Source organism: Halomonas sp. 72, from assembly GCF_052379785.1.
Lineage (GTDB): Bacteria > Pseudomonadota > Gammaproteobacteria > Pseudomonadales > Halomonadaceae > Vreelandella > Vreelandella citrativorans.
In genome coordinates this window covers 1-57,671 of sequence record NZ_JBQSYY010000021.1, presented here as the reverse complement: position 1 = coordinate 57,671, position 57,671 = coordinate 1, and the positions used below count along the sequence as shown (strand labels likewise).

Sequence of the window (57,671 nt, the reverse complement as noted above, 5' to 3'; positions counted from 1 at the left end):
CTGTAGGTGCAAGCCGCACTCGCGTTTTTCTTCCACCTTGGTGGGGTCGAAGTAATCGAAGTTGTTAGGCAGGTCGTGCGCCTGTAAATATTGATACATCTCTTTAGCACTCCAATGCAACACCGGCGCCACTTTAACCAGCCCATCACTGTTACGGCTGACGGGCTGCATTTTGGCCCGTTCGGGCGTGTCTTCTGCACGAAGCGCTGTAAACCATACGTCAGGGCGCATCTCACTTAATGCACGTTCAAACGGCTCAATTTTGACCTCTTGGGTGAAGGCCGCATGGCGCGGGTCATCAATGCCCGGCATGGGGCCTTCGAGCGCTTCACGGTGCGCGCGCGTCCGCTTGGGTATATAGCTGACCATGTTCAGATTCAAGCGCGTTATTAGCTCGTCGGCGAATTGATAAGTGGCTTCGGTGTTATAGCCACTGTCCATCCAGACAATCGGCATGTCAGGACGTACCTGTGTCACCATGTGCAGAATAACGGCTTCAAAAGGGCGAAAGTTCGTCGTACAGATCGCCCTTTCACCTTGTGTTAATGCCCACTCAATAAGTGCTTGTGGGTTCTTGCTAAAATCGTTCTCGGAAAAATCACGATTGATCGCATCTAGCGATGAGGACATGCTGCCTCCTTGTCATATTAATGAACCATACCGCTAGGCTATCAAACTGTCCGCCGTTCCCCCCAATACCGTTTGGTTTGGCTTTTATATTCCTTTTTGATTTAAATACGGCGGCTGTTATTCCAGTGCCTTAATAAGATGGCGAATTTTATCCAGTGTCTCCACGTACTCTTCCTCAAGTGCTGAGTCGGCAACCAGCCCACCGCCGCCCCACACGTGAAGCCTCCCGGCATCCGCCGCTAACGTACGAATAGTAATAGAAGTGTCCATGCTGCCACGTATATCAACGTATCCCATGCTTCCGCAGTACACGCTGCGCTGACACGGCTCAAGCTCGGCGATAATCTGCATGGCGCGAACCTTGGGCGCACCGGTAATCGACCCGCCGGGAAAGGCCGCCGCCAATAAGGCAAGAGGGGAGGCGTCGGACGCGAGCTGTCCGCGCACTACGCTCACCAGATGATGCACATTAGGGTAGCTTTCCAGCTTGCAGAGTTGGGGCACATTGATACTGCCCGGCTTACATACACGGCCCAGGTCATTGCGCAGTAAATCAACGATCATGACGTTTTCAGCACGATCTTTAAGGCTGCTGGTTAGATCATTGGCCAGAGCAAGATCCTCATCAGCCGTAGCGCCCCGTGGTCGGGTGCCTTTTATAGGACGAGCCTCAACCGCGCCATTATTGCTTTTGATAAACCGCTCGGGTGAAAGAGAGAGGACGGCCTGTTGGCCCCAAGCCATGAAGCCTGAAAACGGTGTGGGCGTGGCGTTGCGTAAGCGTAAATAGGCCTGCCATTCATCGCCCTGGTAGGCAGCAGAAAAGCGCTGGGCGAGGTTAATCTGATAACAGTCGCCCGCCAGAATATAGCGCTGAACGGCTTTGAAGCGTTCAGCGTAATCGCTCTGGCTAAGCTCTGCTTGAAAGGGTTCGGTTAAGGCAAAAGGAGGGCGTTTGGGCGGCGCCTGGTCTAGCCACTCTAGAACCTGCTCTCGACGCTGCGCGGTGGCTACCAGCCACGCCCGCTTTGCTACGTGGTCAAGGGTGATGCACCAGTCATAAAGGCCCAGGCGCGCCTGAGGTAGGTGAGCCACCTGAGGTTGTTGGTGGGTCGCCAGTGAGCGCCCAAGGTCATAGCCCCAGTAGCCTATCAGCCCGCCCATAAAGGGCAGCTCACTATGTAAGGCGTGTTGATCAACCTCTGTAGCCTGTAGCGGTAGCTGATTTAACAGCCACTGCTGCTGAGCAAAGCAATCGCCTGGCGGTAGAGCCGCTATATTGAGCTGTTCACTCGCAAGCTCTGACTTGCCTGTGGCGTCCACTTCCAGCGTCGCTAAGGGGTCGCTGCTCAGAATATCGTAGCGCCCTTGAGCGACGGGGCGGCCACTATCCAAAAGTACTGCACCTGGGCGTTGGCGAAGCGAATCAAACAGCGCTAACGGGTCAGAAGAATAGGGCAGCGTAAATATCGACAATGCCGTGGTCATGGAGCAAACGCCTCGCCGGTAAAAGGCTGCTCATTTTAGAGGGCGTTGAAGGCCGACACCAGCAATGTAATCGATGTGCTTCAAACGGTTTTAGCGAGATTGTTGACACTGGCGAGAGGGGTAGACTTTTTGCTTACAACCAAAGATGCATAAAATCGCCAGTATTCTATGGTTGACGCTAGAAAGGCGCACAGCTAAAGTTTGAACACTTTCCTAATTGTCGACAATTCGCCATGAGTTCATCCATTAGCGCCCCTTATTCTGTTGATTCGTCGCTTGAAATAGCGCCGCCTGAAGTGCGCACGCTAGCCGAGCGGGTATTTCATCAACTGCAAAGCGATATTGTGCGTGGCGTCTTGGCGCCAGGCAGCAAAATCACTGAGCCCGGGCTTTCAAAAACGTACGGCATTTCTCGTGGTCCGCTTCGCGAAGCCATGCGGCGTTTAGAGTCTCATCGCTTGATTGAGCGCGTACCTCACGTCGGCGCACGCGTCGTTAAGCTCTCTATGAAAGAGCTGATAGAGCTGTTTGATGTACGCGAAGCGTTGGAAAGCATGGCCGCAAGGCTAGCAGCGGAGCATATGTCGGCAGAGGAAATACAAGGCCTTCGTGATGTGCTGGCACTGCACGAAGGGCAGGCCGATTTACAGCGCGGTGAAGCTTACTATCAGCGTGAGGGCGATCTCGACTTTCATTACCGCATTGTGCAAGGCAGCCACAACAAGATGCTAATGAGCCTGCTGTGCAATGACTTGTACTACCTGGTGCGCCTTTATCGTACGCAGTTTAGTGCCAGCGGTACGCGCCCGCAGCGTGCCTTTGTTGAGCACCACCGGATCGTGGACGCCATTGAATCAGGTGACGCCGAACTTGCTGAGCTATTAATGCGCCGCCACGTCAGTGCCTCGCGTGCCAATGTTGCCGACCGTTATGCCGCGATTCTTAAACAGCAATCATCTGAGCCTGCCGAGGAACGGCAGGCCACTACCCTTCAGGAGACACGCTAATGTCAACGCTCACCCCAGGCGCCCGTTTTAAAGCCGCCCTTGACGCCCAGCGCCCACTGGCCATTTTAGGCACTATTAACGCGTATACGGCGATGATGGCTGAACGTGTCGGCCATCAGGCGATCTACCTTTCCGGCGGTGGGGTGGCAAATGCCTCGTTTGGCCTGCCTGATTTAGGGATGACCAGCATGAACGATGTCGCCGAGGATGCGCGCCGTATCTGTGGTGCAACGGACCTGCCGTTGCTGGTGGATATTGATACCGGATGGGGCGGCGCGTTCAATATTTCCCGTACAGTGAAAGAGATGCAGCGTGCTGGCGTCGCCGCTGTTCATCTGGAGGACCAGGTGGCGCAAAAACGTTGTGGTCATCGACCCAACAAGGCAATTGTTTCCCAGGCTGAGATGGTTGATCGCATTAAAGCGGCCGCCGATGCCCGAATAGATCCCGATTTTTATCTGATTGCACGCACCGATGCTTTTCAAAAAGAGGGCCTGGACGCGGCTATTGAGCGCGCCAATGCCTGCGTTGAAGCCGGTGCGGATGCCATCTTTGCTGAAGCCGTATACACCCTTTCTGATTACCAGGCATTCTGCGAGCGAGTGGATGCCCCGATTCTGGCCAATATCACTGAGTTTGGTGCGACGCCGCTCTTTACTCAAGCCGAGCTTGGCGAGGTTGGTTGTCGCATGGTGCTTTACCCGCTCTCTGCGTTTCGAGCGATGAACGCTGCTGCCCTGAATGTCTATCAAAGCATTCTGGATAATGGCCATCAAAAAGAAGTCGTTAACACCATGCAGACGCGCGATGAACTCTACGATTTCCTCAACTATCACGATTTCGAGCAGAAACTGGATGTATTATTCGCCGAAAAGGGCGAAGAGCCGCAATGAGGTGCGCACGACAACACGGTTATCTGCAATTAATGATAGGTACAACGATAAGCACACCAGGAGACTCGTCATGGCTGATAAACCGCTAGCGGGAGCAGGGCTGCGTGGACAAAGTGCGGGAACTACCGCCTTGTGTACTGTTGGAAAGACTGGCTCGGGCCTAACGTACCGTGGCTTTGATATCAAAGAGCTGGCTGAAAAGGCTAAATTTGAAGAAGTAGCGTACCTGCTCTTGAAAGGTAAATTGCCCAATCAGGCAGAGCTTGACGACTACATCCGCAAATTAAAGGGCTTGCGTGGGTTGCCCGATGCGCTGAAAACGGTGCTTGAGCAAATTCCGAAAGATGCTCACCCGATGGATGTTATGCGTACTGGAACCTCCATGCTGGGCAATCTGGAAACCGAAGAGAGTTTTGACGAGCAGCAGGACGTCGCTGATCGGCTGCTGGCCGTGTTGCCTTCGATCATTTGCTACTGGTATCGCTACTCTCATGACGGAGTGCGGATTGATACCCAAACCGACGCTGCATCGGTTGGCGGGCACTTCTTGCATCTACTGCGTGGCGAGCCGGCCTCTGAGCTCCATGCGCGAGTGATGAACGTATCGCTTATTTTATATGCCGAGCATGAGTTTAATGCGTCGACCTTTACCGCCCGGGTGTGTGCCTCAACGCTTTCTGATATGCACTCTTGCGTCACCGGCGCCATCGGTTCGCTGCGTGGCCCGCTGCATGGCGGTGCCAATGAAGCGGCCATGGCGATGATCGAAAACTGGAAATCGCCGGAAGAAGCGGAAAGTCAGATCATGGGCATGCTTGAGCGCAAAGATAAAATTATGGGCTTTGGCCACGCGATTTATCGCGAGTCTGATCCACGCAACGAGATCATCAAGCAGTGGGCAAAAAAGCTTGCCGATGACGTAGGCGATACGGTGCTTTATCCCGTATCTGAAAGGGTCGAAGAAGTGATGTGGCGTGAGAAAAAGCTGTTCTGCAACGCAGACTTCTTCCATGCCAGCGCCTATCACTTTATGGATATCCCCACCAAGCTGTTCACACCAATTTTTGTCATGTCCCGGCTAACGGGGTGGGCCGCACATGTCTTTGAACAGCGCGCCAACAATCGAATTATCCGCCCCAGCGCTGACTACATCGGTCCTGAAAAAAGCGAATGGGTTCCCATTGAGGCGCGTGATTAATCAGCGTGCGGCCCGGCAGCTTGCTTGCCGGGCGTTTTTTTAGCTCCCTTTTCATGAGTTTGCTTGCTATGAATAGCCAATATCGTCAACCACTGCCAGGCACCAGCCTTGATTACTTTAATGCGCGCCAAGCCGTTGAGGATATTCAGCCAGGAGCCTACGCCACGCTCCCTTACACATCACGCGTGCTGGCAGAGCAATTGGTACGCCGCTGTGATCCTGAGCTTCTCACCGATGCCCTTAAGCAGCTCATTGAACGCCGACGCGACCTGGACTTCCCTTGGTATCCTGCGCGGGTGGTATGCCACGATATTCTAGGCCAGACGGCGCTGGTTGATTTGGCCGGGCTGCGCGATGCCATCGCTGAGAAGGGCGGTGACCCGGCCAAGGTCAATCCCGTTGTCCCCACCCAACTGATTGTTGACCACTCGTTGGCGGTAGAGCATCCGGGTTTTGAAGAGGGGGCTTTTGAAAAAAATCGCGCCATTGAAGACCGGCGCAACGATGACCGCTTCCACTTTATCAACTGGACCAAAACGGCTTTTGAAAACGTTGATGTTATCCCGCCTGGCAACGGCATCATGCACCAGATCAATCTGGAGAAAATGTCGCCGGTAGTGCAGAACCGGGACGGCATTGCTTATCCTGATACCTGCGTGGGCACCGATAGCCATACCCCCATGGTGGACGCGCTCGGGGTTATTTCAGTCGGCGTGGGTGGCCTGGAAGCTGAGAGCGTCATGCTTGGTCGCGCTTCCATGATGCGCTTGCCCGATATCGTCGGGGTAGAGCTGACCGGTAAGCTGCAGCCAGGAATCACGGGCACCGATATGGTGCTGGCGATCACCGAGTTTCTGCGTAAAGAGCGCGTGGTCGGTGCCTATCTGGAATTTTATGGCGAGGGCGCCGATGCGCTGACGGTCGGCGATCGCGCCACGATTTCAAACATGACGCCCGAGTACGGTGCGACGGCGGCGATGTTCTATATCGATAGCCAAACCATCGATTATTTGAAGCTCACCGGTCGTGAAGATGAACAGGTGGCGCTGGTAGAAACCTATGCCAAGCACACCGGCCTTTGGGCGGACAGCCTGACACAGGTTGAGTACGAGCGGGTGCTGAGCTTTGATCTTTCATCGGTTTCGCGGACGTTGGCAGGGCCTTCCAACCCGCATGCGCACCTGCCCACTTCCGAGCTTGTTCAGCGCGGTATTGCGGTAGGGCTTGATGCAGCACGCGAAGAAGAGAAAGCGGGCAAAATGCCTGATGGCGCCGTTATTATCGCCGCTATCACCAGCTGCACCAATACGTCCAACCCGCGTAATATGGTGGCGGCTGGGTTAATTGCGCGCAACGCCAACCGGCTCGGCTTGTTGCGTAAACCCTGGGTAAAGTCATCTCTGGCGCCTGGTTCAAAAACGGTCAAGATGTACCTGGAAGAAGCCGACTTGATGAATGAGCTGGAGGATCTGGGTTTTGGCGTGGTGGCTTATGCGTGCACCACCTGTAACGGCATGTCGGGTGCGCTTGACCCTGTTATTCAGCAGGAAATTATCGACCGGGACCTTTACGCCACGGCAGTGCTTTCCGGTAACCGCAACTTTGATGGGCGGATTCACCCCTACGCCCAGCAGGCCTTTTTGGCCTCGCCGCCATTAGTGGTTGCTTACGCCATTGCAGGCACTATTCGCTTTGATATTGAAAAAGACGTGCTGGGGATCGACCAGGCGGGGACTCCCGTTACCTTGAAGGATATCTGGCCAGCGGATGAAGAGATCGACGCTATTGTGAAATCCTCTGTGAAGCCCGAGCAGTTCCGCCAGACCTATATCCCCATGTTTGATATTGATAAAAGCGCACGTGCCCAGGTTAACCCGCTATACGACTGGCGCCCCCAGAGTACCTACATTCGTCGCCCACCTTACTGGGAGGGCAATATGGCGAAAGAGCGTACCTTGAAAGGCATGCGCCCGCTGGCCATCTTGCCGGACAATATCACCACCGATCACCTATCGCCTTCCAACGCCATTCAGCTTAACAGCGCGGCGGGTGAGTACCTGGCGAAAATGGGCCTGCCGGAGGAGGACTTCAACTCCTATGCGACTCATCGCGGTGATCACCTCACCGCCCAGCGCGCTACCTTTGCCAATCCCAAGCTGTTTAACGAAATGGTCCGCGATGAAGAAGGCAATGTCGTTCAGGGATCGCTGGCGCGGGTCGAACCTGAAGGGGAAGTGACCCGCATGTGGGAAGCTATCGAAACCTACATGGCGCGTAAGCAGCCGCTGATCATTATTGCTGGCGCCGATTATGGCCAAGGCTCATCAAGAGACTGGGCTGCCAAAGGCGTGGCGCTTGCTGGTGTGGAAGCCATTGCTGCTGAAGGGTTTGAGCGTATTCATCGCACAAACCTGATTGGTATGGGCGTAATGCCGCTAGAGTTTGAGCCGGGAACCACGCGCACGACATTAGGCCTGGATGGCACCGAAACCTTTGATGTTGAAGGGGCTGTATCGCCAGGCGCGATGCTTACGCTGGTGATCCATCGTCAAAACGGGGGCAGCGAGCGCGTAGCGGTCAAATGCCGCCTGGATACCGCCGAGGAAGTATCAATTTACGCCGCCGGTGGTGTGCTGCAGCGCTTTGCCCAGGACTTCCTCGAGTCAACGGCTGCTTAAGTGCCGGGTTATTTTTCGGAGTGAACAAGATGACTGATGTCGCCAACGCCCGCCATGTGCCGCAAATAAAAATCCCCGCCACCTATATGCGTGGCGGCACCAGCAAAGGCGTGTTTTTTAAATTAAGCGATTTACCCCAGGCTGCTCAGGTGCCGGGAGAGGCGCGTGACAAGCTGCTGCTGCGTGTGATTGGAAGCCCCGACCCGTACGAAAAACAGATTGACGGTATGGGCGGCGCGACCTCAAGCACCAGTAAAACGGTCATTCTTTCCAAAAGCCATTCGCCTGATCACGATGTGGACTATGTGTTTGGCCAGGTATCCATCGATAAGCCCTACGTGGATTGGAGCGGCAACTGCGGCAATCTTTCGGCGGCGGTAGGCCCGTTTGCCATAGCGAATGGGCTGGTTGATCCGGCACGTCTGCCTGAAAACGGTGTGGTCGAGGTGAGAATCTGGCAGGTCAATATCCAGAAAACCATCGTATCGCAGGTGCCCATCGTGAATGGGGAGGTTCAGGAGACCGGCGATTTCGAGTTGGATGGCGTGACCTTTCCCGCCGCCGAGATTCCCGTGGCTTTTATGGACCCGGCTGACGGCGAGGGGGCGATTTTTCCCACCGGCAACCTGGTGGATGACCTGAATGTGCCGGGTGTGGGTATTCTGAAAGCTACCCTTATCAATGCAGGTATCCCCACGGTGTTTATTAATGCCGCTGATATTGGTTACCGCGGTACCGAGCTGCAAAACGCCATCAATGGCGACGGTAAAGCATTAAGCATGTTTGAGACTATCCGCGCCCATGGCGCTGTACGTATGGGGTTGATAGGGGATGTCAGTGAGGCAGCGAGCCGCCAACATACGCCCAAGGTAGCGTTTGTTGGGCCGCCAGCTGATTATGTTTCCTCGAGCGGTCAGACCGTTAACGCTGGTGATATCGATCTGGTGGTGCGGGCGCTTTCCATGGGTAAATTGCATCACGCCATGATGGGCACTGCCGCCGTGGCAATTGCTGCTGCCGCTGCGATAGACGGTACGCTGGTTAATTTGGCGGCCGGGGGCGGAAAGCGTCAGTCCGTTACGTTTGGCCACCCGTCGGGCAGTTTGCGCGTTGGCGCAGAGGCCAATCTGGTTGACGGGCACTGGCAGATTGATCAGGCCATTATGAGCCGCAGCGCGCGCGTGCTAATGGAAGGTGCGGTACGCGTACCGGGCGACAGCTTTTAACTCACTGCATTGATCGGGAGGCGACCCCATGAATGTCACAGCGGAGATAAACGAGCGGCCAGAATACGATGATGAGCTACAGCTAATCGCTGATTATGTGCTGAGCTTTGATACTCCCTCGTCGGCGGCACTGTCTACGGCTCGTTACTGCTTAATGGATACGTTGGGCTGTGGGCTTCTGGCGCTGCGTTTTCCAGAGTGCACCAAGCATCTTGGCCCGCTGGTAGAAGGCACCCAGGTGCCATTTGGGGCGCGTGTGCCGGGCACTTCGCTACGCCTTGACCCGGTAAAAGCGGCCTGGGATATCGGCGCAACTGTCCGCTGGCTGGATTATAACGATACCTGGCTTGCCGCCGAGTGGGGGCATCCTTCTGACAACCTGGGTGGTATTTTGGCGGTTGCTGATCATCTGTCGCAAAAGCGGGTTGCCCAAGGGGATGCGCCTCTGACGATGCGTGATGTGTTGAACGCCATGGTCATGGCGCATGAAATTCAGGGAGTGCTGGCCCTGGAAAACAGCTTCAACCGGGTGGGGCTGGATCATGTGCTGTTGGTGAAAGTGGCTTCGACGGCGGTGGTTGCCAAGCTAATGGGTGCTACGCGCGAGCAGTTGCTGGCTGCGCTTTCCCATGCGTGGGTAGACGGCCAGAGCTTGCGCACCTACCGACATGCGCCCAATGCCGGGTCGCGCAAAAGCTGGGCGGCTGGCGATGCCACTTCCCGAGGCGTTCGTCTGGCGGATATGGCATTACGCGGTGAGATGGGCATTCCCAGCGCGCTTAGCGCACCGCAATGGGGGTTTTACGATGTGTCCTTTAGCCATAGTAATAAAGACCTGAGCCTTAAACCTGAAGCAGAGCGGCGCCTGCGTTTTCAGCGTGAGTTTGGGTGCTATGTTATGGAAAACATTTTATTCAAAATTGCTTTCCCGGCGGAGTTCCATGCCCAAACCGCCTGCGAAGCGGCCGTACTTCTGCACGCTCAGGTAAAAGAGCGCTTGGCTGATATTGAGCGCATTGTGATTACCACACATGATTCAGCGATTCGGATAATTTCCAAAACCGGAGCGTTGGCTAACCCCGCTGACCGCGATCACTGCCTGCAATACATGACGGCCGTGCCGCTTATCTTTGGCTCGCTTACCGCCGAGCACTATGAAGACAGCTTTCATGCGGCTCATCCGCTAATTGATGTACTGCGCGACAAAATGGTGGTCGAGGAGAATAGTGATTATTCAGCGGATTACCACGACCCGCAGAAGCGCTCTATAGCGAATGCGGTACAGGTCTTTTTCCGTGATGGTAGTGCAACAGACAAAGTTGCAGTGGAGTATCCGATAGGCCATCAGCGACGTCGAGAAGAGGGAATGCCGCTATTGGTCGATAAGTTTGAGCGCCATCTCGCCACCCGTTTCCCTGCATTTCGCTGCGAAAAGATTAGCCAGCTCTGCGGCAATCAAGCGACGCTTGAAGCAATGCCGGTGGATCAATTCATGTCACTTTGGATGATTTAAAAGTTTGCCTAGTCACGAGGTCACGGGCAGTAATGCGAAAGAGAGAGGAGTCGTTAGGTGAGCTTTTCAATGTTGGGTATGTGATAAACACTTGCCCGGCAAACAGCTGCTGTGCTGCCGCCGGGCAGTAGTAATCCTGCTATGTTGCAGGGCTTACTGCAGGGCTTAGTCTTCGAGTACGATTTGGTCGCGCATGCGATCTACGGTTGCTGCGCCGATGCCGCTGACGCGCGTTAAATCATCAATACTTGCAAATTCTCCCTTGGTATCACGCTCTTCGATAATGGCGGTAGCGCGGCTTGGTCCAATGCCGGGAAGCTCGCTCAACAGCTCGGCGTTGGCGGTATTAACATTGATAGGCGCGACGGCTTGAGCCAGTGCGCTACTGGATAATCCCAGACTTAAACTAAGTAACAGGGCGGCAAACAAGCTTTTTAATGTCATGTTCATTACGCGTATTGTTCCTTCTTGTCGATAAAGAAAAGTAGCATAACCAGGCACTGTGCTAACGGGTGCCTTAACTAACTTAACGCGTTCGCTATCCTATTGTTGTCAGTGATGTAGGACACTGTTTGTAGGATTTTCGCTTGTACTGGTTAGCAAATAGCTTACAAGCGGGTCGTGTTGGACTGATATAATGCTTAAAAATGCGTATGGAGTAGTGTTGTGTCTGAATCCCCGTTGATTATCGCGCTTGATTACCCGTCACTTGACGCCGCCTTGTGCATGGCGGACCAGCTAGACCCCACCCGGTGTCGTTTAAAAGTAGGTAAAGAGCTTTATACCCGCAGCGGCCCGGCTATCCTTGAAGCGCTGCATGGGCGCGGGTTCGACGTGTTCCTTGACCTCAAGTTTCATGATATTCCCAATACGGTGGCGGGGGCTGTTCAGGCCGCAGCAGAGCAAGGCGTCTGGATGGTGAATGTGCACGCCAGCGGTGGCCGCAAGATGATGGAGGCAGCCGCCGAGCGTTTGGTTAGTCAAGGTTTAGACACGCACCTTATCGCTGTTACCGTATTAACCAGCCTCCAGGAAAGCGACCTGTGCGAAGTGGGTTTAAACGTTTCACCCGCCGAACAGGTGGAGCGCTTGGCGCTGTTGACCCAACAAAGCGGCCTGCACGGCGTTGTATGCTCAGCCCAAGAGGCGGCACATTTAAAGGTTGTGTGTGGTGAGTCGTTTTTAAAAGTAACGCCCGGTATTCGGCCGAGTTTTGCCGCCGTTAACGATCAGCAGCGTATTATGACGCCGAGCGAAGCGATGCAGGCAGGGAGTACACATTTGGTGATAGGGCGGCCTGTTACTCAGGCGTCTGACCCCATGGCGGCGCTGGCGGCTATCGAAGCAGAGCTTCAGTAGCACGATATGTGTGCGGGTTTGTTTACTCGCCCTCTACACCGGTAATCGGCTTGGTAGTGCCCCAGCGGCGGCAGCTGGGGCACTGCCAGGCAAGGGCATCACTCGTAAAACCACAGCGTCTGCATTGATGGCGTGGACGATCTTTTAAAAGCGCATCCGTGTGGTATTTCAGCAGTGATAAGCGAGTGTCCGGCGCCGTTCTTCCACTTAGCTTCTGGCTTTCGACATACAGATCCAGCAGATAGTCCAACCCGCCAAGGCTCGGCGCATCACGTAGCCAGTTTCCGGTTAACTCAATGGCGGTATCCACGCCATCCCGCTGGTGAATAAGCTCGCCGAGCATCACGATAACGCTGGTGTAAGGTGCCTGGCCCAGTAGACGGTATAAGTGTTTCTCCAGACCTGCTATATCGTCGTTACGCGCATAGGCCCGCTGAAGGGTTGGCAGCATGGTTGGGATATGCGCGGCATCCTGCTCAGGAATATGGTCAAGGCGTTCTATCGCGCGGCCATAGTGGCCGTTATCCATCTCAAGATCCGCCAACAGTAGTGTGGCGCGAATGCAACGTTCATCCAGCAGTAAGGCTTTTTTTAGATGCTTTTTCGCGAGCGCACGGCTGGACTGTTGGATCTCTTCTATGGCCAGCTCGCATAGCCAGTGTGACGCTGGGCGTCGCATACCTGGGTGCTGCTTTAGCAGGGGTTGGATTACCTCTAAAGCGGTTTGCCACTCCTTTTCGCGCTCCAGAAGATCCACCAGTAGCTGCTTGGCCGCATAGCGGCGATCATCGTCGGTGGATTGCTCAAGCAGCGAGTGCAGCAGTCTCTGGGCACGGTCATGAACACCTAGCGCTATAAAATCGCGCGCAAGCTCAAGCTGGATGCGTTCGTTGGTGCCATGCGATAGGGCCGGGCGTGCAAGCAGGTTTTGGTGAATACTGACGGCTTTGTCTGCCTCGCCACGCGTGCGAAAGAGCTTACCCAGCGCGATATGGGTATCTACCGTATCGCTATTAACATCAAGTGCACTGATAAACGTGTTAATGGCTTCATCGGGTTGCTCATTCAGCAGGTAATTTAACCCAACGAAATATTCGCGCGACAGTTGAGAAGGCGGCGCTGTTGGCGCTCGCCGGTGGCGCTGGGCAGCGTATCGAATGCCTAGCCCGAAGCCTATGGCAATCGCTACCAATAGTAGCCCTAGCAGCATGACATCATGCATTTACGCTAGTTCCTTAAACTCCTGGGTGCGTAAACGATCAAGCTCTTTGCGCTGCTGTTTGTTATGGCGCTCGCTGCGTGCAAGACGTGCTTTCAACCGTACGTATACCCCCATCATTGCGAGCATGCCGAGTATGACGCCAAACGTTAATGTCGCCAGCAGCCATACCGAGAGTGTGATGGGGGGGAGTTCAACCCAGATCAGATTCAAGGCAATGGTTTGCTGATTGTTGACGGCAAACAAGATGCCTACCAGTAGAACAACCAGCAAAATAATGGCGAGAATCAGCCCTTTAATCCAACGCATGAGAGTTTCCTAGTCAGTGACGTTCGCAGTATGACCCTATTGTGTATGAGTCTTGGCGCGACGTCATCCCACAGTCACAGATTATCAAAGTATGGCGGCTTCGGGCTCTGTGTTAGTAACCCAGCGCACGGCTGGCATCTACCTGTTCGCGCAGCTCTTTGCCGGGCTTAAAGTGCGGTACATATTTACCGTCCAGCTCGACCGGGTCGCCCGTTTTGGGGTTGCGGCCAGTACGCGGCTCACGGAAGTGCAGTGAGAAACTGCCAAAGCCACGTATTTCTACACGACCGCCGCTGGAAAGAGCGTCCGTCATATCATCCAGTATAATACGTACCGCCGTCTCGACTTCTTTGGCGGATAGCTCCGGTTGACGCATCGCGATTTGTTCGATTAGTTCAGATTTTGTCATCGGTTGGCTCCCTGTAAACGGTGAAGGCTGCCGTTAATAATAGCGGCTGACCTTGATAACCTCGAATTCAGCATACTGTGCAAATTGATATTAAACAATTCAGATAAAACAAGGTACTAGACTGAATAACAGCATAGGCGAAGCTTGGCGCTGGCGCGACCCTTTAGCTTAGGTATACTGACGCTTCATTTTTACCAATGAAAGAGGCTGACCTTGAACGACGATACATCCCCAGCAGCCGTGCTACGTAAGCGACTCTACTGGCATTCGCGTCGCGGTATGTGGGAGCTTGATCTGTTGCTGATCCCGTTTTTAGAAAAACGCTTTGACACACTTAGCGAAGAGGAGCAGTTGACTTATCAGCGCCTAATTGAAGAAGAAGACCAGGACTTGTTTGTTTGGCTCATGCACCGTGAATGGCCTGAAGACCCAGCGTTAAAGCATATGGTGAAAATGATCGTTGAGCATGCAGAAAACACCGATAATTCTGCCTATCGTACCCTCTAAAACGGCAGGCCTGCTTCACTCGGGTTTGGCGATGGGGCTCTGTTCGTTGAGCTACTGGGTATTGGGGCTTTGGGTAGGCAGCGGCATTACCTTTGTCATCAGTCTTTTGCTGTGGCGTACTCTCCATAGGCAAGTCCATGGCGTACTTTATCTAAGCAAGCGTGATACGGCTATTTATGGCCGTTGGCGAAAGCCCTATGGAGAGCTGAGCGATGAAGTGGTGGTTCGCTGTGATTACCTGGGGCCTTGGTTGGTGGGCTTGTGGGTGGGGCCACAGCGGCTCTGGCTGTGGCCCGATAGTTTCTCTCGTCATCATCACCGTTTGTTGCGCCGCTTATACCACCGTGCCGGGCATTAAATCCGCTAGCGTTAAACAAGAAATCGCAGGGGCGGGAAGGTGAGACGGCCAATCCATAGAGTAATGTAACCCGCGTGATTCATGCCGTTTCAATGCGGCGATAACGGTTAGCTGAGCCAGCCTGATTGCTTGACGTAACTGCATGTACTCAGGTTGAAACTGGCCGGCTCCTAAGCGTTCCAAACGCTTATCCAATAACGCCAACTGCTCATGGGCGGCAGCCAATCCTGAGTTGCTGCGTACAATCGACACCTGTTGGCTCATCGTGGTTCGTAGCTCGTGGCGCCATTGAGTCAGTAGGTCCTGCTCTTCAACGCTTAATAACCGGGCGGACGGTGGTAGGGGCGTAATGGGCGGCGCGTGCCATTCGTTGAGATGTTGTTCTCGAAGTGCGCTTGCACAGCTACGCGCATACACCAGGCACTCCAATAGTGAGTTGCTGGCCATGCGGTTGGCACCATGTAGGCCGGTACAGGCAGCTTCACCGACTGCATAAAGCCCCGGTATGCCTGTCGCGCCCTGATGATCGGTGGCAATGCCCCCGCAGCTATAGTGGGCGGCGGGGACGACGGGGATGGGGTGCTGGGTAATATCAATCCCGCGCGAGGCGCAGTGTGCCAAAATGGTTGGGAAGTGGTGGTGAATAGCTTTTTCACCAAGGTGGCGGATATCCAGCCATACGTGCCCTTGGGTGCCTTGCTGAATTTGAGCATCGATGGCTCGCGCAACAACGTCCCTGGGAGCAAGTTCTGCGCGAGGATCAATGGCTGGCATAAACCGCTCACCGGCTTCATTGAGCAAGTAACCACCTTCGCCACGTACCGCTTCGCTAATTAAAAACGCGGGGCCGTCAGGATCATACAGGCTGGTCGGGTGAAACTGCTGGAACTCCAGGTTCATTAATCGCGCGCCAAGCTCCGCAGCCATCATCATGCCTTCGCCGCTACCGGGGGTAGGGGTTGTGGTGTGGCGATAAAGGCCGCTAGCGCCCCCGGTGGCTAGCGTGGTGTAAGTCGCGGTGAGTGTTTGCCGTTGTCGCTCTGTATCGATGCCATAGGCACCTGTGCAGTGCCCGTGGCAGTTTTGGAGTAACCCTAAAATAGTGATATCGCGGCGCAGGGTAATATTGGCATGCGCGGCGACTTTGTCTTGCAGGGTATCTACAACGGCGCGTCCCGTGGCGTCGTCAGCATGAATAATACGCCGGGCGTTATGGCCGCCTTCACGGGTCAGGTGATACGGATAGCAAGCGTCAGGGGCGGGGTCCGGGGTAAAGTGTACCCCTCGATCAATTAACCATTGGATGGCCGCCGGGCCGTGTGTAACGGTAAAACGTACAGCCTGCTCATCACATAACCCGTCACCGGCTACAAGTGTGTCACGAATATGCGCTTCCAGGTTGTCTTCGGGGGAGAGCACCGCTGCAATGCCACCCTGGGCCCATCGGCTGGCGCCTTTATCATTGTGGGCTGGATTTACCAGTGTCACCGACAGGTGGTCGGCAATGTCCAGGGCGAGGGTTAACCCGGCAACGCCGCCGCCAATAATTAATACATCCGTTGTTGGCGTGCTCATGCGGCCCGCTCCTTGTTTTTGCTATCTGGCGCTATGGCGCATAAAAGGTAAGCGCATAGCGTAGTTATTAGTCGTTGACGATGTATAGACGCAAAAAAATCCGCGTCGATCAAAATGATCTCGCAGATAATAAAGTCATAAGGGGAGATAAAAGCAATGGTGCCCGGAGCCGGACTTGAACCGGCACGGAGTTACCTCCGAGAGATTTTAAGTCTCTTGCGTCTACCAATTTCGCCATCCGGGCAGTGCAATTGGTGTATCGTTGCACTTAACACAAAAGTGGAGGCTGGAGTCGGAATCGAACCGGCGTACACGGAGTTGCAGTCCGCTGCATAACCACTCTGCCATCCAGCCTAAAGAGTCGATGGAGCGGGAAAAGAGATTCGACCGGGCTGGCGTTCCAGCTCTCGACCTAACCTGCTTGCCGCACAATCCAAGTTGGAGCGGGAAAAGAGATTCGAACTCTCGACCCTCGCCTTGGCAAGGCGATGCTCTACCACTGAGCTATTCCCGCTCGACTCGAGGGCGAATTATACGCATCGTTGAGCGGTTGTCAATCATCAATGATGCAAACATCCCCTTCGAGGAATCAACTGCTTACATGGAGCGGCTAAGGTGCGGCCAGGCAGCCTTTAAATATTGGATCATGGACCAAAGCGTTAAGGCCGCAGCGACGTACAGCACTACCACACCCAGTAGGGCGATCTCATGTGTGGGAGGCAGCGCCAAAAGGATCAGCAGGGCCACCATCTGGAGCGTGGTTTTAAGCTTGCCTATCCAGGAAACCGCGACCAGGCCCCGCTTGCCCATTTCTGCCATCCATTCGCGTAGGGCCGATATCACAATTTCACGGCCAATAATGACAAGCGCAGGCAAGGTCAGAATGAGTGTATCGTAGCGCTCAATCAGCAGCGCGAGTGCCACAACGACCATTAGTTTGTCGGCCACTGGGTCTAAGAAAGCGCCAAAGGGTGTTGACTGATTCCAGCGGCGGGCCAAATAGCCATCTAGCCAATCGGTCATCGAGGCTAGCGCAAAAAGGCCAGCCGCCAGCGGCATGCTCCAGTTAAAAGGCAAGTAGAACAGCACAACGAGCAAGGGAATAAAGGCAACTCTTGCCAGTGTAAGTACGTTGGGTATATTCATCGCGACTGGCGATCCTTACCGGAGAGTCATTAAATTCGAAATGTAGTAAAGGCTATTCTATCCGCCTTAGCGACTAGCATCTATGCCCAATGGTGGTTTATCCATTCAGGGCCAAATAAATACTCTCTGCAAGTGCGGCACTAATGCCTGGGACTCTTGCCAGCTCGGCGCGGCTCGCTTTCTGCACACCTTGCAATCCGCCAAAAAAACGTAACAACTCACGGCGCCGTTTAGGGCCAATGCCGGGAATGTCTTGCAGCGTAGAAGTGCGCCTGGCCTTGTCGCGCTGGGCTCGGTGGCCTGCAATTGCAAAACGGTGCGATTCATCCCGAATATGCTGAATCAAGTGCAGGGCAGGGGAAGCGGGGTCCAAGGGAAGTGGGTTATCCGATGTTTCCAAAAAGAGTGTCTCAAGCCCGGCTTTGCGTGTGGTGCCTTTGGCAACGCCTAGCAAAATGATCGTGGTAATGCCGAGTTGGTTGAGCACCTCGCGGGCCATATTAAGCTGACCTTTGCCGCCATCGACAATCAAAATATCCGGAGCGATGGCTTCGCCGCTTTCTACGCGTTTCAGCCTCCGCGTCAGCGCTTGCTGCATGGCGGCGTAATCATCGCCCGCCGCCACGCCTTCTATGCGGAAATGGCGATAGTCGCTCTTGCGCGGTCCTTGATGGTCAAAGACCACGCAGGAGGCCACGGTGGCTTCACCCTGGCTATGGCTGATATCGAAACACTCAAGCCGTTCGGGCATGGATTCAAGGCCCAGCGCTTTCTGAAGCGCTGCAAAGCGTTGGGTGAGCTGCGTATGGTTCGCCAATTGAGACGCTAACTGCTGCTCAGCATTGGTCATCGCCAACTGCTGCCACTGGGCGCGATGCCCGCGTACCTGGCTTGTCACACGAATACGCTTGCCCGCTTGCTGTGTGAGCGCCTCGGCAATCAGGTCGCTGTCATCCAGCACATGACTGGTAATGACTTCACTGGGCACGTTATGCGGTTGGCCAAAATAGTACTGGCTTACCACCTCGGTCAGTAGGGCTTCTGGGGAAAGGTCCAGACCGTTTTTGGGCGCATGGTGGCGGGCGCCGAGCATGCGTCCATCGCGAACGCTTAACACCGAAACGCCTAGCGCGCCTGGCCGTTGGGCGAGCGCGAAAATATCGGCATCGCCGTTCTGGTTATCGACAAACTGGCGCTGCTGTAGCTGGCGTAATTGCTGTATCTGGTCACGGAAGCGGGCAGCCTCCTCAAAATCCAGGTCTTGGCTGGCGGCTTCCATCGCCTCGGTCAGCGCTTGGGTTACGTGCTCACTTTTGCCTTCCAGACACATAACGGCGTGTTCAACGTCGCGGCGGTAATCCTCTTCTGCAATGTAGTCTACGCAAGGAGCGCTGCAGCGCTGGATTTGATGCTGTAGGCACGGACGAGAACGATGGGCAAAAACACTGTCTTCGCAGTTGCGAATGCGGAAGATTTTCTGCATGAGTGACAGGCTTTCGCGTACCGCGCCGCTGCTGGGGTAGGGGCCCAAGTAGCGGCCGTCATCACGCCGTTGACGTGCGCGTTTATATTCAAGTCTGGGATAGTTGTGGCGGTCGGTGACGAAGATAAACGGGTAGGACTTATCATCCCGTAATAAAATATTGTAGGGCGGGCGAAGCTCCTTGATCAGGGTTTGCTCAAGTAGCAGTGCCTCGGTTTCGCTGCGGGTTACGGTGATTTGAATATCCGCAATCCGTGCCACCATCGCCTGCGTTTTAGTGTTCAACTGGCCACGAAAATAGCTGGCAAGACGGGCTTTTAAGCGTTTCGCTTTGCCTACATAGAGCGTATCGCTGTGTTCATCAAGCATACGGTAAACGCCGGGGGAGGTGCTTACCGAGCTTAAAAACTGTTTTGCATTAAATGTCATTGCACCGTATCGAACGCCGAGGAGTGGCTAAGGATGTTAGGTTTATCCCTGACTGGCGTCAAAGCCATCCACTAGCCCATGACGTAGTGCCAGGTGTGTCAGTTCGACATCGGTGGCCACCTGAAGTTTATCAAATAGCCGATAGCGGTATGTATTCACGGTTTTGGGACTCAAATGCAAACGGTCAGAAATATCCTGAACGCGCTGACAGTTGACGATCATTAATGCAATTTGTAGCTCGCGATGGGAGAGATGGCTAAACGGGTTGTCTTCGTTAGTAAAGTGAGACAAGGCCAAGCGCTGGGCTATCTCTTGGCTGACGTAGCGACGACCATGAAATACCTGGCGGATCGCATCGGTCATTTCTGTTGCGCCGGCGCCCTTGCTTAAAAACCCGGATGCGCCAGCCTCCAACATGCGGCGTAGTACACTGTCTTCCATGTGCGCCGTTAAGATCAGTACCTTGATATCTTCCATCGTACGATGGATGCGGCGCGTTGCTTCCAGCCCGCCTATCCCCGGCATGCGTATGTCCATCAGGACAATGTCCGGTTTTAAATGACGGCACTGGGTGACTGCGCTTTCGCCATCGTCGACCTCACCGACAATTTTGATATCGCTCTCTTCATTTAGCAGATGAGCAATACTGGTTCTTACCAGATGATGATCATCGGCGATTAGAACGTTGATCAAGGGGGCTGGCTCCTGCGTGGAAACATAGTGGGCTCAGAAGGTAGCCTCTGACGCTGACCCATAGAGTGCCACAGCTGACTATAAAGTAGAATTAGCAAACGCGTATTTGAATGGTTTCTTGACCTTGGTCCGGTTTCATAATAGCATGCGCCTCGCTTAGTCCGTAAGGGCGATGGCATTGGGGCCTTAGCTCAGCTGGGAGAGCGCAACACTGGCAGTGTTGAGGTCAGCGGTTCGATCCCGCTAGGCTCCACCAGAATTAATCGAAAAAGCCTCGCTATTCATAGCGAGGCTTTTTCGTATGTGTGTATCAATGGCTCTTGGGTGATGGTTGCCTAAAACTCGCCATCTGATGCAAAACATCAATATCAATAGCCACCAAACAGGGTTCTTTGGTGGCTATTGATGCGGGTTTATTCGCTAATCTGGCCAAGCAGTAAAAACTCGATTAACGCCTTTTGCGCGTGTAAGCGGTTTCCAGCTTCTTGCCATACCACGGCGCGGGGGTCATCAAGCAGCGTATGGCTGATCTCTTCGCCACGGTGTGCAGGTAGGCAGTGCAAGAACAGTACATCGCTTTGCGCCTGATCCAGCATGGTTTCTGTGACCTGGAAACCGGCAAAATCCGCTTCACGCTTGGCCTGCTCTTCCTCTTGACCCATGGACGCCCAAACATCGGTGGTCACCAGGTCTACGCCCTGAACGGCTGCCTGCGGGTCGTGCATTAGTGTGACGTGATCCCCAGCGGCCTCCATGATGTCGGCGCGTGGTTCGTAGCCTTTCGGGCAGCAAATGCGCAGATGGAAGTCAAACTGGCGCGCCGCGTTAATCCACGAGTGACACATGTTGTTACCGTCGCCAATCCAGACGGCGGTGCGGCCCTTAACGCTTCCGCGTAGCTCGGTCCAGGTCATCACGTCGGCCAGTAGCTGGCAGGGGTGATAGTCATCGCTTAACGCGTTAATGACGGGAACGCTGCTGGCGCTGGCGTAGGTTTCAAGGCCTGCATGAGAGAAGGTGCGGATCATAACGGCATCGACCATCTCAGAAAGCACGCGAGCGGTGTCTTCGATTGGCTCGCCGCGCCCTAACTGAGTGTCGCGCGGAGATAAGAACAGCGCGTGCCCGCCAAATTGCGCCATGCCGGTTTCAAACGATACACGTGTACGTGTCGACGATTTTTCAAAGATCATCGCCAGCGTTCGGTTCGCCAGCGGCGCATACTCCGGCCCGTTGGCTTTAAGATCTGTTTTGATTTTAATGGCACGCTGAATCAAATAACTCAGTTCATCAGGCGTCAAATCCAGCAGGGTAAGGAAATGGCGTGTCGCCATGATTGCTTCTCTCCGCGTAAAAACACCATCCTAGCGAGGCGGCGGGGGATGCGCAACGCGAACGGCACGCGTAGAATGGCCTCCAAAGATGAAGGCCGAGCACCGTACTCAGGTATTAAGGCAGGCGTCAGGCGCCTGGGTGATCTACGGTTTATTTCGTGCGTATACTGACCTTCGTTGCGCTAGTTCTTTACTTAAGGAGTACTTTTATGAGCACAACAGCCGAAAATATTCAGCGTCAAATTAGCGAAAATCCCATTTTGCTTTACATGAAAGGCTCGCCTCAGCTGCCGCAGTGTGGCTTCTCAGCCCAGACGGTCCAGGCCTTGATGAACTGCGGTGAGCGCTTTGCGTTCGTTAATATTTTGGATAACCCGGATATCCGTGCTGAGCTGCCTAAAATCGCCAATTGGCCTACTTTCCCGCAGCTGTGGGTTGAAGGTGAGCTGGTCGGTGGCTGCGATATCGTCGTGGAAATGCATCAAAACGGCGAGCTCGAAAAGCTGGTTAAAGAAGCTGCCCAGCGGGCAGGTGCGGAAGATGGTGCAGATAACGCCTAACGATAACGCCCGAGTTCCCCGCTCGGGCGGTTGGCGGGCTGCGGCGTAGCCGCTAGAATGGCGTTTTATCACGCATTGTGGCACCTGCTGTTATTGAAAGATGCATCATCAGGACAGCCCGCCGAAGGAAGTATTGCTCAATGAGCTATCAGGTTCTGGCCCGCAAGTGGCGACCACGTACATTCCACGAACTCGTGGGTCAGGCCCATGTTCAGCGCGCCTTGGTCAATGCGCTTGACCAGGGGCGTCTTCACCACGCCTATTTATTTACCGGCACCCGCGGTGTCGGTAAAACCACGCTTGCCCGCATATTGGCCAAATGCTTGAACTGCACAGCTAACGGGCGCGGCGATGAGGGCATTACCTCAACACCGTGTGGTCAGTGCGATAGCTGCGTAGCCATTGATGAAGGGCGTTTTGTCGACTTGATCGAAGTCGATGCGGCGTCGCGCACCAAGGTAGAAGATACCCGCGAATTACTGGATAACGTGCAGTATGCGCCCACCCAGGGGCGTTACAAGGTGTACCTGATTGATGAGGTGCACATGCTTTCAACCAGCAGTTTTAACGCGCTATTGAAAACGCTGGAAGAGCCGCCCCCTCACGTTAAGTTTCTGCTTGCCACTACTGATCCGCAAAAGCTGCCTGCAACGGTGCTGTCGCGCTGCCTTCAGTTCACGCTTAAACACATGCCGCCTGAGCGAGTTGTTGAGCATCTCACCTATGTACTGGGTGAAGAGGGCGTGGCCTTCGATGAAAGCGCGCTATGGCTATTAGGCAAAGCAGCTGAAGGCTCAATGCGTGACGCCATGAGTCTGACCGACCAGGCGATTGCCTTTGGGCAGGGCGCCGTCCGCCATGTCGATGTAGCGGCGATGCTGGGAACCCTGGATCACCGGCATATTTTAGCGCTGGTAAGCGCGCTGGCGGATGTAGATGTGCAGCAACTGCTGGCTGAAGTAGCACAATTGGCAGAACAGGGCCCTGATTTTGCTGCCGTGCTAGACGAGCTGTCGGCTATTTTGCACCGTCTTGCCGTTGCCCAAATGGTGCCGGACGCCGTGGATAACAGTCATGGTGATCGAGAGGCTATTTTACAGCTCGCCAGCCGCTTTACCGCTGAAGATATTCAGCTCTACTACCAAATAGGGCTTCAAGGCCGAGGCGATATGGCACACGCGCCTGACTTGCGCAGTGCGCTGGAAATGACGCTACTGCGCATGCTGGCATTCCGGCCGCAGGGCGTGCCCAAGCCGCCCCGCACGCCGCTGCCGCTGCGTGCTGAGCCAACAGGGTCGGAGGGCAGTCAAAGCGTGGGGCAGAGCGCAGCGCCAGCCAGTACGGCGACTCAGTCACCTGCTTCAGCCTCGGCCAGCAATTATGTTCAATCAGAGCCCGAAGCGTCTGCCGCGTCTGCGGTTAGCTCTCTATCCGATGCTCCCGTACCTGGGACTGGGGATCAGCCAAAGGCAGACACAGACTATATAGACACGCCGCAAGCAGAGCTCGAAAAAAAACATGTCCAGCAGCCAGCGTCTGATGCACGTGTTGAAGGGGAAGCGCTTGGCGATAGTCCCGAAATACGGATGGGTTCAACAGGGTATAAAGCAGACGATAACGAGGCAGCTGCCGCGGATAGCCCAATGCCGCCGCCATGGTCGCTTGATGAGGTGGAGCAAGCCGAAGCACATGAAAGCGGCCAAACGGAAGCGCCTTCGCCAAGTGCTCGCAAAGCCCCCGCTTCAGAGGCTGTGTTGGCTTCAGCGCCGGTATCAACCTCTGAGTCAGAAGCCGTGCCAGCCCCTGAGCAGACAGCGCCCATCGCTGACATCGGCAATGAAGTGCTGGACCATGCAAAATGGCTGCTATGCTTTGATTCTTTAGGCTTGGGCGGCTTAACGCGCAGTTTGGCGGCGAACTGTCTGCTGGAGAGCGACGATGGCAATACGTTGACGCTGCGCCTGGATCCAAGTCAGGCGGCCATGCAGGCAGAGATTCATAAAACGCGCATCGAGCGCGCATTAAGTGAACAAGGGGTGCCGCGCCGGGTCGAATTCGTGGTGGCCGAGCTGTCGACACAGAGTGAGACACCGCGTCAGCGCGAAGAGCGGTTGAATCAAGAGCAGCATGCGCAGGCTGTTGATCTCTTGAACCACGATCCCAATATACAGAAGTTACAGCAGGCGTTTGGTGCGACGCTGATAGAATCAACCGTCAAGCCCGCGGCCGCCAAGCGTTAGCACTGCACCGGATACTCGTTTTTTAACAACCCCGTCTTTAATTAGCCAGGAGAGCACACCATGTTGAAAGGTGGAATGGGCAACTTGATGAAGCAAGCCCAAGAGATGCAGGAAAAAATGCAGCGCATTCAGGAAGAAGCCGCTCAGTCAGAAGTATACGGTGAAGCCGGCGCAGGCATGGTTAAAGTCACCATGAACGGACGCCATGACGTGAGTCAGGTCAGCATCGATCCAAGCGTAATGGAAGAAGATAAAGAGCTGCTTGAAGATCTTTTAGCCGCCGCGGTGAATGATGCTGTACGTAAAGTTGAAACAAACTCTAAAGCTCGGATGGAAGAAGCAACGGCTGGATTGAACCTGCCGCCTGGTTTCAAGATGCCGTTCTAAGTAATGCGATTTTCTCCTCTTATTGAACAACTGATGGATGCGTTTCGTGTGTTGCCAGGGGTTGGGCCGAAGACGGCCCAGCGTATGGCAATGCATTTGCTTGAGCGTGAGCGGGCAGGCGGTCAGCGTCTTGCTTCGGTCATTCAAAAAGCGATTGACGAGGTCGGCTATTGTCAGCGCTGTCGCACGCTGACCGAAGCTGATATTTGCGCGATATGCGAAACGCCTCGCCGCGACGATGCCTTATTGTGTGTGGTTGAGTCACCCGCTGATCAGCTGGCGATTGAGGAAGCGGGTGGCTTTCAGGGCCGCTATTTTGTGCTTCATGGGCACTTGTCGCCTCTGGATGGTATCGGTCCTGACGCGATTGGGCTTGAGCAGTTGGAAGCGCGTGTAGCAGAAGGCCATATCGAAGAAATTGTACTGGCGACCAACCCAACCGTCGAAGGTGAAGCAACCGCGCACTATATCGCCGCTCAATTGGCCCACTACGGCGTGAAGTTTTCACGTTTAGCTTATGGTGTGCCTATGGGTGGTGAACTTGAGTATGTCGATGGCGGTACCTTAAGCCGTGCGTTTAATGGCCGACAGCCCTTTACCAGCGATTAACCCATCAACATTGCAAGCGCAATCGCGGTTGTAGCAACCTGGAAGTATGCTTTGTCTTCTCTAGCCTCCCCCGTGTACCAGTGGATTGACAGCCCCGAGGCGCTTGACGCGGCTTGTGCACAAGTGGCCAACGCCCCTGTCATCGCGCTGGATACAGAGTTTTTCCGTGAAAACACGTTTTTCCCCGTCCCTGCATTAATTCAATTTGCTGCCGGGGACGTTGCGTACTTGGTTGACCCGTTGGCCACGTCCTGCACGCCCGCCTTTCGGCAGTTACTGCAAAATAGCGCCATTAAACTGCTGCATGCGTGTAGTGAAGATTTAGAAGTTTTTCAGCATTGGGCCGGGGTGCTGCCAACGCCATTGGTGGATACGCAGGTTGCTCAAGGGTTTCTCGGTGAAGTGCCCTCGATGGGGTATCAAAAGCTGGTGGAGTTTTGGATAGGCGAAACGCTGCCCAAAGAGGAGACGCGCTCCAACTGGCTAGAGCGGCCTTTGACGCCCTCTCAGTGTGACTATGCGGCGTTGGATGTTATTTACCTGCTTCAAGTATGGGCGCATCAGGCTGAACGACTGGAGGGGTTAGGCCGCGGCCAATGGCTGCATGAAGAGTGTGCCAGTTTGATCGAACAGGCCGGGCGCAGCGTTGAAGCGGATGGCCAGTGGTACGCCCGTCACCGTCAGCTATGGCGGCTTGATCCGCGCCAATTAGAGGCTTATCGCCTGATGACCATTTGGCGGGAAGGCGAAACACGGCGGCGTAATTTGCCGCGCAATTGGCTTATTAGTGACAAGTTGCTGTTTGCGGCTGCTGACGCTATGCCGAAAAATCGCTATGAGTTGGCCGAGGTGGAAGGCTTTAAGCCAGCGTTGGTCAAAAAAGAGGGCGACACGCTATTGGCAATGGTTAAAAAGGCCCAGCACTGCGACGAAAGTGAGCTGTTGGCGCGCTGGCCGGACCCGATGCAGCCCGCCTTTAAACAACGTTTCAAAGCTCTAAAATCCGTTATTAACACGAAAGCAGCCGGGCTTGGCATGGCGTCTGAAGTGTTGATGCGCCGCCGTGATATTGAGGCGTTGGTCATGCAGGACATGGCAAGCCAGCCTTTAACTCTGCCACAAGGATGGCGGGGCGAATGTTTGGCCGATGAGCTTGAGCAGGCATTAAAGGAGTTGTCTAAATGAGTGACAAGCTGCTTTGTGAGATTTTTAAAAGCTCGCGAAAAGATGAAATGTATTTATACGTTGATAAGCGCAAAGGGCTCACGCCCGTTCCTGAGGCGCTGCTTGCAACGTTTGGAAAGCCCGTCGCGGTATTCACCATGATTCTCACCGCCGATAAAAAACTGGCCCGAGTAAATGTTGATGACGTTAGAGCCGCTATTGATGAGCAGGGTTTTTATCTGCAGATGCCGCCTGCAAAAGAGGATTACTTGCTTGATGTACATCGCGCGCAATTAAACGCGCGCGATGCGGCGCAGTAGCCGCTACCGTGAATTTCCTGGCCCATGCCTGGCTTGCCTATGAAGGGAGTGATGATTTTCTTTACGGCAACCTGATTGCCGATGGTGTTAAAGGTTGCCATCTGGGTGATTGGCCAGCGGATGTCGCGAGCGGCATACAGCATCACCGTAAAGTGGATGCCTGGGTCGACCAGCATCCAAGCGTGCTAAATGCGAAACATCGGGCGCCTGCAGATAAGCGACGCTACGCTGGTATTGCGCTGGATATTGTGTGGGATCATTTTTTAGCGCGAGATAAGGCCGGCTTGCTTGAGCAGCAGCAAATGGTAGAGCGCTGTTATCGCCTGTTGTCAGCGAGACCGGCGCCCAATCGGCTGGAGGCGATGATGCCCTTTATGATCAAGCACGATTGGCTAAGAAATTACGCCGATTTTGATTTTACCTGCAAGGCAGTTGCAGGCCTTGGTCAGCGCTTGTCAGGACCAAATCGGCTTGCTGAACTCATCCCTTGGCTGCAAAGCGACTATCGTTTACTGGAAGCGGATTATCATTCGCTATGGCCAGCGTTAAGCGCCACGTTAAGCAGCGATGGGGCTGTAAATTACGCGTATAACCCGCAAGAGGAGTAAGGATGGAAACCGGAATGCGCGAGCGCTTTTGGGAGCGTTACACGCTGGAAGAGCTTACCCCGCAAGAGTGGGAGGCGCTTTGCGATGGCTGCGGGCAGTGTTGCCTGTTAAAGCTACATGATGATGAAACGCAGGAGCTGGCCGTCTTGAACGTCGCCTGCCGCCTGCTGGATATTCAAAGCTGCCAATGCAGTGATTACCCGAATCGCTTTGATAGTGTGCCCGACTGCACCCAGCTGACGCCTGCACTGGTAAAAGAGTTTACCTGGCTGCCCGCTTCGTGCGCGTATCGCCGAGTATCCGAAGGGCGGAAGTTAGCTGGCTGGCATCCGCTACTGAGTAATGATGCCGAGCGCGTGCACCGTAAAGGCATCAGCGTGCGTAGCTTTGCGGTCTCGCAGGATGATGTGCCCGAACGAGCGCTTGAATCCCACATTATTGCTGTACTGCCCATGTAAGTAACCATCCTGCAAGTGGCAGCCCCAGCCCTCTCCTTTTTGACGACATTAAGCCGGTTCACACAAATATCCAGCCTGACGTGATCGTTAGGCGACGGGCTTGTGCTTGGCCATATTTCTTAAGGCAAGCATTATGCCTTTGAACAAGGATGGTTGAGCTGATCTGTTTTTAGCTGCTCTGTTTTTAACCGGCTTGGTGGACGGCTTAAGCGGCGTGTCCCAAATGGTTGGAAAGTGATCCTGGTGCTTCATTGTTTGCTCCAATAGTAGAGGTAAGGGTGTTCGACTAAAGTTGAGTATGAAGCAAAATTGTTTTTGTGGAAAGTATTTTCAAAAAATAAAAGGCAGCACGAAGGCTGCCTAACGGTGGGAGGTTTAAAGCAGTGGGCTGCTTAGATGGCGCTATCCTTGAAATCGGCGGCTAACCCCAATGCCCAAAGGATAAACGCGTCCTGCCTAGCGGTATCTTGCCACGCTTTAAATCGGCCGGATGCACCGCCATGCCCGCTGCTCATATCGGTATGCATCAAAACAGGGGCGCTGCCTAGCTGCTGCTGAGTGACTTGCGCGTAATATTTGGCAGGCTCCCAGTAGCTCACCCGTGTATCAAACCAACTGCCTTCAATCCAAAGCGCGGGATACTCTTGGGCCGTTATATTGTCCATGGGCGAGTAGTGACGAATGCGTTCGGCCACTTCGGGTGTTTCGGGGTTTCCCCATTCGCTGTACTCAGCGGTGGTTAGGGGAAGTTCGGGGTTTTGCATCGTGCGCAAGACATCCAAAAACGGCACATCAAGCACAGCGGCACAAAAAGCCTTGGGAGCACGATTAACACACGTGCCGACCAATAAACCGCCAGCGCTGGCGCCGTAAGCGACTACTCGCGCAGGATCACTTACTCCGCACTCCACCAGCGCATCCCGCGCGGCCAGAAAGTCGTTAAAGCTATTCTCTTTGTGCGCCATTTTACCCTGCAAGTACCAGGGTTCACCCCGCTCGCCACCGCCGCGCACATGGGCAACTGCAAACGCGGCGCCGCGTTCAAGCAACTCCAGGCGGGCAATAGAAAACCACGGGTCAAGCGCTTCTCCGTAAGCACCGTAGCCATAAAGTAGCGTGGGTGATGGCTCGCCGACCAGGTCCGCACGCATTACGATAGAGACCGGTACTTGCTCGCCATCTGCGCTGGTGGCCCATATTCGGCGACTTACCAACTGCTCCGGTGTTAAACCACCATAAACGGGAACGCGCTTAAGGAGTGTTCGCTCGCCACTGGCAAGATCAAGCGCAAACCAGCTGGGGGGCTGTGTAAAGGACTCCTCGCGTAAGCGTAATTCCTGGGTGTCAAAATGCGGCGCATCTTCAAGTGATTGGGAGCAAGGTTGCTCTGGCAGGCTAAGGTAGTCGTCAACCAGGCGATGATGCTGTGCATCCAACACCCAGCGCCGCAGCACTACCTGCGCCTGGGTATGGTCGCGCTCTGCGATAATCAGCCCCCAGGAAAACGCGTCAATACCTTCCAGTGTGGTGTCATCGCGCGGCGCGATAATTGGCTGCCAGCGTGCTTCAGGGTTACCCAGGGCAGGTTCGTCCAGGAAGTCGAGCTGAAAATGCGCGCTTGCCTGGTTATGGACGCGGTAAAAGGTGCCTGGCCGGTGATCAATCGTGTACTCAACGCCGGATTGACGGGGCTGCACACAGAGTGGCACGGCCGATGGCTGATGCGCGGGCAGTGCGTAAATCTCGTTGGTATCTTTCGAGCCGCTTTCGATCAGTAACCACTGGCGCGAGCGGGTTTTGCCAATGCCCAGCCAAAACTCAGGGTCCTTTTCACGCAGCACCAGAGTAGGCGCTGTGTGCTGTGCAGGTGCGTTAAAAGGGAGCGATACTTGCCAAATGCTGTCAGGGCGTTGGGTTGCATCAAATCGAGTAAAAAAGAGGGTTGCCGAGCTTGCTGTCTGGTCTTCAGCCCAACATAAGCCCGCGCCAATATCGCTGAGCAGAGAGACAGGCTCGCCGCTGGGCAGCGATTTTATCCAAAGCGTGTAGCGCTCGTCTCCTTGTGTGTCCTCTGTCCAGGCGAGCCACTGCTCGTCAGGAGAGAGCGCCATATCGCCCATGTCATAAAATTCTTCATCCGCTGCACGGGCTTGAACATCAAAAAAACATTCACGCTGTGCCGGTTGCCCGTTTGGGAAACGCCACCAGCGAGGGTAATCATCGTCGGCGCCGGTCTCGCTCCAGAACGTAAAGTGGTCAAGCGCTGTCTCAAGGCTGGTGACGGCAAGCTCACGGCGCGCAAGATGGCTTTTATAGAGCGTTTCGGCCAGCGGAGTCAGTGGTGCAAACCATTGGGCCTGCTGCTGGTTGGCGGCTTCTAAAAATGCGCTAACATCAGGCGAATCTCGTGCTTCCAACCAGTGCCATTTGGGATCATTAGCGCGATAATAGCGCGCGACGGGTGAGCCTGCGAGCGTGTCTGGCTGTGCTTTCATAAATTGATAGGTACCATAGCGGGAAATTAACGTCGGGTGCATGCACCCACATGAGGGGTATTATGCTGTTTACAGGTTCAATGTCACAGCTGTGGCTAAGTTATTACGGTATTTCGCTGCTGGTCGTCATTGCCATCTATTTTGCGGTGGCGTTTCTACCGCGTTTGCCGCGCCTGGTGGTGACGTGGGGAATGGCGGGCGCCATGTGGACGCCAGCGATGTTTCGTCTACCGTTAGTAGAAGAGGGTGAGTTCTATACCGGTTGGGCGCCTGCGGCGATGGTGGCCGCGGTTGGTTTTCTTGAGCATAACGTTAATGCGCTGCGTGGCAGCCTGTTGTGCCTGGTCGCTGGGATTGCTATCGGCGCAGCGATAGGCATTGCTCTCTGGTGGTGGCGTCGGCCGCCAAGTGCGCCGCCCGCCAAGCGCGTGAAACAGGAGGAAGCTGAAGACCCACAGCCTACGCGTCGCCGCGAACCGGTTATTGGTTAATGCAGATAATGAAAAGCGGAAGGAGGCGCGGTTATGTGTGAGCTGTTGGGGATGAGCGCTAACGTCCCGACCGATATCTGCTTTAGTTTTTCAGGCTTTTTACATCGTGGTGGCGGCACTGGGCCGCACCGCGACGGGTGGGGTATCGCTTTTTATGAAGAGGGCGGGTATCGCGAGTTTCGAGACCCGCATCCTTCTGTCAACTCGCCCATCGCACGGCTAATCTGCGACTACCCGATTAAATCAAACGTAGTGATTAGCCATATCCGCCAGGCAAACGTTGGCGGTGTGCGGCTGGCGAACACTCACCCTTTTACGCGTGAAATGTGGGGCCGCCCTTGGTGCTATGCGCACAATGGTCAGCTAAGCGAATGGCAGCACTTACCGTTGGGGGTGTACACGCCGGTTGGCAATACCGATAGCGAACATGCTTTTTGTTGGCTAATGGGTCAACTGCGAGACGCTTTTCCAACGGCCCCGGCATCGCCTGAATCTTTATGGGAAATTCTACACGCACGATGTGAACAGCTACGCACGCTGGGCGTGTTTAACTTGTTGCTGTCCGATGGTCAGTATCTCTATACCTACTGCTCGACGAAGCTTGCGCATATTACCCGGCGAGCACCCTTTGGTGATGCCGAGCTTTCTGATGCCGAACTTACGGTTAATTTTGCCGAGCACACGACACCCAATGATGTAGTTTCTGTTATAGCCACCGAGCCGCTAACCCACAATGAAGCCTGGTGCACCATGGTGCCCGGCGAGCTTTTAGTGTGGCGTGAAGGAGAAATCGAGGCGCGTTACTGTCCATAAGAACTGTCCATAAGAACTGGCCATTACGCTACATTGTTACGTAGACATTTAGAAAAGATGGGAGGAAGGTTAGGAGGAAAGTTAAGAGTTCGGCCCTTTATCGGCTAAAGTTGAAACACAAGTTTCAATCGATCGTTTTACAGCATGTCTGGGGTCGTATATCGTTGGTCCTCTTGCCTCGCGACAATAACAAGGTCGGTTATAACATCGACATGGATAGCGGAGATTGCCCATGAGCGAACACGCCACAGCGCCTATTTTACGCGGCCCAGCGCTTGAAGGGTTGGATAAGTACGACTCTGTCACAGATGTTTTTCACGCGGCAGTAAGCCGGTATCAGCAAAAGCCTGCTTTTAGCTGCATGGGCAAAACGCTTACTTTTGCTGATCTTGACCGCCTTTCAGCAGACTTTGCCGCTTGGCTTCAGCACGAGACTGATTTGAAGCCGGGCGACCGGATCGCCATTCAACTGCCCAATGTCTTGCAGTTCCCTGTGGCGGTATTTGGCGCCATGCGGGCAGGTCTGGTCGTGGTAAATACCAACCCGCTTTACACCGAGCGGGAGATGACCCACCAGTTTAAGGATTCTGGCGCCAAGGCTGTGTTGATATTAGCCAATATGGCTAAAAAGCTTGAAAACGTCGTTGATAAAACCGATATCAAACATGTGCTGGTCACCGAGCTGGGAGACCTGCACGGCCTGCCCAAACGGTGGTTGATTAATGCGGTCGTGAAGCATGTGAAAAAGATGGTGCCTGCCTACTCGCTGCCCACCGCGTTAAGCTTTCGTGATGTTTTGAAGAAGGGCGCTTCTTTAAATCACACTGAGGTAAGCCGAGAACAGGATGATTTGGCCGCGCTGCAGTACACCGGCGGTACAACCGGCCTGCCAAAAGGGGCGATGCTAACCCACCGTAACTTGATTGCTAATATGCTGCAGGCGCGTGCCGCTATTGGTACGCATCTAAACGTGGGCGAGGAGTTAGTAATAGCGCCGCTGCCGGTTTACCACATCTACACCTTTACAGTGAACTGCCTGTTTTTAATGGAGTCGGGCAATCATTCGCTGCTGATTACCAACCCCCGTGATCTGGACAGCTTTATAAAAGAGCTTAAAGGGCTAAAGTTCACAGCGTTTATTGGCTTAAATACGCTGTTCAATGCGCTGTGTAATCGTGACGACTTTAAGCAGCTCGATTTTTCCCATCTAAAGCTGACTATTTCTGGTGGTATGGCACTAACCAAGGCAGCTGCCCAGCGTTGGGAGCAAACGACGGGTTGCCCAGTTGCTGAAGGGTATGGATTGACAGAAACCTCGCCAATTGTGAGCTTTAACCCAACCGATGCTATTCAGTTGGGTACGATCGGTAAGCCCGTTGCAGGCACCTCGGTAAAAGTAGTGGATGCTGATGGCAATGATGTGGCTTTGGGTGAGCCGGGCGAGCTTTGCGTGCAGGGCCCTCAAGTGATGAAGGGGTACTGGCAGCGCGACGATGAAACCCGTAACTCCATCGATGAGGGCGGCTGGTTCCATACCGGTGATATCGCCGTGCTTCAGGATGACGGCTACATCCGCATCGTTGACCGCAAGAAGGATATGATTCTGGTGTCGGGCTTTAACGTCTACCCCAATGAGGTGGAAGACGTGGTCGCCGCCCATCCGGATATTATCGAAGCGGCGGTAGTCGGTGTGCCGGACGACGACGCAGGTGAAGTCATCAAGCTGTTTGTCGTCTCCAAAAACAGTCAGTTGGATGCCGAAACGCTGCGCAGCTGGTGCAAAAAAGAGCTAACCGGCTATAAAGTGCCCAGGTTCATCGAGTTTCGTGATGAACTGCCCAAAACCAATGTGGGCAAAGTATTGCGTCGTGAACTGCGCGATGAAAATAAGCCTGCGGCCAGTGAGGCAGATAGTTAGAGGAAGCGTCTATAGTGACGAAAATAGATAACGCACTGATGAGCGATTACGCCACTGGTTAGGCGTCGCGTTGGTGAAAGCGTTACAATATTCGGCCCGCTCGCGTAGCGGGCCGAATAGTTATTTGCCCTACCGATATCCATTGGTACATCTGCTTTTCAATAACGAATGGAAACTGAGCCTAACGTGACCACCGATATGCCCTCTGATCTTACCGATAATCAACGCCTGGCTACGCTTAATGAAACCATAAGCAACGTTATGCTGCGTGATGCCCAGCGTCTTGAGCGGCGCGTAGCAGGGCTGGCGCGTCGCCTGCGCGACAACAAGCCGATTGGTCACGGTTTGCACGAGGTGGAGCGCGATATTCACCGGGCACAGCAAGTGTTTAACCAGCGCGAGGCGTTGAAGGTGACCTTTAACTATCCGGCTGAGTTGCCGGTGGTTGAGCGTCGGGAAGATATTTTAAACGCCCTTCGTGACCATCAGGTGGTGGTAGTGGCGGGGGAGACCGGGTCGGGCAAAACGACTCAGCTCCCCAAAATGTGCCTGGAGTTAGGCCGTGGACGTAAAGGACTTATCGGTCATACGCAGCCGCGGCGTTTAGCGGCGCGCAGTGTTGCCGGGCGGCTGGCCGAAGAGCTTGAGGTGCCGCTTGGCGAGCAGGTGGGCTATCAGGTACGTTTTACGGATCAAAGCAGCCCCACCACGCTAGTGAAGCTAATGACCGACGGCATCTTGCTGGCTGAAACCCAGCACGATCCCTTGCTGCTGCGCTACGACACCATCATTATTGATGAAGCTCATGAGCGCAGCCTGAACATCGATTTTCTGCTGGGCTATTTAAAAAGGTTGTTGCCTAAACGTCCTGACCTTAAAGTGATTATTACCTCGGCAACCATTGATGTTGATCGTTTTGCCGCGCATTTCGGTACGCCTAAAGCATCCGCACCCGTCGTTGAGGTATCAGGACGTACGTATCCGGTCGACGTGCATTATCGCCCTTTGGTGCGTGATGAAGAAGATGAAGAGGATCGCACCTTACAAGAAGGGATTTTGCACGCCGTGCTCGAAATCGAAGCCATCGAGCGCGAAAAAGGCTGGCTACATGGCCCCCGGGATGTTCTGGTATTTTTGCCAGGCGAGCGAGAAATTCGTGAAACAGCCGATACGTTACGCCGGGCTGATTTGCAAGGGACGGAAATTCTGCCGCTGTACGCACGTCTCTCCAATGAGGAGCAGAACCGGGTTTTTTCTGCCCACCGTGGAAGGCGCATTGTGTTGGCCACTAACGTTGCGGAAACCTCGTTGACGGTGCCCGGCATTCGTTATGTGGTGGACCCGGGGCTTGTCCGGATTAGCCGCTACAGCTATCGGGCAAAAATTCAGCGCCTACCGATTGAGCCGGTAAGCCAGGCCAGCGCCAATCAGCGCAAGGGGCGCTGCGGTAGGGTGGCAGAAGGGGTGTGTATTCGTCTTTACGACGAAGAGGACTTCGTCTCGCGTCCAGCCTTTACTGATCCTGAAATTCAGCGGACCAATTTAGCCTCGGTCATTCTGTCGATGCTGGCGCTAAAACTGGGTGATATTGAAGCGTTCCCCTTTGTAGACCCACCGGATAGCCGCTTTGTAAAAGATGGTTTTCGGCTACTGTTTGAGCTGGGCGCGGTCAACGAAAAGCATCACCTGAGCGAGTTGGGGCGAAAGTTAGCGAAACTTCCCATCGACCCGCGCTTGGCACGGATGGTGTTAGCAGGAGCGGAGCGCGGTAGCCTGCGTGATGTTCTGGTGGTGGTGTCCGCGCTTGCCATTCAGGACCCGCGAGACCGTCCGGCCGATAAACGCCAGGCTGCCGATCAGGCGCACCAGCGTTGGCACGACCCGGATTCGGATTTTGTCGCGCTGCTGAACTTGTGGCACGGCATTGAGAATGCCCGCGAAGCATTATCCGGCAATCAGCTGCGCCGCTGGTGTCGCGAGCACTATATTAATTATCTACGCATGCGTGAATGGCACGATACGTTCCGTCAGCTTAGGCAGTTGCTGCGCGATATGCAGATCGATGTTCCTGCGCCGCTACCGCGCAATGATGAGGAGAGCGAAGAGCAGGCGCGTCAGGCCAGACGCAAGACATCAGGTAAGTTACACCAGGCGCTTCTTTCAGGCCTGTTGTCTAACCTGGGCACGGTAGTGGAAAATCGCGAGTACCTGGGCGCACGTAATCGTAAATTCATGATTCACCCCGGCTCGGGGCTCGCCAAAAAATCGCCCAAATGGCTAATGGCATTTGAACTGATTGAAACCACAAAACTGTATGCACGCACCGTTGCCAAGATCGATCCCCAGTGGATCGAGCCGCAGGCTCAGCACTTGGTGAAACGCAGCTATAGCGAACCTCATTGGGAACAAAAGCGCGCGCAGGTCGTTGCTTTTGAGCAAGTAACGCTGTTTGGCCTGCCTATTGTCGCGCGTCGGCGTGTGCACTATGGGCCGATTGCCCCCAAAGAATCGCGCGAGCTGTTTATCCGCCGTGCGCTGGTGGAAGGCGAGTTTACGACTCAGGGCGCGTTTTTTGCTCATAACCGCGCACTCATTGACGAAGTGGAGGCGCTTGAAGACCGCGCCCGCCGCCGTGATATTCTGGTCGATGAAGAGGCATTGTTTGCGTTTTACGACGCGCGTATTCCAGGCGACATTGTCAATGGTAAAGGCTTCGAGCACTGGCGCAAGCAGGCTGAACGCCAGACGCCTGCGCTGTTGAATTTTGATCTGGATGCGCTGAAAGCGCGTGACGCCGCCGATGTCACCCAAGCGCAGTACCCTGACCATTTAACACTTGCCGGGGTGGCTTATCCGGTGAGTTATCACTTTGATCCCAATGCAGACGATGATGGCGTTACATTGACCGTACCTGCCGCCATGCTGCCTCAATTGCCTGTGCACGCATTAGAGTGGTTGGTGCCTGGGCTGTTAAGAGAAAAGTGCATTGCGCTTTTAAAGTCGCTGCCTAAAAGCATTCGCCGCCAGGTGGTACCCATTCCTGATTGGGTCGATGCAGCGTTGGAAACCCTGGTGCCTGATCAACGCCCGCTCACAGAAGCATTGGGCGAATTTATACGTCGACGTACCGCAACGCGTGTTCATCCGGATGACTGGCGGCTGGATTTACTCGATGCCCACCTGATTATGAACATTCGAGTCGTCAATCATGCTGGAGAGCTGCTGGGTCAAGGGCGCGATGTCAGAGCGCTGGAGCAGCGCTTTGAAGCGGCGGCCAGTGCCGGTGCTCAGGCGTTGGCCGAGCAGGCAAACCAGGCGCCTACGCTTGACGGCCTGCCTGAGGAGCCATTGCCTGATTCGCGTGTGACTACACAGGCGGGCATTCGTGTCGAGGCCTACCCGGCGTTGGTGGCTGAAGCCAGTGAGTTTAAGGTCGCACTTTTTGATCATCCGGCAAAGGCATTGGCGGCGCATCAAGAGGGGGTTGCCCGGCTGGCAATTGCCAAACAGCCTGACCAGGTAAAAGCGATTAAGCGCCTACCCGGTGTTGAAAAATGCGCGCTGCTGTTTGCCAAAGTGGGTAGCAAGCAAGCGTTGCTGGATGACCTGATGTTAGCCGTCTTTACTCAAGTCGTTGCCCAGCACCCTTTGCCGCGTTCATCGGTCGAATTGAGTGCTCGTCTGGACGCTACCAAAGCAGAGTTGATTGATTACGCGACTTCCCTGCTTGAACAGGTCGAGGCGGCGCTAAAAGGTCACTTGGCAGTGAGCAAAGTGCTTAAAGGCAAGCTCAATTTTGCGCTTGCCCTAGTGTATAACGATATCAGCGTACAGATGCAGCGGCTGGTCTACCCGGGGTTCATTCGTGATGCAGGCCCATGGCTGACAGAGTATCCTCGTTACACCGAAGCCGCGCTCATCCGCCTTGAAAAAGCCGCACGTGAGCGCGGGCGTGACCAGATGCTGATGCATGACGTTCAGGCCCTTGAAACTCGCTTTGATGCGCGGCGTAAAAGCGAGCGTCGGGGGCGTGTTGAAGATCCCGAGTTAGTGGAATTTGGCTGGTGGATACAGGAGCTTCGCGTTTCCCTTTTTGCTCAGCAGTTGGGAACGCTGATGCCTGTATCGGCAAAGCGCCTTGAAAAGCGTTGGCAAGAAATAATTAGCGTTTAAAAGATGACTGGTAAACCCTGCAAATAACGCACACAGTAATATTAAGCGCGAGCCTTGGGACTGAGTCTGAACAGCAAGCAATAGGGGCAAAAGCCGCTTAGAGGAGATAGGCATGACAAACGTGGTGATAACCGGGACAGGGCTTTATACACCGGAACACGCCATTGATAATACGGCGCTGGTGGCTGCATTTAATACGTGGGTGGATAACGAAAATGCGTGTCATGCGGATGCGATTGCACGGGGTGAGCGTGAGCCGCTAGCCCACTCCAGCAGCGAGTTCATCGAAAAAGCCTCTGGTATTAAAAGTCGTTACGTATTGGATGCTTCAGGTATTTTAGATCCTGAGCGGATGTGTCCTCGGCTGCCATTACGTCAAAATGACGAGCCCTCTATTCAGTGTGACATGGCCGTCTCTGCCGCACGCCAAGCGCTGGAAAAGGCCCAGGTAGCACCTGGTGACATCGAACTGGTGATTGTGGCTTGCTCCAATATGGAGCGTGCCTATCCTGCGTTAGCGGTAGAAGTGCAGCAGATGCTGGGTGCCAAGGGTTATGGATTTGATATGAACGTGGCTTGCAGCTCTGCTACGTTCGCCCTTGAATCGGCCGCTAATGCTATTGCGTCCGGCAGTATTAAGCGCGCCCTGGTAGTGAACCCGGAAATCTGTTCGGCACATTTAAACTTTCGAGACCGTGACAGCCACTTTATTTTCGGCGATGCTTGCACCGCTGTGGTCCTGGAAAATAGTGTCGATGCAGTGGCCGATGAGCGCTTTGAAATTATAGGTACGCGGCTTGTTACCCAGTTTTCCAATGCCATTCGCAATAATGCCGGCTTTTTAAACCGTGTGACGGACAGTGATCCGTTAGCAATTGATAAGCTCTTTGTGCAAGAAGGGCGGCGAGTTTTCAAAGAAGTATGTCCCATGGTAGCCCAGTTGATTACAGATCACTTGACCTCGTTGGAGCTATCGGGAAGTGATCTTAAAAAAATGTGGCTGCATCAGGCTAACCGCCATATGAACGATCTTATCGCTCGCAGGGTATTGGGTTTTGAGCCCAGTGAGGCGCAAGCGCCCATCATTTTAGACCGCTATGCAAACACAAGCTCCGCTGGTTCCATTATTGCCTTTCATTTACATCATGAGGATATGGTGGAGGGCGACATTGGTGTGATTTGCTCCTTTGGAGCAGGCTACAGCGCAGGGTGCGTCGTAGTTCGACGTCAGTAACAGTACGACGTCAGTGATAGTACGTTAGTTTTTGAAGAGGAATAACCATGCTGCGGTTGTTAGCCAGGCAAGCCACCACTTTTTCACTGCGTAACGCAGCCCTACCAGCTGTGCTGCTTATCACCATGGCGGCTAGCGGTTGTGCCAGCACGCAAATGGCTCAAGATGCGAATCCGGATGATCCGTGGGAGGGCTTTAATCGCCGCGTTTTTGCCTTTAACGATGTCGTTGATCAGTATACGTTGAAGCCGGTAGCCCAAGGGTATCGCACGATTACGCCGAGCCCTGTACAAACCGGTGTCAGCAACTTTTTCTCCAACCTTGGCGAAATTCGTACGACTATAAATAGTCTTCTTCAAGGAAAACCGGCGAACGCTGGGTTGGCAACATCCCGTTTTTTGATCAACACAACGGTGGGTATCGGTGGGTTGCTTGATTACGCGACGTTGATGGAGATTAACGCAAGCGACGAGGATTTTGGGCAAACGCTGGCGGCCTGGGGGTGGGATGACTCACGCTACCTTGTCTTGCCGTTTTTGGGGCCCAGTACGTTACGTGATGCTACGGGGCGGCCTGCTGATATCATGACCTACCCCATCGTTTACGTGGATGATAACACCACCGAGCTTGTATTAAGCGCGCTCAATATTATTGACCGACGCGCCGCATTACTTGATCGGGAAAACTTGATTAGTGGTGATCGCTACAGCTTTGTGCGCGACGCTTATTTGCAGAGCCGCCAGTTTGAAATTAGTGACGGCGAGTTAGGCGATGACCCGTTTGCAATGGATGATTTTGACTTTAACGACAGCGATTTCAATGACAGTGATTTCGACGACAGCGATGTTAGTGACGACGATTTCGCCGATTGAGGCTTGATATGGATCATTCCAGGCAACTGGTTGCGGTAATTGACGCGCCCGGTCCGGAGCGCGATGCGCTGGCAGAAGCCATCACGTGTGATGGTATGGGCGTATATGCTGCAGATAATATCGACTATCTTCCAGCAGAAACCGCTTTGATTGTTGCGCATGCGCACTCGGTGCCTCAGCAGCAGTGGTCGCAGTTGACGCGTCGCTTACCCACGTTGGTGGTAAGCGACTCACGTCAGGATGCGGACCTGATCAAGGCGATTGACATAGGGTTGGTGGACTATATCGTTCATCCTCTACGCCATGCTGAACTGCTGCGACGAATGATTCGTAAGGCTATTGAGCTCAATGAGTTAGCCATTGAGCGAGACCGTGATAGAGAAAGACTCGCTGAATTAAACGAGAGCCTGGAGACACATCTGGCGCTGCTGCGCATGGACCAGCAAAGTGGGGGGCATATTCAGCGTCGGTTATTGCCTGCTCACCCCAAGGTGGTGAACGGCGTTTACTATGATTATTGGTTTGCGCCCTCGCTTTATCTATCCGGCGACTTTCTGGATTATCAGCGTTACAACGACCGTTACAGTGCGTTTTATTTTGCAGACGTTTCTGGGCACGGCGCATCCTCGGCGTTTGTGACCGTGCTGTTAAAGTATTTATGCAACCGTTGGCTGAATGAGTGGGACGGCCAAAAGCCCGAGTGCTTGGCGCCGGACTGGTTGGCCGCTATGAATCGAGAGTTGCAGGGGACCGATATCGGTAAACATGCAACGTTGTTTGTAGGTGTTATTGACCATCACTCTCATACTCTTCACTATTCGCTCGGTGCACAGCTGCCGATGCCTTTTTTGGTTGCGGGCGGTAAGCTCTCTCGGCTTGAAGGAGAGGGGATGCCAGTAGGCCTTTTCCCCGATATAGAGTATCCTTCGCTGAGCTGTGCCTTGCCGGCCGAATTTCGATTATGGCTGTGTTCAGATGGTGTATTGGAATGCTTGCCGGGTAAAACGCTCGACACGCGGCTCAAGGAGCTTGAGCAATTAGTAAGCGAAAGTGTCACGCTTGAGCAGTTGCGCGAACGGCTAGCCAAAACAAGTGTCCTGCTGGCAGCAGGGGAGACGGGTGAGGCGAACCAGGAACGCGGTGCTTTACCCGATGATCTAACAATCATGATGGTGAGCGGATTTGGTCATGCTGATTGATGAAGGCCGTATTAAAGCGGCGTTCGACTCCGGTGTTTTTGTCTTAAAACTCTGTGGCGATGTGCGGTTAACGCTTTGTGCCACGCTGGATACCCAGGCACAACATCTGGCTGAAACGCCTGGGTTACGTGCGGTAATGATTGACTTGCGTGAAGCGACCAATGTCGATTCAACGGCATTGGGTTTTCTTGCAAAGGTGGCGATGGCTGTAAAAGGGCGCTTGGCTCACCCGCCTACTATCATTGCGGATAATCCTGATGTTCGTAAAATGCTCGATGTTATGGGCTTTGCGCGTTTTTTTACCTTGATGGAGGTGCCGCTTCAACAGCCGCCAGCGCTTAGCGATGCGCTTGTTGAGCTGCCTGAAGAGCCTGCGGATGAAGATGGGCTGCGCGAGCGAATTCTTGAAGCGCATCGTATTTTAATGCACATGAATGAGCATAATCGCGAGCAGTTCCAGCCGTTGGTTGAGATGTTGGAAGCGCAGAATATAGAACCCCACCATTAAAAAAGCCTCCCTGATAAAGAAAGGGAGGCTCCGACGACTGACAACCCCCCACTTTTGTGGGGGGTGTCGTTTAAGCATGGTGCAATTTAATAACTTATGACTTTCGCAGTGTGCCGAGCAATGTTTCCAGCTCACGCTGGTCGGCCATAAATTTGCGAATACCTTCCGCTAGTTTATCAGACGCCATTTCATCTTCATTCATGGCCCAGCGGAAATCGCTTTGCGTTAATGGCTCGTCCGCTGAGCTACTCGCGCCCATCGGCGTTAGCTGGCGAGTTAGATCGCCCTGCTGTTCATCCAACTCGGTAAGCAACTTGGGCGAAATGGTCAGACGGTCGCAGCCTGCCAGAGATATAATCTCGCCGATATTACGAAAGCTTGCGCCCATTACGATGGTGGCGTAGTTATGGCCCTTGTAGTAGCTGTAAATCTGTTTGACAGACTGTACGCCTGGGTCATTGTTACCGTTAAAATCGGCTTCAGGCTGACGAGATTTATGCCAATCGAGGATGCGCCCGACAAACGGCGAAATCAAAGTGACGCCTGCATCGGCACATGCTTGAGCCTGAGCAAAACCAAACAGCAGCGTGAGGTTGGTACGGATGCCTTCACGTTCAAGCTGCTGCGCTGCCTGAATACCCTCCCAAGTGGAGGCCATCTTGATTAGTATGCGCTCAGGACCCACGCCCTTTTGGGCGTACCGCTCGATCAATGAATGCGCGCGCGCAATAGTGGCATCACGGTCGAATGAAAGCCGAGCACTTACTTCGGTGGATACGTAGCCGGGCACCAGTTCACTAATTTCACTGCCAATCTCGACAGCCACGCGGTCAACCGCATCATCAATGTCCTTGCTTTCCTTGGCAATAGCGGCCAAGTGGGCGCGGCGCTGCTCTTGCTGAGCGGCTTGTAGGATGAGCGAAGGGTTCGTCGTTGCATCTTGTGGCGCAAAACGTCGGATGGCTTCAAGGTCGCCGGTATCGGCGACTACCGAGGTCATTTCTTTAAGCTGTGTTAGCAGGCTAGTGGCCATTCATTACTCCTTGCGTCGTTAGTCCTTTACTGTAGCAAGGCAGGCGCTCGCTGAATATTATCCGATGTGGGGGTATTGGATAAGTCAGGTGTTGGCGGAGAGGCTTGCCAAATAAAATCATCGCTGGATATCTCTCCGATTTTAAAGCGTGCGGCTTGTTCACGCATCCTTTCTGCAGCGGCTTCAAGCGACATTGCATCCTGAGCAGTAGCTTCAACCTGCTTGGTATTGGCCCGATTCACCTGGGTCTGTTCGTGCAGTGTTGAATTCAGATGTTCAATGTGGCGGTGCTGCTCATTAGCCGCATCAGCGATTTGAAGCATGATGCTATTGGCTTGTTCGGTCGTTTCAACAATCGCGTTCATGCCGTGGCTGGCCTTGTTGGATAAGGTATGGCCACGCTCAATACTGTTGCCTGATGCGGCAAGCAAGGTTTGGATTTGGCGCGCAGCTTCAGCGCTGCGTGAGGCTAGTTGGCGTACTTCGCCCGCCACTACGGCAAAGCCTCGGCCTTGCTCGCCAGCGCGAGCGGCCTCTACAGAGGCGTTCAACGCAAGAATATTGGTTTGAAAAGCGATGGAATCAATAACATTAACAATCTCATCGACTTCTTTTGAGCGTGCGTGAATCTCCTCCATGGTGGTCAGGAAGTTGGTCATTATCTGGCTACCGTCTTGGGTTTGTGCCGCCGCCGTAGACGTTAGCTGGGTTGCATCGGCGGCAAAACCAGCGGTGGTGGCAACGTTCTCTGTCAGCTCATCCAGGTTAGCCGCGGTCGTTTCGTGGGATGCGTTTTGCTGGCGCGTTCGGATAGCAAGGTCTTCATTGCCTAGTGCCAGGCGTTGAGCGCTATCGAAAATATGGCGGCTATTACTATGAAGCTCTGAAACGGTTTCAATGAGTGCACGCTGCATATTATCCAGCTCTTGGTAGAGCTGACCTATTTCATTATTGCCATGAGCCGGGACCTTAACGCTTAAATCACCCTCGGCCATTGTACGAAAGTGTGCGACCAAGCGGTTAATAGGTAATAGAACATGACGCTGCCCAATCCAGGCCATTAAACCTAGCAGTGCCAAGGCAATAGCAATGCCTCCTGACAGCAATTGACCAATCAACTGACCGCGGCGTTGAGCGTTAGTCATTAGCTCTGTACCCTGACGGTCAGCCAGTTGATAAAAGCTACGTGCCTCTTCGGTTAGGGCTTGGCTATGTGCTAACGCATCAAGCGTCAATTGCCGGTAGCCGCCGCGGTCACCTGTCTGAACGGCGTTTAATTGTTCATTCATCGTGCCAATAAGCGCTGTTGCCTGCTGCTCAATAGCGTCTCGGAGTGTCGGGTGAGGTGTTTCAGCGGTTGCTTCCAAAAACGTTGCCAGCGCTACTGCCATTTCAGAGAGCTCATTTTCGACCGCTTGAAGCGCCTCTGTCGGGTCTCCTAGCGAGGGGCGCAATTGGCGTTCAAGCGCTCTGTCCAAACGGTGCAATCCCTCAAGGCCCGCTATATGAAGCCGGTTTAGCGATGACGACTGTTGAACATTAACCTGTTCAAGAAGCGCTAAATCGTTCTGGCTCTGCTGCATCATTTTCCATGTCAGTAGGGCAAACATGAGCACACACAGTGCGACAAGCAGTAAGGCGGATAGGCTTAGCCAGCGTAGTGGGATATTTTTCAGCGCTCTAAAATTCATAGTGCTTCCATGAGTTGGTCTTGGAAAAGGCTTATGAATCCTAGGCTAAGCAGTTTATGTTTCAGTTTTTCGGGGCTGCGGTGCTTAATTTTCATCACCGCGTTACTATTAGCGGCCTATCGATTGCTGCCGTGCTTGATGGTGGCTAATTAATTCAGGGAGTCCTATGGAACTTAACCCACGACGGGTTGCTTTGTTGGTTGCTGCCAACACAGCGCTTGCCCCTTTTGCGATTGACGCCTATTTGCCTGCGATTGGTGTGTTAGCGGAATCTGTTAATGCCAGCATTCATCACGCGGAGCTTTCGATTAGTGTGTTCCTGTTTGGTTTTGCCATTGGTCAACTTGTCTTTGGACCGCTATCTGACCGGATAGGACGCAAGCCGGTACTCATGGGTGGTTTAGTCGTATTTATGCTGGCAAGCCTGATGATTACCACGGCTGATAGCCTCAACTCGCTTTTGTTTTGGCGATTTATCCAGGCGCTGGGTGGCGGAGCCTGCGTGGTTAACTCTGCCGCCATTGTACGCGACTGCTTTAGCGGCCGAGAGGCTGCCAAAGTGATGTCGACCATGGCCATGATCATGATGTTGGCTCCCCTGGTGGCACCGGCGGTGGGGAGTATGCTGCTGCATGTGGCAGGCTGGTGGCTGATTTTTGTTTTTCTTGCGGCATATGCCGGTTTTTTGCTTTGGCTGCTGGGGACGCGGTTACCCGAAACCCGTGATATGACACTGCCTGCAGCGTCGCCTCGTCAGGTGCTCGGCAATTATGTAAGCGTGCTGCGGCATAAAGAAGGCATGGGGTATATCTGTGCAGTGGCCGCCTCTTTTGCCGGTCTTTTCGCCTTTGTAACAGCATCGCCCTTTGTCTATCTTGATTATTTTGGTCTCTCTCCGGGGATGTATCCGCTGATTTTCGGGGTTAACGTCGTTGTTATTGCGCTCTCCAACCGCGTTAATATTTATATGCTGCGTCAACGCACACCCCAACAAAACCTGCGCTTGGGGTTAATGATCCAGATGATCGCGGGCTTGGGCTTGGTGATCGTTACAGCGCTGGATATGGTCACTCTATATACCGTTGTGCCTCTGGTGATGGTATTTACTGGCATGATTGGCTTGATCACTCCGAATGCCATCTCGTCACTGCTGGATCACTTTGGGCATATCAGTGCGACCGCAACGGCGTTGCTGGGTGGCATCCAGTTTAGCTGTGGCGCGCTTGCCGGGGTGTTGGTCGGGGCGTTTGAAGTCGCCCACCTGTGGCCCATGGTATTGACCATGCTGGGGGCGTCATTACTTGGAAATATTGGTGTGCGGATGCTAACCGCCAATTCAGAACAGAGTCGCTAGTCGTTTTACCCTGTCGTAGTGTTCTCCTTTGCTATACGACGTTTTGCGTATTTAACGATTTAGAGATTGTCATATTTCTGCAATGATACGTGTGCAAACTCTCTTTTGTGAAAGGCCAGAAGGCCAACTCTTCCGGTAAGCATCAGCTGGCCGGATATCAAACCAGAGGGGAACACGACGTGAAAAAGCATACGCTAAGTGTTGCAGTAGTAGCCGGTCTAGCGGTAGGTGTTTCAAGCGCTGCCATGGCTCGCGACACAATCCAAATTGCGGGCTCTTCTACTGTACTGCCGTTTGCAGGTATCGTGGCTGAAGAGTTTGGCAATACGTATTCTCAGTTTAATACGCCGGTAGTTGGTTCTGGTGGTTCAAGTGGCGGCCTTCGTCAGTTCTGCCAGGGCGTTGGTGAAAACACCATCGATATCGCTAACGCTTCTCGCTCAATTCGGAGCGGTGAGGTTGAGAGCTGTGCCGAAAACGGTGTTAACGAAATTATTGAAATCCAATTCGGCTACGACGGCATTGTATTTGCCTCGCGCCTTGATCGTGGCGAGTTTGCACTAACGCCTGAGCATGTTTTCAAAGCAGCTGCTGCTCAACTGCCGCAAAACGGCGAATTGGTTGATAACCCCTACACCCGCTGGTCTGAAATCGACAGCAACCTGCCTGACCAGGAAATCGTACTGGTTATCCCGGCTTCCAACCACGGTACACGTGAAGTCTTTGAAGAGAAAGTCGTTCACCCGGGTTGTGACACTGTTGCTGAAGTAGAAGGCGATGCTTGCATCAACCTGCGTGGCGATGGCCGTATCGTTGAAATTGCCGGCGATTACACCGAAACCCTAGCACGCCTGGATGCTCAGGAAGATGCAGTAGGTGTCTTCGGTCTTAGCTTCTACGATCAAAACCGTGACCGCTTGCAAGTGGCGACCGTTGATGGTGTAACACCTAGCCTGGAAACGATTGGCTCTGGTGAGTATCCGGTTTCTCGTCCGCTGTTCTTCTACGTGAAAGGCGAGCACATTGACGTGATTCCTGGCCTGGCGGAATACACGGAGTTCTTCCTGAACGAAATGACCTCTGGCTATGGCAGCCCGCTGGAAGACGCTGGTCTGATCCCGATGGATGAGAGCGAGCGTAGCCAAGTGCTTGAGCAGTTCGAATCCCGTACGGTCGTAAGCGTCGACTAAGTGCGGCACTGCTTCAGATTCGGTGTACCTTATTAAGTTTGTTTTTGCGCCAGCATCATGCAGTTGATGCTGGCGCTTAAACGTAGCAAGTCAAAGGCGGAAAGATAATGAGCAACTTTGCCTTGATAGCCACGCTGTTGGTGTTGATGGCCTTGGCATACCATTTAGGCTTGACGCGCAGCCGTGCGGTTGCGGCAACTCAAGATGTACGAATGCATTCGCGGCCGGGCTATTACGGTACGCTTGTGGCGCTTTGGTGCGGCTTGCCTGCACTCGCTATATTTTTGTTATGGTCATTTTTAGCCCCTCAGTTAATCGATATGCTGGTTATTCAGCAGTTGCCTACTGACATGGTTGCCAGTATGAGCGACCGTGAAATGCAAACGTTTCTGGATCGTGTAACTGCCTTGGCAAACGAACGTGGCGTAGCGGGTGGTGGTAGTCCTGAAGAGTGGGCCGCTGCGGCACATATGGCAAGGCTTCAGACGTTTGAAAATTTTAGCCTGGTGGCATTAGTCGCCGTGCTATCTGTGGCGGGCCTGGTCATTGCACGGCGGCGTATCACGCCCCAGTGGCGCGCCCGTAACCAGGTTGAACGGGTTATTATGTTTGCGCTAGCCGCAAGCTCGGCTGTCGCTATATTTACAACGATTGGCATTGTGCTCTCCATGCTGGGCGAGGCAATGAAGTTCTTTAGTTTTATTAGTCCCGTCGACTTCTTCTTTGGCACTACCTGGAACCCTCGATTTAGCACCTCTGGTACCTCTGACCAAGGGGAGTTTGGTTTATTACCCCTCCTCTGGGGCACCATAATGGTCAGTGGCATTGCACTGTTGGTAGCGATTCCTGTTGGGTTAATGACCGCAATCTACATGGCAGAGTACGCGCCGCCCTGGTTGCGCAATGTGGCCAAGCCGGTGATTGAGATTTTGGCGGGTATCCCGACCATTGTTTATGGCTTTTTCGCGCTGATGGTTGTGGGCCCCTTTCTCTCCGCTTTTGGTGATCTGATTGGCATTAATATTCGCACAACCAGCGCGATAACAGCGGGCCTGGTCATGGGGATCATGATCATTCCTTTTGTCTCTTCGCTGTCTGACGACATTATTACCCAAGTGCCTAAGTCGTTGAGGGATGGTGCATTAGGTTTGGGCGCCACCAAGTCTGAAACGATTCGACAGGTGGTATTGCCCGCCGCGCTTCCCGGCATTGTGGGTGCTTTTTTGCTGGCAGCTAGCCGCGCGATTGGGGAAACCATGATTGTGGTATTGGCCGCTGGTAATAACCCTGTACTGCATGCCAACCCTTTCGAGGCGGTATCGACTATTACCGTAACGATTGTTAACCAATTGACCGGGGATATGGATTTTGCAAGCCCCCAGTCACTGGTTGCGTTTGCCCTCGGTCTTACCCTGTTTGTGATCACCTTAGGCCTAAACGTCATCGCACTGGTTGTCGTGCGTAAATATCGCCAGCAATACGAGTAAGTGACTATGTCCATAACGATTGAGCAGCGCCGGCAACACCGGCTGATGACGATAGAAAAGTCGCTGGCGAAACGGCATCGTAAAGAAAACAGCTTTCGGCGGATGGGACTTGTCGCTGTTATTACCGGTATGGTGCTGGTCGCCATCCTGTTTATCAGCATACTAATGCGTGGTGTGCCGGCATTTTGGCAGGCCACCATGTACATGGATGTGTATTTCGACCCCGAGATTATCCAGCTTGAGCCTAAGCCTGAACGCGCTAGTGGCGAGAGCCAGTTTGAGTTTGAAGAGCGTTTTTTACAGTGGGAAACACAAGCAGGGCTGGCCAATTGGCAATCCTTAATTGATAACGCACTGGAAGAGGCGTTGGGGGTAGAGGTAGAGGGGCCGCAGTTACGTGATCTGCGTGCGCTTGTCACCTCTGGCGAGCGCTACGCGTTGCGTGATCGGTTTATTGAAGATCCTTCGCTGTTGGGGCAAACCGTCGAACTCAAGATGCTGGCGAGTGCGAACGTGGATGTCTGGATCAAAGGCAATATTGATCGTGATTTGCCGGATGCACGCCAACAGCTAAGTGCTCAAACGCGCGCCTGGGCTGACCAGCTTGAAGCGTCTGGCGTCATTCGTAACGCGTTTAGTACCTCGTTATTTTTAAATACTGACTCACGCAGCTCTTTGGCATCAGCGGGCCTGGCCGGTGCCTTTATGGGTTCGCTGTTTATGATGATCATCGTCATCGCGCTGTCTGTGCCGTTAGGGGTATCAAGCGCTATTTATCTGGAAGAGTTTGCGCCCAAGAATCGCTTAACCGATCTAATTGAAATCAATATCAATAACCTGGCAGCGGTTCCTTCCATTGTGTTTGGTTTGCTGGGCGCATCTATCTTTATTGGCTATTTAAGACTGCCTATTTCAGCGCCGCTGGTAGGGGGGCTGGTGCTTACGTTGATGACGTTACCGACCATTATTATCGCTACGCGGGCATCGTTACGCTCCATTCCGCCCTCTATTCGTCAAGCGGCGTTGGGGATCGGGGCATCGCGAGTGCAGACGGTATTTCACCACGTATTGCCCTTGGCGCTTCCCGGTATTTTGACAGGCTCTATTTTGGGTGTTGCTCAAGCATTGGGGGAAACAGCGCCCTTGCTTCTGATCGGTATGAACGCGTTTGTCGCGAGTGTGCCAGCAACACCGTTGGATCAATCAACCGCGCTGCCAGTACAGATTTATCTATGGCAAGGCAATGAGCTGCGTAATTTCTTCGAAGCACGCACGTCTGCGGCCATCATTGTATTGCTGGGACTAATGTTAAGCTTGAATGCATTGGCGATTTGGTTGCGTAAAAAATTCGAGACGAGGTGGTAAGTGAATACTTCAACAGAGCCGATGACAACAACTCCCATGGTTAGCGTCGGGGGCGGTGAAAGCCGCACCAGCAAGGCGAAAGACAAGGTCAAAATGAGTGCCGAAGCCGTTAAGGTGTTTTACGGTGACTCTCAGGCAATTAACGGTATTGACCTGGATATCTACGAAAACGAAGTGCTGGCCTTTATTGGGCCTTCCGGTTGCGGTAAATCGACATTTTTACGCTGCTTAAACCGCATGAACGACACCATCGATATTTGTCGTGTTGAAGGCAAGATTACATTAGATCAAAACGATATTTATGCGGCTAACCGCGATGTAGTATTGCTGCGCGCTCAGGTGGGGATTGTGTTCCAAAAGCCGAACCCCTTCCCGAAATCCATCTACGAAAATATTGCATATGGGCCGCGCTTGCACGGCTTGGCTCGGCGTAAGGCCGAGCTTGACGATATTGTAGAAAGCAGCCTGCGCCGCGCAGGGCTTTGGGAAGAGGTAAAAGACCGTCTTGATCAGCCAGGTACCGGGTTGTCAGGTGGTCAGCAGCAGCGTTTGTGTATTGCACGGACGGTCGCGGTAAGTCCGGATGTCATTTTGATGGATGAGCCGTGCTCTGCACTTGACCCGATTGCCACGGCCAAAGTGGAGCAGCTGATTGATGAGTTAAGTGAGAGCTATACCATCGTTATGGTGACTCACAATATGCAGCAGGCCGCTCGAGTGGCAGACCGCACTGCGTTCTTCCATATGGGCGACCTGGTCGAAGTGGATAGCACTGATCAGATATTCACTAACCCTCAGGATCAGCGTACTCACGACTACATTACCGGACGGTTTGGATAAGCAACAACTTCCTGGCGTGAGTGATAGGAAAGCGCGGGGCTAACGCTGCAAAGCGTTGGCCCCGCGTCGTTTATGTCAGTCGATAAGCTCAACAGCAACCGCTGTGGCCTCGCCGCCACCAATACACAGGCTGGCAATGCCACGTTTGCCGCCTTGAGTACGTAGGGCATGAATAAGCGTGGCAATGATGCGTGAACCGGTAGAGCCAACAGGATGCCCTTGGGCGCAGGCGCCACCAAAAATATTGACCTTGCTGTGAGGTAAGCCAAGATCGTCCATTGCCATTAGCGTCACCACGGCAAAGGCTTCGTTAATCTCAAATAAATCGACGTCGCCGACGCTCCAGCCAAGCTTTTTCATCAGGCTTTCTATGGCGCCTACCGGGGCAATCGTAAACTCGCTGGGGTGGCGAGCGTGGGTTGCATGCCCCAGCATTCTGGCTAATGGCTTCACGCCGTGGCGTTCGGCTGCTTCTGCGCTTGCCACAATAAGCGCTGAAGCGCCATCGGAGATAGAGCTGGCGTTTGCTGCAGTGATGGTGCCGTCTTTAGAAAAGGCTGGTCGCATGTGGCGAATTTTGTCGAGTTTGGCTTGAAACGGTTGTTCATCATGTTCAATAAGCGTGTCGCCTTGGCGCGTAGATACGGTGACGGGCGCCATTTCAGCATCCAGTTGCCCACCGTTGGAAGCAGCGATAGCGCGCTCGAGCGAGGCAATGGCAAAATCATCCAAACGCTCCCGCGTGTAGCCTCGCCGTGAAGCGATATCCTGAGCGAAAACGCCCATTAATGTGCCCGTTTCAGCATCCTCAAGACCATCCAGAAACATGTGGTCTTTGAGCTCGCCGTGGCCTAACCGATAACCGCCGCGGGCTTTGGTCAGCACGTAGGGGGCGTTGGACATGGACTCCATACCCCCCGCCAGTAGAATTTGCCCGCTACCCGCTTTAATTACGTCGTGGGCGAGCATGGCGGCCTTCATGCCCGAACCACATAGCTTGTTAATCGTCATTGCGCCGCACGCATCGGGTATGCCGGCCTGACGCATGGCTTGGCGAGCAGGGCCTTGTTTGACACCCCCCGGAAGCACGCAGCCCATAATGCCTTCATCAATGGCATCGGGCTCAATGCCCGCGCGTTGAACCGCTGCACGAATAGCAACCGCGCCCAGTTCAGGGGCGCTCATGCTCGATAAGCTGCCCATCATGCCTCCCATGGGGGTGCGTGCAGCGGATAGAAATACGATATCGGTTGCAGTATTCATTAGCTAACTCCTTAGGATTTATTGTGATTATTCTGCTGGGCGATAAGCGATGCGTTGACCCGTTGGCGGGGCTGTGGTTTTCTCGTGGATAACCAAGCAAGCGCTAGTGTGAGTGAAATGAATGTAATAAATGCATCTGTGCGCCGCAAGGAATTGACGCGTTTAGCGGCTCAGCTCTTTGTCCAGGAGGGCTTTGATCGTACCACTGTACGTATGCTGGCGCAGGAAATGGGGATCAAGTCCGGCAGCCTGTTTCATCACTTCAAGGATAAACAGGAAATCCTTGCTGCGGTAATCGAGGAAGGAGTGCAGAATGCGCTAATGATTGCTCGTCAATCGATTGAACGCTGCTCGTCTGACCCTGAAGAGCGGCTGCGCGCGATGGCACGTGCTCATCTGGAAACGCTGTTTACCGACCGCAATGCTCATGTGGTGGCCCTGTTTGAATGGCGGCGCCTGGACCCTGCCGCTAGCGCACACTTAAGCCATTTGCGCGATGCGTATGAGGCCTTGTGGGTGCAGGTTATAGACGATGCACTGGAAGCGAAGCTTATCCGTGGGGATCGCTTTCTGGTTTCGCGATTTATATTGGGCGCTTTGAACTGGACCGTGCGCTGGTATGACCCCGGTGGCCCACGTACGCCAGATGACCTTGCGGATGAGTTGGTGGCGATGATCATGGCGCGCTAAGCGCTATTTTTTTAAGCAACCAGCCAGATGCCCTCAATGCTTTTTTCTAGCAGGAGTAAATAGGCACTTGCTGCCAGCGACTCGTCTGTGTATTTCCTCGACCAACGTATAACCCTTTAACGCGGTAGATAGCTTGCGCTTCCTGCGGATTGCTTTTAGCGTTGAGGTTATCTATTGGGTTACGTTAACGTAAACCGAAAGAAATACGCGCATGACTTAAAACGTTACCCCGCCTGTTGCAAGACTGCTCATTACCAACAACATAAGAGAGCCATCATGACAGCGACACCACTCCCCGATTATTCGGGTTATCTTGAGCATTTCTCAATCGACCAGATGGTTGCCCGTCTGGATGATCATCAGGACGGCCAGCTCAATGCTTTTGAAGCGTGCTGCGGACGCCATGTGCGAGCGGGGCGCGGAGAAGTGCTGGCGCTGATTCATGAGGATACCCAAGGGGTAACACACACCCTGACGTATGCCGAGCTGGACGAACAGAGTGGCAAACTGGCGGGTTGGTTGGTGGCGCAAGGCCTAAAAGAGGGAGACCGCATTGCCTGTATGCTGCCTCGGTCAGAGGCATTACTGATAGCTGTGCTGGCTACCTGGCGGATAGGTGGTGTGTATCAGCCGCTATTTACAGCCTTTGGGCCTGATGCAGTGGATTACCGTTTAGGCCGGGCAGATACCAAGCTGGTGATCACCGATCACGCCAACCGCGATAAATTTGACGGCTTGAGTCAGTGCCCGTCAATACTGACGGTGGGAGGGGCGAGCCGCGAACATCCAAATGATCTGGATTGGCAGGCTGCCTTGGCGCATGCGTCGATGACGACCCAGCCGCCTCGTCTTGATCCTGCCCAGCCTTTTTTGCAAATGTTCACCTCGGGTACCGTGGGCAAGCCCAAGGGTGTGGCCGTGCCGCTTTCGGCAATGACCGCCTTTGCGCTGTATATGGAACTTGCCGTTGACCTGCGTGATGATGACTGCTTCTGGAATATGGCGGACCCTGGGTGGGCGTATGGCCTTTACTACGCCATTACCGGACCGCTGCTGTTAGGTGTGACCACGCATTTCTGCGAAGCCGGGTTTAGTGCCGAAGGGGCGCTTGACTTTATGAAACGTCACCGGATCACCAATTTTGCGGCAGCCCCCACGGCCTATCGTTTAATGAAGGCGTCAGGGTTGTTCGATGATGCCTATCAAACGTTATCGCTGCGCGCTGCGAGCTCGGCAGGCGAGCCGTTAAATACTGAAGTGGTCAACTGGGTCGAAAAATCGCTTGGCTGTTCAGTGATGGACCACTACGGGCAAACCGAAACGGGCATGACCTGCAACAATCATCACACCCTTGATCACCCCAAGCATGTAGGTGGCATGGGCGTACCTTTGCCGGGCTATCGGCTGGCCATTCTGGATGCAGAGTATAATGAGTTGCCAGCGGGAGAGCCGGGCGTACTGGCCGTGGATATTGAACATTCACCGGCGCATTTTTTCCAAGGGTATACGTGCCAAGAGAAAAACCCCTTTGTGAAAGGCTATTATCTGACCGGCGATGTAGTGATCTGTAATGAGGATGGTTCGTTCCAGTTTGCAGGCCGTGATGATGACATCATTACCACCGCTGGCTACCGGGTAGGACCTACCGATGTGGAGAATAGTGTCATGATGCATCCTGCCGTGGCGGAATCTGCGGCGGTCGGGCAGCCTGATGAAATTCGCGGCGAGGTGATCAAGTCCTATATTGTGCTTCGCGAAGGGTACGAGCCAAGCAATGAGCTGGCTGAGGCGATTCGCCAGCAGGTGCGTGAACGTCTATCTGCCCATGCGTTCCCTCGGGTCATTGAATTCGTCGAGGAGTTGCCTAAAACGCCTAGCGGCAAGATCCAACGCTTCAAGCTACGTGCGCAAGCGGTTGAACAAGCCGGCCATAACAATTAATCAATCCAGGGAGAGCCATTATGCAGGTAAAGGAGAGCACGTTTTTAATTACCGGGGCGGCGTCTGGGTTGGGCGCAGCAACGGCTGAGCGGTTAGTGGCCGCTGGCGCCAAGGTGGTGCTGTGTGATGTAAAAGACAGTATTCGCTGTCATGCTGCCCAACTAGGAGAGCGCGCAAAAGCCTGTATGGCCGATATTACCTCTTCAGAACAGATGCAGCAGGCGTTCGAGGTCGCTGCCAAATTGAGCGAAGAAAAAGGGCTCGCGGGTGTTATTCACTGTGCTGGCGTGATTAGCGTGGCCAAGCTAGTGGATCGGGAGGGCAATCCGGCTGACCTGGATGCCTATGCCAAAACAATCCATATCAATCTGGTAGGCACCTTCAACGTCATGCGCTTGGCAGCGGCGGCCATGGCAAAAAACACGCCCAATCAGGATGGCGAGCGTGGCGTGATTATTAACACGGCATCTATAGCCGCCTTCGATGGCCAAGTGGGGCAGTGCGCTTACAGCGCCTCTAAAGCAGGCGTAGTGGGGATGAGTTTGCCTGCCGCTAGAGAGCTTTCTCGGCATGCTATTCGTGTCATGGCGATTGCGCCGGGCGTGTTTGAAACGCCGATGATGGGCGACATACCTGATGAAGCCGCCCAAGCGCTTGCCGCCTCTGTTCCTTTTCCCAAGCGGTTAGGCAGGGCAGAGGAGTTTGCCCAGCTAGCCGAGCATATTATTGTTAATTCCATGCTTAATGGTGAGGTGATTCGGTTGGACGGTGGTATTCGGATGCAGTGAAAGCGCATCCGTTGCTTAGACATCAACTCGCCAGCAATTCGGCTGGCGAGTTTTTTTGCGTTTAGCCGATCAATTCTCAATGCTTCGACCAAAGGACTAGCGTTAATGTGGCTTTAATTCAAACGCTCGCTTGACTCGCTTTGCGGTGCGCGCTAGCTTTCAAACATGTGTTTGAAAGCTGTTTTTTTGAAATCCAGCGCTGCTTTCAACTCCCCGTTTAGGAGAAGTGCTATGCCAAGTTATCAGGCCCCTCTGCGTGATATGCGTTTCGTCATGGACGAAATGCTTGATTACCCTGCTCACTACGCTGCATTGCCAGAAGGTGATGACGCTTCACCCGACGTAGTGGCCGCCATTCTGGAAGAGGGCGCGCGCTTTTCTCGTGATGTTCTCCTGCCAATTAATCAAAGCGGCGATGAAGAGGGTTGTGTGCTAGAGGGCGGTGAGGTGAAAGCGCCTCAAGGCTTCAAGGAGGCGTACCAGCAGTACGTAGAAGGCGGCTGGCCAAGTCTGGCGGCTGATCCCGAGCACGGTGGGCAAGGGTTGCCGCCTTCGCTTGCTATGGTGCTTTCGGAAATGATCTGCGCGACCAATTTAGCCTGGGGTATGTATCCAGGGCTTTCTCATGGTGCCGCTGACGCGCTGCGCCATCATGGCACCGACGAGCAGAAAGCGACGTATCTTACCAAGCTGGTGGAAGGCGTTTGGACGGGCACCATGTGCTTAACAGAGCCTCACTGTGGTACCGATCTTGGGTTAATCAAGACTCGCGCCGTGCCAGCCGCTGGGGAGGCTTATACCATTACCGGCACCAAGATATTTATCTCCGCTGGTGAGCATGATCTGGCCGAAAATATTGTCCATCTGGTGCTCGCCAAACTGCCTGATGCGCCAGAAGGGTCAAAAGGTATTTCACTCTTTGTCGTGCCTAAGTTTTTACCTGATGCGGATGGCAATCCCGGTGAGCGCAATGGGGTAACCTGCGGCTCCCTGGAACATAAAATGGGCATTCATGGTAACGCGACGTGCGTTATGAACTTTGATGGTGCCACTGGTTATCTGGTTGGGCCGCCTAATAAAGGCCTGGCGTGCATGTTTACCATGATGAATGCTGCGCGCCTTGGCGTGGGTATCCAAGGGCTTGGCCTCATTGAAGCCAGTTTTCAAAATTCGTTGAGTTACGCCCGTGACCGCCTACAGATGCGTGGTTTGTCAGGCAAGCAGGCGCCCGAAAAACCTGCCGACCCGATTATTGTTCATCCGGATGTGCGCCGGATGCTGCTAACGCAAAAAGCGTTTGCCGAAGGTGGGCGCATGCTGGTGCTTTACGCCGCCCAGTTGCTGGACACCGTTGAGCTTGGTCAGCCTGGTGAAGAAAAAGAGCGTGCTGAAACCTTGCTGGGATTGCTTACGCCGATCGTTAAAGCGTTTTTAACGGAAGTTGGTTTTGAGAGTACTAATGAAGGCGTACAAATTTTTGGTGGTCACGGCTTTATTAAAGAGTGGGGAATGGAGCAGTTAGTGCGTGATGCACGTATTACGCGGCTCTATGAAGGTACTACCGGCATTCAGGCGCTCGACCTGCTGGGGCGAAAAGTGCTGATGAGCCAAGGGGAGTCGCTCAAGGTCTTTACCAAAGAGATTCATAAATTCTGTAAAGCCGAGGCTGATAACCCTGCGCTTAAAGAGTTTGTTACGCCGCTGTCTAAGCTCAACGCAGAGTGGGGTGAGCTGACGATGGGGGTTGGCATGAAAGCGATGCAGGATCGTGAGGAAGTTGGGGCGGCAAGTGTCGACTACCTGATGTATTCCGGCTATGTCGCGCTTGCTTATCTGTTTGCGCGAGCGGCTAAACAAGCATCTGTTGCGCTTGAAGGTGATGATAAGGCGTTTTATGCCGCCAAGCTTAATACTGCGCGATTCTACTATCAGCGGCTACTGCCGCGTACGAAAGCGCATGCGCAGATGATCCAGGCCGGTGCTGGCAGCTTAATGGCTATCTCCAGCGAAGATTTTGGTCTGGGCTTTGAGATCTAACATGTAGTGTGTGCAGGCACGCTTTGGCTATTCGCCAAACGTTTTTATCAGTACTGTGTTCGGTGGTTTGCGGCAGTCTCTTGTTATGGAGCATATCCATCAAGCAGACCTGCCGCTTTTTTATAGGGCGCTGGATCTTTGTAAAGATAGTGCTTGCCAAACGCCCGGCGAATCCGTAAAGTACGCATCCGCTGCCGGGGACGCCCAGCGTTACCAGCGGTGAAGAAGGTGAAAACCTTCGGTTTGTCAGGAGGTTAGCGAGGTTTAAGTCGCTTGCTTCACCCGCTGAAAACAGCGGTTGACAAACATCAGGAAATGCGTAGAATACGCCTTCCTCGCTGATGCAAGCGGCTCCGGTCATCGAGTCGAGTGTTGGTAGCCTCAAGTGAAACAGCTCTTTAACAATTTGATCAGGTAATTCATGTGGGCGTTTGCCGATGAGGGTGACAAGTCACCAAATATCAAGGCAAGCGCACAAGAAGAATTTTC

General features: G+C 53.8%; 49 protein-coding genes and 4 tRNA genes (1 of these 53 running past the window's edge). 35 read left to right on the top strand and 18 right to left on the bottom strand.

Annotated features, from left to right (window positions below):
- Together ACT3T6_RS15565 and pabB are read right to left on the bottom strand one after the other, a co-directional pair.
- Window positions 1-630, bottom strand: the 5' portion of a protein-coding gene (locus ACT3T6_RS15565; protein ID WP_193054878.1) for a phosphoadenosine phosphosulfate reductase domain-containing protein. Its footprint begins 6 nt before the window's first position; only the first 630 of its 636 coding nucleotides appear in the window; the start codon lies at window positions 628-630; its stop codon lies off the left edge, out of view.
- A 117-nt stretch (window positions 631-747) separates the two neighbouring features.
- The gene (pabB, locus tag ACT3T6_RS15560) at window positions 748-2,118 is read right to left on the bottom strand and encodes an aminodeoxychorismate synthase component I (RefSeq protein WP_193054879.1); all 1,371 of its coding nucleotides are present in this window, start codon (window positions 2,116-2,118) and stop codon (window positions 748-750) included.
- A 233-nt stretch (window positions 2,119-2,351) separates the two neighbouring features.
- Between pabB and ACT3T6_RS15555 the strand changes: the two genes are divergently transcribed.
- The 6 genes from ACT3T6_RS15555 (at window position 2,352) to prpD (ending at window position 10,633) form a co-directional block, all read left to right on the top strand.
- Window positions 2,352-3,125: a GntR family transcriptional regulator gene (locus ACT3T6_RS15555; RefSeq protein ID WP_193054880.1), complete on the top strand. Its 774-nt coding sequence runs from the start codon at window positions 2,352-2,354 to the stop codon at window positions 3,123-3,125.
- Window positions 3,125-4,018, top strand: a complete 894-nt coding sequence (prpB, locus tag ACT3T6_RS15550; protein ID WP_193054881.1) for a methylisocitrate lyase — start codon at window positions 3,125-3,127, stop codon at window positions 4,016-4,018. The genes ACT3T6_RS15555 and prpB overlap by 1 nt, the downstream gene beginning before the upstream one ends.
- 70 nt (window positions 4,019-4,088) lie before the next feature.
- The gene (prpC, locus tag ACT3T6_RS15545; RefSeq protein ID WP_193054882.1) at window positions 4,089-5,216 is read left to right on the top strand and encodes a bifunctional 2-methylcitrate synthase/citrate synthase; all 1,128 of its coding nucleotides are present in this window, start codon (window positions 4,089-4,091) and stop codon (window positions 5,214-5,216) included.
- Window positions 5,217-5,284: 68 nt separating this feature from the next.
- Window positions 5,285-7,894, top strand: a complete 2,610-nt coding sequence (gene acnD / locus ACT3T6_RS15540) for a Fe/S-dependent 2-methylisocitrate dehydratase AcnD (protein ID WP_193054883.1) — start codon at window positions 5,285-5,287, stop codon at window positions 7,892-7,894.
- A gap of 29 nt (window positions 7,895-7,923) precedes the next feature.
- The gene (gene prpF / locus ACT3T6_RS15535) at window positions 7,924-9,120 is read left to right on the top strand and encodes a 2-methylaconitate cis-trans isomerase PrpF (RefSeq protein WP_193054884.1); all 1,197 of its coding nucleotides are present in this window, start codon (window positions 7,924-7,926) and stop codon (window positions 9,118-9,120) included.
- 28 nt (window positions 9,121-9,148) lie between these two features.
- The gene (prpD, locus tag ACT3T6_RS15530; protein ID WP_193054885.1) at window positions 9,149-10,633 is read left to right on the top strand and encodes a 2-methylcitrate dehydratase; all 1,485 of its coding nucleotides are present in this window, start codon (window positions 9,149-9,151) and stop codon (window positions 10,631-10,633) included.
- 165 nt (window positions 10,634-10,798) lie between these two features.
- Here prpD and ACT3T6_RS15525 read toward each other — a convergent pair whose 3' ends face one another.
- Window positions 10,799-11,083, bottom strand: coding sequence for a ComEA family DNA-binding protein (locus tag ACT3T6_RS15525; protein ID WP_172117079.1), 285 nt, complete (start codon window positions 11,081-11,083; stop codon window positions 10,799-10,801).
- 216 nt (window positions 11,084-11,299) lie between these two features.
- Between ACT3T6_RS15525 and pyrF the strand changes: the two genes are divergently transcribed.
- Window positions 11,300-11,992, top strand: a complete 693-nt coding sequence (gene pyrF / locus ACT3T6_RS15520; RefSeq protein ID WP_193054886.1) for an orotidine-5'-phosphate decarboxylase — start codon at window positions 11,300-11,302, stop codon at window positions 11,990-11,992.
- A gap of 22 nt (window positions 11,993-12,014) precedes the next feature.
- Here the strand turns inward: pyrF and lapB are convergent, their stop codons facing one another.
- The 3 genes from lapB to ACT3T6_RS15505 form a co-directional block, all read right to left on the bottom strand.
- Window positions 12,015-13,214, bottom strand: a complete 1,200-nt coding sequence (gene lapB / locus ACT3T6_RS15515) for a lipopolysaccharide assembly protein LapB (protein ID WP_193054887.1) — start codon at window positions 13,212-13,214, stop codon at window positions 12,015-12,017.
- Window positions 13,215-13,520, bottom strand: a complete 306-nt coding sequence (locus ACT3T6_RS15510; protein WP_087106669.1) for a lipopolysaccharide assembly protein LapA domain-containing protein — start codon at window positions 13,518-13,520, stop codon at window positions 13,215-13,217.
- A gap of 112 nt (window positions 13,521-13,632) precedes the next feature.
- Complete coding sequence (locus ACT3T6_RS15505) at window positions 13,633-13,929, bottom strand: integration host factor subunit beta (RefSeq protein ID WP_172117076.1); 297 nt, start codon at window positions 13,927-13,929, stop codon at window positions 13,633-13,635.
- A 213-nt stretch (window positions 13,930-14,142) separates the two neighbouring features.
- On the opposite strand from ACT3T6_RS15505, the gene ACT3T6_RS15500 reads away from it, so the two are divergent.
- Window positions 14,143-14,436, top strand: a complete 294-nt coding sequence (locus tag ACT3T6_RS15500) for an FAD assembly factor SdhE (protein ID WP_087106665.1) — start codon at window positions 14,143-14,145, stop codon at window positions 14,434-14,436.
- On the top strand, window positions 14,396-14,794 hold the full coding sequence (locus ACT3T6_RS15495) for a hypothetical protein (RefSeq protein WP_226912177.1): 399 nt from the start codon (window positions 14,396-14,398) through the stop codon (window positions 14,792-14,794). The genes ACT3T6_RS15500 and ACT3T6_RS15495 overlap by 41 nt, the downstream gene beginning before the upstream one ends.
- Here the strand turns inward: ACT3T6_RS15495 and nadB are convergent.
- From nadB to uvrY, 7 genes are all read right to left on the bottom strand, one after another.
- On the bottom strand, window positions 14,771-16,369 hold the full coding sequence (gene nadB, locus ACT3T6_RS15490) for an L-aspartate oxidase (RefSeq protein WP_193054888.1): 1,599 nt from the start codon (window positions 16,367-16,369) through the stop codon (window positions 14,771-14,773). The genes ACT3T6_RS15495 and nadB overlap by 24 nt on opposite strands.
- 157 nt (window positions 16,370-16,526) lie before the next feature.
- A tRNA-Leu gene (locus tag ACT3T6_RS15485) sits at window positions 16,527-16,613 on the bottom strand.
- 36 nt (window positions 16,614-16,649) lie between these two features.
- Window positions 16,650-16,723 (bottom strand) — tRNA-Cys (locus ACT3T6_RS15480).
- A gap of 85 nt (window positions 16,724-16,808) precedes the next feature.
- A tRNA-Gly gene (locus tag ACT3T6_RS15475) sits at window positions 16,809-16,883 on the bottom strand.
- A gap of 83 nt (window positions 16,884-16,966) precedes the next feature.
- Window positions 16,967-17,515, bottom strand: a complete 549-nt coding sequence (gene pgsA, locus ACT3T6_RS15470) for a CDP-diacylglycerol--glycerol-3-phosphate 3-phosphatidyltransferase (protein ID WP_087106661.1) — start codon at window positions 17,513-17,515, stop codon at window positions 16,967-16,969.
- A 97-nt stretch (window positions 17,516-17,612) separates the two neighbouring features.
- Window positions 17,613-19,427, bottom strand: a complete 1,815-nt coding sequence (uvrC, locus tag ACT3T6_RS15465) for an excinuclease ABC subunit UvrC (protein ID WP_193054889.1) — start codon at window positions 19,425-19,427, stop codon at window positions 17,613-17,615.
- 42 nt (window positions 19,428-19,469) lie between these two features.
- Entirely contained in the window at window positions 19,470-20,120 is a 651-nt protein-coding gene (uvrY, locus tag ACT3T6_RS15460; RefSeq protein ID WP_087106657.1) for a UvrY/SirA/GacA family response regulator transcription factor, read from the bottom strand.
- A 180-nt stretch (window positions 20,121-20,300) separates the two neighbouring features.
- Here uvrY and ACT3T6_RS15455 point away from each other — a divergent pair.
- A tRNA-Ala gene (locus ACT3T6_RS15455) sits at window positions 20,301-20,376 on the top strand.
- A 157-nt stretch (window positions 20,377-20,533) separates the two neighbouring features.
- Here the strand turns inward: ACT3T6_RS15455 and argF are convergent.
- Window positions 20,534-21,454, bottom strand: coding sequence for an ornithine carbamoyltransferase (argF, locus tag ACT3T6_RS15450; RefSeq protein WP_172117072.1), 921 nt, complete (start codon window positions 21,452-21,454; stop codon window positions 20,534-20,536).
- A 209-nt stretch (window positions 21,455-21,663) separates the two neighbouring features.
- Here argF and grxD point away from each other — a divergent pair, with 209 nt between their 5' ends.
- The 8 genes from grxD (at window position 21,664) to ACT3T6_RS15410 (ending at window position 27,800) form a co-directional block, all read left to right on the top strand.
- Window positions 21,664-22,014, top strand: a complete 351-nt coding sequence (gene grxD, locus ACT3T6_RS15445; protein ID WP_172117071.1) for a Grx4 family monothiol glutaredoxin — start codon at window positions 21,664-21,666, stop codon at window positions 22,012-22,014.
- 140 nt (window positions 22,015-22,154) lie between these two features.
- Window positions 22,155-24,254: a DNA polymerase III subunit gamma/tau gene (gene dnaX, locus ACT3T6_RS15440; protein WP_193054890.1), complete on the top strand. Its 2,100-nt coding sequence runs from the start codon at window positions 22,155-22,157 to the stop codon at window positions 24,252-24,254.
- Between the two features lie 60 nt (window positions 24,255-24,314).
- Window positions 24,315-24,641, top strand: a complete 327-nt coding sequence (locus ACT3T6_RS15435) for a YbaB/EbfC family nucleoid-associated protein (RefSeq protein WP_172117069.1) — start codon at window positions 24,315-24,317, stop codon at window positions 24,639-24,641.
- Window positions 24,642-24,644: 3 nt separating this feature from the next.
- Window positions 24,645-25,250 carry a recombination mediator RecR gene (gene recR / locus ACT3T6_RS15430; RefSeq protein ID WP_193054891.1) on the top strand — a complete coding sequence of 202 codons (606 nt, stop codon included), beginning with the start codon at window positions 24,645-24,647 and terminating at the stop codon, window positions 25,248-25,250.
- A gap of 51 nt (window positions 25,251-25,301) precedes the next feature.
- Window positions 25,302-26,435: a ribonuclease D gene (gene rnd / locus ACT3T6_RS15425; RefSeq protein WP_193054892.1), complete on the top strand. Its 1,134-nt coding sequence runs from the start codon at window positions 25,302-25,304 to the stop codon at window positions 26,433-26,435.
- Entirely contained in the window at window positions 26,432-26,734 is a 303-nt protein-coding gene (locus ACT3T6_RS15420) for a YcgL domain-containing protein (protein WP_193054893.1), read from the top strand. Before rnd ends, ACT3T6_RS15420 begins: the two co-directional genes overlap by 4 nt.
- Before the next feature lie 8 nt (window positions 26,735-26,742).
- Window positions 26,743-27,342, top strand: a complete 600-nt coding sequence (locus tag ACT3T6_RS15415; RefSeq protein WP_193054894.1) for an acyl carrier protein phosphodiesterase — start codon at window positions 26,743-26,745, stop codon at window positions 27,340-27,342.
- A gap of 2 nt (window positions 27,343-27,344) precedes the next feature.
- The gene (locus ACT3T6_RS15410; protein ID WP_087106640.1) at window positions 27,345-27,800 is read left to right on the top strand and encodes a YcgN family cysteine cluster protein; all 456 of its coding nucleotides are present in this window, start codon (window positions 27,345-27,347) and stop codon (window positions 27,798-27,800) included.
- A 392-nt stretch (window positions 27,801-28,192) separates the two neighbouring features.
- Here the strand turns inward: ACT3T6_RS15410 and ACT3T6_RS15405 are convergent, their stop codons facing one another.
- Complete coding sequence (locus ACT3T6_RS15405) at window positions 28,193-30,295, bottom strand: S9 family peptidase (protein WP_193054908.1); 2,103 nt, start codon at window positions 30,293-30,295, stop codon at window positions 28,193-28,195.
- A 62-nt stretch (window positions 30,296-30,357) separates the two neighbouring features.
- On the opposite strand from ACT3T6_RS15405, the gene ACT3T6_RS15400 reads away from it, so the two are divergent.
- The 8 genes from ACT3T6_RS15400 (at window position 30,358) to ACT3T6_RS15365 (ending at window position 41,503) form a co-directional block, all read left to right on the top strand.
- Window positions 30,358-30,786 (top strand): hypothetical protein, encoded by a 429-nt coding sequence (locus ACT3T6_RS15400; RefSeq protein WP_172117063.1) that lies wholly within the window; start codon window positions 30,358-30,360, stop codon window positions 30,784-30,786.
- A 33-nt stretch (window positions 30,787-30,819) separates the two neighbouring features.
- A complete protein-coding gene (locus ACT3T6_RS15395) occupies window positions 30,820-31,599 on the top strand; it encodes a class II glutamine amidotransferase (RefSeq protein WP_193054895.1) in 780 nt (259 codons plus the stop codon).
- A gap of 232 nt (window positions 31,600-31,831) precedes the next feature.
- Window positions 31,832-33,517, top strand: coding sequence for an AMP-binding protein (locus ACT3T6_RS15390; protein WP_193054896.1), 1,686 nt, complete (start codon window positions 31,832-31,834; stop codon window positions 33,515-33,517).
- Between the two features lie 168 nt (window positions 33,518-33,685).
- Window positions 33,686-37,690: an ATP-dependent RNA helicase HrpA gene (hrpA, locus tag ACT3T6_RS15385; protein WP_193054897.1), complete on the top strand. Its 4,005-nt coding sequence runs from the start codon at window positions 33,686-33,688 to the stop codon at window positions 37,688-37,690.
- A 112-nt stretch (window positions 37,691-37,802) separates the two neighbouring features.
- A complete protein-coding gene (locus ACT3T6_RS15380) occupies window positions 37,803-38,924 on the top strand; it encodes a beta-ketoacyl-ACP synthase III (protein WP_193054898.1) in 1,122 nt (373 codons plus the stop codon).
- 47 nt (window positions 38,925-38,971) lie between these two features.
- Window positions 38,972-39,796 (top strand): MlaA family lipoprotein, encoded by an 825-nt coding sequence (locus ACT3T6_RS15375; RefSeq protein WP_193054899.1) that lies wholly within the window; start codon window positions 38,972-38,974, stop codon window positions 39,794-39,796.
- Between the two features lie 8 nt (window positions 39,797-39,804).
- Complete coding sequence (locus ACT3T6_RS15370) at window positions 39,805-40,995, top strand: PP2C family protein-serine/threonine phosphatase (protein ID WP_172117057.1); 1,191 nt, start codon at window positions 39,805-39,807, stop codon at window positions 40,993-40,995.
- Window positions 40,985-41,503 carry an STAS domain-containing protein gene (locus ACT3T6_RS15365; protein WP_193054900.1) on the top strand — a complete coding sequence of 173 codons (519 nt, stop codon included), beginning with the start codon at window positions 40,985-40,987 and terminating at the stop codon, window positions 41,501-41,503. The genes ACT3T6_RS15370 and ACT3T6_RS15365 overlap by 11 nt, the downstream gene beginning before the upstream one ends.
- A 94-nt stretch (window positions 41,504-41,597) precedes the next feature.
- Here ACT3T6_RS15365 and tal read toward each other — a convergent pair whose 3' ends face one another.
- Both tal and ACT3T6_RS15355 read right to left on the bottom strand, forming a co-directional pair.
- Entirely contained in the window at window positions 41,598-42,536 is a 939-nt protein-coding gene (tal, locus tag ACT3T6_RS15360; RefSeq protein ID WP_172117055.1) for a transaldolase, read from the bottom strand.
- Window positions 42,537-42,562: 26 nt separating this feature from the next.
- Window positions 42,563-44,227 carry a methyl-accepting chemotaxis protein gene (locus ACT3T6_RS15355; protein WP_193054901.1) on the bottom strand — a complete coding sequence of 555 codons (1,665 nt, stop codon included), beginning with the start codon at window positions 44,225-44,227 and terminating at the stop codon, window positions 42,563-42,565.
- 166 nt (window positions 44,228-44,393) lie between these two features.
- Between ACT3T6_RS15355 and ACT3T6_RS15350 the strand changes: the two genes are divergently transcribed.
- The 5 genes from ACT3T6_RS15350 (at window position 44,394) to pstB (ending at window position 50,463) form a co-directional block, all read left to right on the top strand.
- Entirely contained in the window at window positions 44,394-45,581 is a 1,188-nt protein-coding gene (locus tag ACT3T6_RS15350) for a multidrug effflux MFS transporter (RefSeq protein WP_172117053.1), read from the top strand.
- Between the two features lie 179 nt (window positions 45,582-45,760).
- Window positions 45,761-46,771 (top strand): substrate-binding domain-containing protein, encoded by a 1,011-nt coding sequence (locus tag ACT3T6_RS15345; RefSeq protein WP_172117052.1) that lies wholly within the window; start codon window positions 45,761-45,763, stop codon window positions 46,769-46,771.
- 107 nt (window positions 46,772-46,878) lie between these two features.
- Complete coding sequence (pstC, locus tag ACT3T6_RS15340; RefSeq protein ID WP_172117051.1) at window positions 46,879-48,258, top strand: phosphate ABC transporter permease subunit PstC; 1,380 nt, start codon at window positions 46,879-46,881, stop codon at window positions 48,256-48,258.
- A gap of 6 nt (window positions 48,259-48,264) precedes the next feature.
- Window positions 48,265-49,623, top strand: a complete 1,359-nt coding sequence (gene pstA, locus ACT3T6_RS15335) for a phosphate ABC transporter permease PstA (RefSeq protein WP_193054902.1) — start codon at window positions 48,265-48,267, stop codon at window positions 49,621-49,623.
- A 36-nt stretch (window positions 49,624-49,659) separates the two neighbouring features.
- Window positions 49,660-50,463: a phosphate ABC transporter ATP-binding protein PstB gene (gene pstB / locus ACT3T6_RS15330; RefSeq protein ID WP_172117307.1), complete on the top strand. Its 804-nt coding sequence runs from the start codon at window positions 49,660-49,662 to the stop codon at window positions 50,461-50,463.
- A 75-nt stretch (window positions 50,464-50,538) separates the two neighbouring features.
- Here the strand turns inward: pstB and ACT3T6_RS15325 are convergent, their stop codons facing one another.
- Window positions 50,539-51,726 (bottom strand): acetyl-CoA C-acyltransferase, encoded by a 1,188-nt coding sequence (locus ACT3T6_RS15325; protein ID WP_193054903.1) that lies wholly within the window; start codon window positions 51,724-51,726, stop codon window positions 50,539-50,541.
- 117 nt (window positions 51,727-51,843) lie between these two features.
- Between ACT3T6_RS15325 and ACT3T6_RS15320 the strand changes: the two genes are divergently transcribed.
- The 4 genes from ACT3T6_RS15320 (at window position 51,844) to ACT3T6_RS15305 (ending at window position 57,182) form a co-directional block, all read left to right on the top strand.
- Window positions 51,844-52,416, top strand: coding sequence for a TetR/AcrR family transcriptional regulator (locus ACT3T6_RS15320; protein ID WP_193054904.1), 573 nt, complete (start codon window positions 51,844-51,846; stop codon window positions 52,414-52,416).
- A gap of 276 nt (window positions 52,417-52,692) precedes the next feature.
- Window positions 52,693-54,357 carry an AMP-binding protein gene (locus tag ACT3T6_RS15315; protein WP_193054905.1) on the top strand — a complete coding sequence of 555 codons (1,665 nt, stop codon included), beginning with the start codon at window positions 52,693-52,695 and terminating at the stop codon, window positions 54,355-54,357.
- 20 nt (window positions 54,358-54,377) lie between these two features.
- Window positions 54,378-55,145, top strand: coding sequence for an SDR family NAD(P)-dependent oxidoreductase (locus ACT3T6_RS15310; protein ID WP_193054906.1), 768 nt, complete (start codon window positions 54,378-54,380; stop codon window positions 55,143-55,145).
- Window positions 55,146-55,376: 231 nt separating this feature from the next.
- Window positions 55,377-57,182 (top strand): acyl-CoA dehydrogenase C-terminal domain-containing protein, encoded by a 1,806-nt coding sequence (locus tag ACT3T6_RS15305; protein WP_193054907.1) that lies wholly within the window; start codon window positions 55,377-55,379, stop codon window positions 57,180-57,182.
- Window positions 57,183-57,671 lie beyond the last annotated feature (489 nt).

What these genes read in the sequence shown, in the direction of transcription:
- ACT3T6_RS15525 (WP_172117079.1), bottom strand. Translation starts at nt 11,083, where the DNA reads ATGAACATGACATTAAAAAGCTTGTTTGCCGCCCTGTTACTTAGTTTA.
- ACT3T6_RS15320 (WP_193054904.1), top strand. Translation starts at nt 51,844, where the DNA reads ATGAATGTAATAAATGCATCTGTGCGCCGCAAGGAATTGACGCGTTTA.
- pstC (WP_172117051.1), top strand. Translation starts at nt 46,879, where the DNA reads ATGAGCAACTTTGCCTTGATAGCCACGCTGTTGGTGTTGATGGCCTTG.
- ACT3T6_RS15370 (WP_172117057.1), top strand. Translation starts at nt 39,805, where the DNA reads ATGGATCATTCCAGGCAACTGGTTGCGGTAATTGACGCGCCCGGTCCG.
- ACT3T6_RS15350 (WP_172117053.1), top strand. Translation starts at nt 44,394, where the DNA reads ATGGAACTTAACCCACGACGGGTTGCTTTGTTGGTTGCTGCCAACACA.
- pstA (WP_193054902.1), top strand. Translation starts at nt 48,265, where the DNA reads ATGTCCATAACGATTGAGCAGCGCCGGCAACACCGGCTGATGACGATA.
- recR (WP_193054891.1), top strand. Translation starts at nt 24,645, where the DNA reads ATGCGATTTTCTCCTCTTATTGAACAACTGATGGATGCGTTTCGTGTG.
- ACT3T6_RS15395 (WP_193054895.1), top strand. Translation starts at nt 30,820, where the DNA reads ATGTGTGAGCTGTTGGGGATGAGCGCTAACGTCCCGACCGATATCTGC.
- ACT3T6_RS15310 (WP_193054906.1), top strand. Translation starts at nt 54,378, where the DNA reads ATGCAGGTAAAGGAGAGCACGTTTTTAATTACCGGGGCGGCGTCTGGG.
- nadB (WP_193054888.1), bottom strand. Translation starts at nt 16,369, where the DNA reads ATGAGCACGCCAACAACGGATGTATTAATTATTGGCGGCGGCGTTGCC.
- ACT3T6_RS15375 (WP_193054899.1), top strand. Translation starts at nt 38,972, where the DNA reads ATGCTGCGGTTGTTAGCCAGGCAAGCCACCACTTTTTCACTGCGTAAC.
- ACT3T6_RS15435 (WP_172117069.1), top strand. Translation starts at nt 24,315, where the DNA reads ATGTTGAAAGGTGGAATGGGCAACTTGATGAAGCAAGCCCAAGAGATG.
- acnD (WP_193054883.1), top strand. Translation starts at nt 5,285, where the DNA reads ATGAATAGCCAATATCGTCAACCACTGCCAGGCACCAGCCTTGATTAC.
- ACT3T6_RS15355 (WP_193054901.1), bottom strand. Translation starts at nt 44,227, where the DNA reads ATGAATTTTAGAGCGCTGAAAAATATCCCACTACGCTGGCTAAGCCTA.
- ACT3T6_RS15420 (WP_193054893.1), top strand. Translation starts at nt 26,432, where the DNA reads ATGAGTGACAAGCTGCTTTGTGAGATTTTTAAAAGCTCGCGAAAAGAT.
- grxD (WP_172117071.1), top strand. Translation starts at nt 21,664, where the DNA reads ATGAGCACAACAGCCGAAAATATTCAGCGTCAAATTAGCGAAAATCCC.
- argF (WP_172117072.1), bottom strand. Translation starts at nt 21,454, where the DNA reads ATGGCGACACGCCATTTCCTTACCCTGCTGGATTTGACGCCTGATGAA.
- pgsA (WP_087106661.1), bottom strand. Translation starts at nt 17,515, where the DNA reads ATGAATATACCCAACGTACTTACACTGGCAAGAGTTGCCTTTATTCCC.
- prpF (WP_193054884.1), top strand. Translation starts at nt 7,924, where the DNA reads ATGACTGATGTCGCCAACGCCCGCCATGTGCCGCAAATAAAAATCCCC.
- ACT3T6_RS15410 (WP_087106640.1), top strand. Translation starts at nt 27,345, where the DNA reads ATGGAAACCGGAATGCGCGAGCGCTTTTGGGAGCGTTACACGCTGGAA.
- dnaX (WP_193054890.1), top strand. Translation starts at nt 22,155, where the DNA reads ATGAGCTATCAGGTTCTGGCCCGCAAGTGGCGACCACGTACATTCCAC.
- pstB (WP_172117307.1), top strand. Translation starts at nt 49,660, where the DNA reads ATGGTTAGCGTCGGGGGCGGTGAAAGCCGCACCAGCAAGGCGAAAGAC.
- prpD (WP_193054885.1), top strand. Translation starts at nt 9,149, where the DNA reads ATGAATGTCACAGCGGAGATAAACGAGCGGCCAGAATACGATGATGAG.
- lapB (WP_193054887.1), bottom strand. Translation starts at nt 13,214, where the DNA reads ATGCATGATGTCATGCTGCTAGGGCTACTATTGGTAGCGATTGCCATA.
- ACT3T6_RS15400 (WP_172117063.1), top strand. Translation starts at nt 30,358, where the DNA reads ATGCTGTTTACAGGTTCAATGTCACAGCTGTGGCTAAGTTATTACGGT.
- ACT3T6_RS15510 (WP_087106669.1), bottom strand. Translation starts at nt 13,520, where the DNA reads ATGCGTTGGATTAAAGGGCTGATTCTCGCCATTATTTTGCTGGTTGTT.
- ACT3T6_RS15325 (WP_193054903.1), bottom strand. Translation starts at nt 51,726, where the DNA reads ATGAATACTGCAACCGATATCGTATTTCTATCCGCTGCACGCACCCCC.
- ACT3T6_RS15365 (WP_193054900.1), top strand. Translation starts at nt 40,985, where the DNA reads ATGCTGATTGATGAAGGCCGTATTAAAGCGGCGTTCGACTCCGGTGTT.
- ACT3T6_RS15555 (WP_193054880.1), top strand. Translation starts at nt 2,352, where the DNA reads ATGAGTTCATCCATTAGCGCCCCTTATTCTGTTGATTCGTCGCTTGAA.
- ACT3T6_RS15305 (WP_193054907.1), top strand. Translation starts at nt 55,377, where the DNA reads ATGCCAAGTTATCAGGCCCCTCTGCGTGATATGCGTTTCGTCATGGAC.
- ACT3T6_RS15505 (WP_172117076.1), bottom strand. Translation starts at nt 13,929, where the DNA reads ATGACAAAATCTGAACTAATCGAACAAATCGCGATGCGTCAACCGGAG.
- tal (WP_172117055.1), bottom strand. Translation starts at nt 42,536, where the DNA reads ATGGCCACTAGCCTGCTAACACAGCTTAAAGAAATGACCTCGGTAGTC.
- pabB (WP_193054879.1), bottom strand. Translation starts at nt 2,118, where the DNA reads ATGACCACGGCATTGTCGATATTTACGCTGCCCTATTCTTCTGACCCG.
- prpC (WP_193054882.1), top strand. Translation starts at nt 4,089, where the DNA reads ATGGCTGATAAACCGCTAGCGGGAGCAGGGCTGCGTGGACAAAGTGCG.
- ACT3T6_RS15315 (WP_193054905.1), top strand. Translation starts at nt 52,693, where the DNA reads ATGACAGCGACACCACTCCCCGATTATTCGGGTTATCTTGAGCATTTC.
- ACT3T6_RS15380 (WP_193054898.1), top strand. Translation starts at nt 37,803, where the DNA reads ATGACAAACGTGGTGATAACCGGGACAGGGCTTTATACACCGGAACAC.
- ACT3T6_RS15405 (WP_193054908.1), bottom strand. Translation starts at nt 30,295, where the DNA reads ATGAAAGCACAGCCAGACACGCTCGCAGGCTCACCCGTCGCGCGCTAT.
- hrpA (WP_193054897.1), top strand. Translation starts at nt 33,686, where the DNA reads ATGGAAACTGAGCCTAACGTGACCACCGATATGCCCTCTGATCTTACC.
- uvrC (WP_193054889.1), bottom strand. Translation starts at nt 19,427, where the DNA reads ATGACATTTAATGCAAAACAGTTTTTAAGCTCGGTAAGCACCTCCCCC.
- prpB (WP_193054881.1), top strand. Translation starts at nt 3,125, where the DNA reads ATGTCAACGCTCACCCCAGGCGCCCGTTTTAAAGCCGCCCTTGACGCC.
- ACT3T6_RS15390 (WP_193054896.1), top strand. Translation starts at nt 31,832, where the DNA reads ATGAGCGAACACGCCACAGCGCCTATTTTACGCGGCCCAGCGCTTGAA.
- ACT3T6_RS15495 (WP_226912177.1), top strand. Translation starts at nt 14,396, where the DNA reads ATGCAGAAAACACCGATAATTCTGCCTATCGTACCCTCTAAAACGGCA.